The organism is uncultured Actinomyces sp., from assembly GCF_963542285.1.
Classification (GTDB): domain Bacteria; phylum Actinomycetota; class Actinomycetes; order Actinomycetales; family Actinomycetaceae; genus Pauljensenia.
The window spans coordinates 1-57,671 of record NZ_CAUTWQ010000009.1 but is presented as its reverse complement, the minus strand read 5'-3'; the positions used below and the strand labels follow the sequence as shown (position 1 = coordinate 57,671).

General features: G+C 56.6%; 49 protein-coding genes, 1 tRNA gene and 1 pseudogene (1 of these 51 running past the window's edge). 35 read left to right on the top strand and 16 right to left on the bottom strand.

The window, feature by feature from the left end; all coding sequences use genetic code 11:
- Together RW023_RS05395 and RW023_RS05390 are read left to right on the top strand one after the other, a co-directional pair.
- Positions 1–373, top strand: partial view of a DJ-1 family glyoxalase III gene (locus RW023_RS05395; protein WP_315580237.1) — the 3' portion only. Its footprint begins 212 nt before the window's first position; the window shows 373 of its 585 coding nt (coding positions 213–585); its start codon lies off the left edge, out of view; it ends in the stop codon at positions 371–373.
- A 9-nt stretch (positions 374–382) separates the two neighbouring features.
- On the top strand, positions 383–1,294 hold the full coding sequence (locus RW023_RS05390; protein WP_315580236.1) for a TatD family hydrolase: 912 nt from the start codon (positions 383–385) through the stop codon (positions 1,292–1,294).
- A gap of 137 nt (positions 1,295–1,431) precedes the next feature.
- On the opposite strand, the gene RW023_RS05385 is transcribed toward RW023_RS05390, so the two are convergent.
- Positions 1,432–3,570 (bottom strand): transglutaminase-like domain-containing protein, encoded by a 2,139-nt coding sequence (locus RW023_RS05385; RefSeq protein ID WP_315580235.1) that lies wholly within the window; start codon positions 3,568–3,570, stop codon positions 1,432–1,434.
- Entirely contained in the window at positions 3,567–4,301 is a 735-nt protein-coding gene (locus RW023_RS05380; RefSeq protein ID WP_315580234.1) for a hypothetical protein, read from the bottom strand. The genes RW023_RS05385 and RW023_RS05380 overlap by 4 nt, the downstream gene beginning before the upstream one ends.
- Before the next feature lie 347 nt (positions 4,302–4,648).
- On the opposite strand from RW023_RS05380, the gene RW023_RS05375 reads away from it, so the two are divergent.
- The 6 genes from RW023_RS05375 (at position 4,649) to RW023_RS05350 (ending at position 11,616) form a co-directional block, all read left to right on the top strand.
- On the top strand, positions 4,649–5,773 hold the full coding sequence (locus tag RW023_RS05375; protein ID WP_315580233.1) for a transglycosylase family protein: 1,125 nt from the start codon (positions 4,649–4,651) through the stop codon (positions 5,771–5,773).
- A 128-nt stretch (positions 5,774–5,901) separates the two neighbouring features.
- Positions 5,902–7,131 carry a ubiquitin-like domain-containing protein gene (locus RW023_RS05370; protein ID WP_399499405.1) on the top strand — a complete coding sequence of 410 codons (1,230 nt, stop codon included), beginning with the start codon at positions 5,902–5,904 and terminating at the stop codon, positions 7,129–7,131.
- A 17-nt stretch (positions 7,132–7,148) separates the two neighbouring features.
- Positions 7,149–8,195: a 16S rRNA (adenine(1518)-N(6)/adenine(1519)-N(6))-dimethyltransferase RsmA gene (rsmA, locus tag RW023_RS05365; RefSeq protein WP_315580231.1), complete on the top strand. Its 1,047-nt coding sequence runs from the start codon at positions 7,149–7,151 to the stop codon at positions 8,193–8,195.
- Complete coding sequence (locus RW023_RS05360) at positions 8,188–9,159, top strand: 4-(cytidine 5'-diphospho)-2-C-methyl-D-erythritol kinase (protein ID WP_315580230.1); 972 nt, start codon at positions 8,188–8,190, stop codon at positions 9,157–9,159. Before rsmA ends, RW023_RS05360 begins: the two co-directional genes overlap by 8 nt.
- Positions 9,160–9,161: 2 nt before the next feature.
- A complete protein-coding gene (locus RW023_RS05355) occupies positions 9,162–11,081 on the top strand; it encodes an ABC-F family ATP-binding cassette domain-containing protein (RefSeq protein WP_315580229.1) in 1,920 nt (639 codons plus the stop codon).
- 256 nt (positions 11,082–11,337) lie between these two features.
- On the top strand, positions 11,338–11,616 hold the full coding sequence (locus RW023_RS05350; protein ID WP_315580228.1) for a DUF1540 domain-containing protein: 279 nt from the start codon (positions 11,338–11,340) through the stop codon (positions 11,614–11,616).
- A 70-nt stretch (positions 11,617–11,686) separates the two neighbouring features.
- On the opposite strand, the gene RW023_RS05345 is transcribed toward RW023_RS05350, so the two are convergent.
- Together RW023_RS05345 and RW023_RS05340 are read right to left on the bottom strand one after the other, a co-directional pair.
- Positions 11,687–13,390: a hypothetical protein gene (locus RW023_RS05345; RefSeq protein ID WP_315580227.1), complete on the bottom strand. Its 1,704-nt coding sequence runs from the start codon at positions 13,388–13,390 to the stop codon at positions 11,687–11,689.
- Positions 13,375–14,187 carry an ABC transporter ATP-binding protein gene (locus RW023_RS05340; protein ID WP_315580226.1) on the bottom strand — a complete coding sequence of 271 codons (813 nt, stop codon included), beginning with the start codon at positions 14,185–14,187 and terminating at the stop codon, positions 13,375–13,377. The genes RW023_RS05345 and RW023_RS05340 overlap by 16 nt, the downstream gene beginning before the upstream one ends.
- A 259-nt stretch (positions 14,188–14,446) precedes the next feature.
- On the opposite strand from RW023_RS05340, the gene RW023_RS05335 reads away from it, so the two are divergent.
- From RW023_RS05335 to RW023_RS05280, 12 genes are all read left to right on the top strand, one after another.
- On the top strand, positions 14,447–16,762 hold the full coding sequence (locus RW023_RS05335) for an ExeM/NucH family extracellular endonuclease (RefSeq protein WP_315580225.1): 2,316 nt from the start codon (positions 14,447–14,449) through the stop codon (positions 16,760–16,762).
- 33 nt (positions 16,763–16,795) lie between these two features.
- Positions 16,796–19,096 carry a bifunctional UDP-sugar hydrolase/5'-nucleotidase gene (locus tag RW023_RS05330; RefSeq protein WP_315580224.1) on the top strand — a complete coding sequence of 767 codons (2,301 nt, stop codon included), beginning with the start codon at positions 16,796–16,798 and terminating at the stop codon, positions 19,094–19,096.
- A gap of 423 nt (positions 19,097–19,519) precedes the next feature.
- On the top strand, positions 19,520–20,623 hold the full coding sequence (locus RW023_RS05325; protein WP_315580223.1) for a BMP family ABC transporter substrate-binding protein: 1,104 nt from the start codon (positions 19,520–19,522) through the stop codon (positions 20,621–20,623).
- A gap of 102 nt (positions 20,624–20,725) precedes the next feature.
- A complete protein-coding gene (locus tag RW023_RS05320) occupies positions 20,726–22,288 on the top strand; it encodes an ABC transporter ATP-binding protein (RefSeq protein ID WP_315580222.1) in 1,563 nt (520 codons plus the stop codon).
- On the top strand, positions 22,288–23,550 hold the full coding sequence (locus RW023_RS05315) for an ABC transporter permease (RefSeq protein ID WP_315580221.1): 1,263 nt from the start codon (positions 22,288–22,290) through the stop codon (positions 23,548–23,550). Before RW023_RS05320 ends, RW023_RS05315 begins: the two co-directional genes overlap by 1 nt.
- A complete protein-coding gene (locus RW023_RS05310) occupies positions 23,547–24,821 on the top strand; it encodes an ABC transporter permease (protein WP_315580220.1) in 1,275 nt (424 codons plus the stop codon). Before RW023_RS05315 ends, RW023_RS05310 begins: the two co-directional genes overlap by 4 nt.
- A gap of 27 nt (positions 24,822–24,848) precedes the next feature.
- Complete coding sequence (locus RW023_RS05305) at positions 24,849–25,265, top strand: cytidine deaminase (protein ID WP_315580219.1); 417 nt, start codon at positions 24,849–24,851, stop codon at positions 25,263–25,265.
- Positions 25,266–25,343: 78 nt separating this feature from the next.
- Complete coding sequence (locus tag RW023_RS05300) at positions 25,344–26,627, top strand: thymidine phosphorylase (protein WP_315580218.1); 1,284 nt, start codon at positions 25,344–25,346, stop codon at positions 26,625–26,627.
- A 77-nt stretch (positions 26,628–26,704) separates the two neighbouring features.
- Positions 26,705–27,412 carry a purine-nucleoside phosphorylase gene (gene deoD, locus RW023_RS05295; protein ID WP_315580217.1) on the top strand — a complete coding sequence of 236 codons (708 nt, stop codon included), beginning with the start codon at positions 26,705–26,707 and terminating at the stop codon, positions 27,410–27,412.
- 19 nt (positions 27,413–27,431) lie between these two features.
- Positions 27,432–28,085 (top strand): deoxyribose-phosphate aldolase, encoded by a 654-nt coding sequence (gene deoC / locus RW023_RS05290; protein ID WP_315580216.1) that lies wholly within the window; start codon positions 27,432–27,434, stop codon positions 28,083–28,085.
- A 13-nt stretch (positions 28,086–28,098) separates the two neighbouring features.
- Positions 28,099–29,775, top strand: a complete 1,677-nt coding sequence (locus RW023_RS05285) for a phospho-sugar mutase (RefSeq protein WP_315580215.1) — start codon at positions 28,099–28,101, stop codon at positions 29,773–29,775.
- A 211-nt stretch (positions 29,776–29,986) separates the two neighbouring features.
- Positions 29,987–31,471, top strand: a complete 1,485-nt coding sequence (locus RW023_RS05280) for an alpha-amylase (RefSeq protein ID WP_315580214.1) — start codon at positions 29,987–29,989, stop codon at positions 31,469–31,471.
- Positions 31,472–31,482: 11 nt separating this feature from the next.
- Here RW023_RS05280 and RW023_RS05275 read toward each other — a convergent pair whose 3' ends face one another.
- On the bottom strand, positions 31,483–32,094 hold the full coding sequence (locus RW023_RS05275; protein WP_315580213.1) for a TetR/AcrR family transcriptional regulator: 612 nt from the start codon (positions 32,092–32,094) through the stop codon (positions 31,483–31,485).
- Positions 32,095–32,195: 101 nt separating this feature from the next.
- On the opposite strand from RW023_RS05275, the gene RW023_RS05270 reads away from it, so the two are divergent.
- From RW023_RS05270 to RW023_RS05235, 8 genes are all read left to right on the top strand, one after another.
- Positions 32,196–32,266, top strand: a tRNA-Gln gene (locus RW023_RS05270).
- A gap of 29 nt (positions 32,267–32,295) precedes the next feature.
- Positions 32,296–33,327: a sugar phosphate nucleotidyltransferase gene (locus RW023_RS05265; RefSeq protein ID WP_315580212.1), complete on the top strand. Its 1,032-nt coding sequence runs from the start codon at positions 32,296–32,298 to the stop codon at positions 33,325–33,327.
- A 53-nt stretch (positions 33,328–33,380) separates the two neighbouring features.
- Complete coding sequence (locus RW023_RS05260; RefSeq protein ID WP_315580211.1) at positions 33,381–34,361, top strand: ribose-phosphate diphosphokinase; 981 nt, start codon at positions 33,381–33,383, stop codon at positions 34,359–34,361.
- A 137-nt stretch (positions 34,362–34,498) separates the two neighbouring features.
- Positions 34,499–35,092 carry a 50S ribosomal protein L25/general stress protein Ctc gene (locus RW023_RS05255; protein WP_315580210.1) on the top strand — a complete coding sequence of 198 codons (594 nt, stop codon included), beginning with the start codon at positions 34,499–34,501 and terminating at the stop codon, positions 35,090–35,092.
- Positions 35,093–35,155: 63 nt separating this feature from the next.
- The gene (locus RW023_RS05250; protein ID WP_315580209.1) at positions 35,156–36,220 is read left to right on the top strand and encodes a mannose-1-phosphate guanylyltransferase; all 1,065 of its coding nucleotides are present in this window, start codon (positions 35,156–35,158) and stop codon (positions 36,218–36,220) included.
- 10 nt (positions 36,221–36,230) lie between these two features.
- Positions 36,231–37,292: a BMP family ABC transporter substrate-binding protein gene (locus tag RW023_RS05245; RefSeq protein WP_315580208.1), complete on the top strand. Its 1,062-nt coding sequence runs from the start codon at positions 36,231–36,233 to the stop codon at positions 37,290–37,292.
- Between the two features lie 8 nt (positions 37,293–37,300).
- Positions 37,301–38,035 (top strand): TIGR00730 family Rossman fold protein, encoded by a 735-nt coding sequence (locus RW023_RS05240; RefSeq protein ID WP_315580207.1) that lies wholly within the window; start codon positions 37,301–37,303, stop codon positions 38,033–38,035.
- 89 nt (positions 38,036–38,124) lie between these two features.
- A complete protein-coding gene (locus RW023_RS05235) occupies positions 38,125–38,289 on the top strand; it encodes a DUF3117 domain-containing protein (RefSeq protein ID WP_178704554.1) in 165 nt (54 codons plus the stop codon).
- On the opposite strand, the gene RW023_RS05230 is transcribed toward RW023_RS05235, so the two are convergent.
- The 10 genes from RW023_RS05230 to RW023_RS05185 all read right to left on the bottom strand — a co-directional run bounded on the left by RW023_RS05230 (position 38,272) and on the right by RW023_RS05185 (position 49,573).
- The gene (locus tag RW023_RS05230) at positions 38,272–39,027 is read right to left on the bottom strand and encodes a HisA/HisF-related TIM barrel protein (protein WP_315580206.1); all 756 of its coding nucleotides are present in this window, start codon (positions 39,025–39,027) and stop codon (positions 38,272–38,274) included. The two genes, RW023_RS05235 and RW023_RS05230, sit on opposite strands and share 18 nt — an antisense overlap.
- 3 nt (positions 39,028–39,030) lie before the next feature.
- Positions 39,031–39,888: a tryptophan synthase subunit alpha gene (trpA, locus tag RW023_RS05225; protein ID WP_315580205.1), complete on the bottom strand. Its 858-nt coding sequence runs from the start codon at positions 39,886–39,888 to the stop codon at positions 39,031–39,033.
- The gene (gene trpB, locus RW023_RS05220; RefSeq protein WP_315580204.1) at positions 39,885–42,185 is read right to left on the bottom strand and encodes a tryptophan synthase subunit beta; all 2,301 of its coding nucleotides are present in this window, start codon (positions 42,183–42,185) and stop codon (positions 39,885–39,887) included. The genes trpA and trpB overlap by 4 nt, the downstream gene beginning before the upstream one ends.
- A complete protein-coding gene (gene trpD / locus RW023_RS05215; RefSeq protein WP_315580203.1) occupies positions 42,182–43,213 on the bottom strand; it encodes an anthranilate phosphoribosyltransferase in 1,032 nt (343 codons plus the stop codon). Before trpD ends, trpB begins: the two co-directional genes overlap by 4 nt.
- 1 nt (position 43,214) lies before the next feature.
- On the bottom strand, positions 43,215–43,880 hold the full coding sequence (locus tag RW023_RS05210; protein WP_315580202.1) for a glutamine amidotransferase-related protein: 666 nt from the start codon (positions 43,878–43,880) through the stop codon (positions 43,215–43,217).
- A gap of 1 nt (position 43,881) precedes the next feature.
- Positions 43,882–45,507 (bottom strand): anthranilate synthase component 1, encoded by a 1,626-nt coding sequence (locus tag RW023_RS05205; protein ID WP_315580201.1) that lies wholly within the window; start codon positions 45,505–45,507, stop codon positions 43,882–43,884.
- Positions 45,508–45,811: 304 nt separating this feature from the next.
- A complete protein-coding gene (locus tag RW023_RS05200; protein ID WP_315580200.1) occupies positions 45,812–46,447 on the bottom strand; it encodes an O-methyltransferase in 636 nt (211 codons plus the stop codon).
- A 95-nt stretch (positions 46,448–46,542) separates the two neighbouring features.
- Positions 46,543–47,673: an Mrp/NBP35 family ATP-binding protein gene (locus RW023_RS05195; RefSeq protein ID WP_315580199.1), complete on the bottom strand. Its 1,131-nt coding sequence runs from the start codon at positions 47,671–47,673 to the stop codon at positions 46,543–46,545.
- A 42-nt stretch (positions 47,674–47,715) separates the two neighbouring features.
- A complete protein-coding gene (locus RW023_RS05190) occupies positions 47,716–48,291 on the bottom strand; it encodes a DUF1003 domain-containing protein (RefSeq protein WP_315580198.1) in 576 nt (191 codons plus the stop codon).
- Positions 48,284–49,573 carry a magnesium transporter MgtE N-terminal domain-containing protein gene (locus tag RW023_RS05185; RefSeq protein WP_315580197.1) on the bottom strand — a complete coding sequence of 430 codons (1,290 nt, stop codon included), beginning with the start codon at positions 49,571–49,573 and terminating at the stop codon, positions 48,284–48,286. Before RW023_RS05185 ends, RW023_RS05190 begins: the two co-directional genes overlap by 8 nt.
- Before the next feature lie 102 nt (positions 49,574–49,675).
- Here RW023_RS05185 and RW023_RS05180 point away from each other — a divergent pair, with 102 nt between their 5' ends.
- Positions 49,676–50,353 (top strand): general stress protein, encoded by a 678-nt coding sequence (locus tag RW023_RS05180; RefSeq protein WP_315580196.1) that lies wholly within the window; start codon positions 49,676–49,678, stop codon positions 50,351–50,353.
- Between the two features lie 58 nt (positions 50,354–50,411).
- Here the strand turns inward: RW023_RS05180 and RW023_RS05175 are convergent, their stop codons facing one another.
- Positions 50,412–51,944: an aminopeptidase P family protein gene (locus tag RW023_RS05175; protein WP_315580195.1), complete on the bottom strand. Its 1,533-nt coding sequence runs from the start codon at positions 51,942–51,944 to the stop codon at positions 50,412–50,414.
- A 57-nt stretch (positions 51,945–52,001) separates the two neighbouring features.
- On the opposite strand from RW023_RS05175, the gene RW023_RS05170 reads away from it, so the two are divergent.
- The 6 genes and pseudogenes from RW023_RS05170 to RW023_RS05145 all read left to right on the top strand — a co-directional run.
- Entirely contained in the window at positions 52,002–52,847 is an 846-nt protein-coding gene (locus RW023_RS05170) for a PHP domain-containing protein (protein WP_315580194.1), read from the top strand.
- Positions 52,844–53,482: a MarC family protein gene (locus RW023_RS05165; RefSeq protein WP_315580193.1), complete on the top strand. Its 639-nt coding sequence runs from the start codon at positions 52,844–52,846 to the stop codon at positions 53,480–53,482. The genes RW023_RS05170 and RW023_RS05165 overlap by 4 nt, the downstream gene beginning before the upstream one ends.
- A gap of 107 nt (positions 53,483–53,589) precedes the next feature.
- Positions 53,590–55,956: a glycogen/starch/alpha-glucan phosphorylase gene (locus RW023_RS05160; protein WP_315580192.1), complete on the top strand. Its 2,367-nt coding sequence runs from the start codon at positions 53,590–53,592 to the stop codon at positions 55,954–55,956.
- A gap of 187 nt (positions 55,957–56,143) precedes the next feature.
- Entirely contained in the window at positions 56,144–56,509 is a 366-nt protein-coding gene (locus tag RW023_RS05155; RefSeq protein ID WP_315580191.1) for a GntR family transcriptional regulator, read from the top strand.
- A 16-nt stretch (positions 56,510–56,525) separates the two neighbouring features.
- Positions 56,526–57,254, top strand: a complete 729-nt coding sequence (locus tag RW023_RS05150; protein ID WP_315580190.1) for an ABC transporter ATP-binding protein — start codon at positions 56,526–56,528, stop codon at positions 57,252–57,254.
- Positions 57,254–57,671: pseudogene (locus RW023_RS05145) on the top strand (hypothetical protein); the annotation flags it as partial. The gene RW023_RS05150 and the pseudogene RW023_RS05145, both read left to right, overlap by 1 nt.

The following is a 57,671-nucleotide window of genomic DNA, read 5'->3' as shown; positions in this document are numbered from 1 at the left end:
GTCCTACACCGTTGTCTTCCTACCGGGAGGTATGCCCGGAACGCTTGGGCTGAAGGCAAATGAGCGTGTGCGCGCGGAATTGACGCGTCGTGCCTCGACTGGAGAAATAACTGCTGCGATCTGTGCTGCCCCTTCGATCCTGGCCGAACTGGGAGTTCTTCAGGGCAAGCGCGCCACTGCAAATCCTGGCTTCATGGATGCCTTGAGCGCGGGAGGTGCGCAGGCTCAGTCTGAGTGCGTTGTCGTTGACGGGAACATTGTGACCAGCAGGGGAGCGGGTACTGCTTTAGAACTCGGTTTTGAGCTGGTCCGCCAGCTTCTGGGCGACGAGGCAGCGCAGCAGGTCCGCGAGTCCGTCGTGTGGCAGCACTGAGGAGGCGGAATGGGTAAGCGTAAGCCTCGCCCTTGGCCGGATCCTCCCAATCCCTTGGCGCTGCCGATCATTGATAACCACACGCATCTTCCCGTCCATGAAGGAGAAATCCCACGCGCGGATGGGATCAAGATGCCCCTTGAGGAACAGCTGGAGCGTGCACGCCACGTAGGCGTGACGAGGATGATTTCCAGCGCCTGTGAGCTGCCAGCTTTTGATCCGATGCTCGAGCTTGCCCGGGCGCATGAGGGAGTCCGCGTTGCCCTCGCGATCCACCCGAACGAGGCCGCGCTGCACGCTGGGTGCGCCGATCCTTCCCCCGATGGTTTGGTTCCCCAAGTGCGTGAGTACCATGTTCCCCTTGACGAGGCCTTGTCCGCCGTGGAGGAACGCTTGAGTGACCCGATGGTGGTTGCTGTGGGGGAGAGCGGTTTGGATTATTTCCGTACCGCTGATCCCGGTCGCGAGGCCCAGAAGGAGTCCTTCCGCGCGCACATCGAAATGGCTGCTCGCCACGATTTGCCGCTGCAGATTCATGACCGTGATGCTCATGAGGACTCCATCGCCCTGCTGCGTGAGTGCGCGCGTTCGGATCAGCGCATTGTTTTCCATTGTTTTTCTGGGGACGCGCAGATGGCCGAAATCTTGGCTGAGAATGGATGGTATGCGTCTTTTGCAGGGCCAATAAGCTATCCGGCTAATGACGACCTCCGTCGAGCTTTTGCGCTCCTTCCCCCTGAACTGGTGTTGGTTGAAACGGATGCTCCCTACTTGACCCCACTTCCGTGGAGGGGCTGCCCCAATGCTTCCTATGTCATGGCATATACCGTGCGCTTTATGGCTGAGCTCTGGGGTATTTCAGAGCAGCTCGTGTGTGAGCGCCTGACGGAGAATACTGAGCGAGTCTACGGAAACTGGTAGGTCCATTGGCTCAGTGGGATAGCGCGGCGCTCGTGAACGCTCGCGTGTCGGTCGTGAGCACTTGACTTGAGGCTGAAACACAGTGGTGGGGCCTCCCTGCCGGGAGGCCCCACCACTCATGTATGGGCCGAATCTCCTTAGAGGATCTTCTTCAGTGCAGGATCCTTCCACACGCGGTTCCTGGTCAGAAGCGGATCGTTATTCGGGATCATCAGGTACTTTGTCTCAACCGCGGGGTCGCCGGAATCGCCACCGTCATTCCACGTGACGTCAACGGTCTTCCAGGTCCCGTTAACTTTCACCTGGTTCCATGCGTGTCCAGATTTAGAACCATTTCTTAGAGTGACAACACCGGTCACAACAACCGAATTGAGACCCGACTTCGTCGCCAGGAGCTGGAAGACGTTTGCGTAGCCTTCGCAGACGGTTGTTCCCTTGAAGAAAATACCGCCCGAATCGTGGTCAGGAGTGTATTCAGGCGTCAGAGTACCCGTCTGTTCCCAGACCTTGTGGCCTCCTTCCATGCCCTCATAGTTGTAGGTCGCATGGTTAATGATCCAGGAGTTAATGGTTCGGACCTTGGTTTCCTCATCCATTCCGGGCTTGATGATCTCTGCGACCACTTGGTCGGCCTTGCTATTGATCTGGCCCGAATAATCCTTGGGTGCAAGATGCTGATCGGTTGCTCCCTCAGTTCCCAAAGTGACATGAAGAATCTTGTCTGTTGGCGAGTATTTGGCGCCAATAATGAAGGGAACCAGACCGTTTTGATCTTTTGCCTCTACCAATGCATCGCTAATTCGTGAGTTAGATTCTGCTTCTGGGAACTGTGAAAGGTCGATATTTGTGTATCCCATCATCAAGTTCGCAGCGATGTATTTTGACAGCGGCGTTGTCCCCAGCACCTGCACGGGAGTATCTGGGAAGGTTCGCGCCACATTGTCGTTTGATTCCTTCTTCTGGGCTTCCTTGGTGTAGCTCAGGTTGGGCGAAAAGTAACCGGTATGTGCCTCTTCCTGATCCTTCTTCAGCTTCTGGAGATCCTCGGTGTAGGTTGATGGATCGAAGTTATTGACACTGTAGGAGCTGGTAAAGCGAGTATTTCCGATGTGGTAGACGACGTGGAGTTTTGCTTGAGGATCGTTGACCGTCTTCGGGTTTGAGCTCGTAACCCAGCTCTTTTCGGGATCGACAATCAAAGTCTGCATACGAGTGTGCCCATCGGCCATCGTCACGGGGATTTGAGCGGGAAGCTCACTTAAATTATCGAATTCCCAGCGATCCAGACCGAGCTGGCGCTGTGCGTTGGAAGCAATTTTAATAGGTGTATTTCCAAGGGTATTTCCGATATCGATAAAATCGGACATTTTCGAGATCTTCGCGTTCTTCTTCGCGATGACCGAAACTTGGGTTGCCTTGCCGTTGAGGATACGGTCGAGTTCCTCGTCTGTGATCCAGCCCTCGTGTGAGCTGCCTTTGGAATCTTCCTGGACGGTCAGGAATGCTTCCAGTGCGGTGTTCAGAGTCCGATCTCGTGGGGGTTCATCATCAGCTCGTTGATCAGAATTCCATGAGGTCTGATTTGTCGATGCAACAAGCCTTGGGCGGAGCTTAGTTGTTCCATCCGTATCGGTGGAATTGAGAAAGACGACGTAGTAGGAGTCAGCGCCTTCGACCGGATCCCATGACACGCTGAAAGTACCGTTGTCCTCCTCGTCCACTGAGATGTTTTGCGGGCGGGGAAGGAACCCCTTGTCGCTGACGCGAATGCGGCGAACAATCGGGTGTTCAAGAAGCTTGCCGGTTTGCAAGTCGTTGTATTGAACAAGGTAGTACATGGGGAGCAAGCCCCAGCCTGAAGAGCCAGTGATGTCTGCAAGAGGGCTTGCGTGTGACTGCGACTGCAGAGTGATCCACGAAGGTGAGATTGAAATACCTTCATAAGCTCCGTACGTGCTGAGCTCAAACTCTAGATCCACATCCAGTGCCGCGTCGGAATAGACCGCGAATGGGGTCGCGAACCTCGAACTTTTACTATCGGCTTCATCCGTCTTTCGCTTTTCGAAATCGGCGAGCTTGACCTTGGTGGGGATGACGAGTTGGTCGCCCTGATTGACTTCCTGCACGCCTTCGAGCCATTCGAATGCGGTGGGGTCATTCTTCTTGAGTTGATTGACGGAATCGTCAGCGCGAGCTGCGGATGGGAGTGCAAAGGAGGCAAGAGTAACAATGCTCAAGGCCGCAATGGCGCGTGCGAAAAAGCGTGAGAAGGTCATTTGATCGTTGCCTCCAGAGGTTGGACGGTCTGGCAGTAGATGTCCGGGGTGAGTCCCTTACCGTTTGTACACATCGCTAAGGAGAACTTGGTCGAATTCGGATCGCCCTGTGCGACGAAAAGGGATGAGTAGGTCTTCTGCTTATCCTCAGCCTGGTAACCGCTGTATCCCTGGGGTTCCTGAGCGTCCTTCACCTGCTGGTCATCGGAGGTGAATTGGCTGGTATCGGGGGCCTTCAACAGCTGCGCATCCACATCGGAAAGCTTAAAAATCGGGACATCATTGCGATCGCCTGAACCAGCTAGGAGTGCCTTCGCCTCATCAGTTCCAGGAAGCGGTGATGTGCTTGCGTAGAAAACCCAGCGCAGCGCGTTATCGGGCGATTCCTTTGCGCCAGTTACCAAGTTCTCAAACTTGTAGTCGATCTTGATGATTGACTTTCCATCAGTGGTCGTTTGAGGAAGTTTTGATGCGCCTAAAAGAGTGAAGTGGAAAAAACCGCGGTCAGTGCGGGCACTGACTAATTCTGATGTGCCATCAAAATTCAGTGAGTAGCTGCCAAGAAAAAGCTTTGAGTCGTCTGCGCTGAAAGTTTCCTTGCCTTCGGGCTGAGGGGAGACGGAGCTGAGGTCACGCAGTTTGTCATTCGGTGCGGTACTAAAGAAGACGGTCTTCTCGAAGCTCGGCTCTGAGCCGTCGCCCGTTGTGGATCCGGACCCACAAGCTGCCATGGATACTCCCAAGAGCACACATGTAGCAAACGCCCAAATCCCGCGGTGACGTGACATCATCATTCACGGTCCCTTCATCGAAGCGGTTGAAATCTGCCCTTATCCTAATGTTCGTCACTGAGTAAACGCCAATTTGAGCAATCAATCTCTCATGTCGTGAAGCTGGTTTTTTGTTACTCGTGTGACGAATGTGGTTAATGATGTAAATGTTTATGGTCCCCATCACTATCGCTCGCTTGGTCTATTCGGGACCCTGTAGCGTGTGAACTGTTAGTTCGCCGCAGGCTCGCATGCGAGTTGCGCTTCTATGAAGCTGCCAGGGCGAATCCTACGAAGTCTGGAGTTACGTGAATTTCCACCCCTCGCGCAAGGCAGTCATTGCTAGCGCTGCAGTTGCAGCATTTGCCGTCACCGGTATCGCCGGGACATCGGTAGCCACGTCATTTAGAGATGTCACCCTGGAAGTCGATGGTGTCTCCATCCCCGTATCGGGATTTATGGGCAAGGTCTCTGACGTTCTGTCAACTGCGGGTGTGGAAGTTTCTCCCCATGATCTGGTTGCGCCCTCCCTTCAAGAAGGTGTGACGAATGGTCAGACCGTCGTCGTGCGTCGCGCGCAACGCTACTTGGTCGATGTCAACGGTGTTTCAACTCCCACGTGGTCCACCGCTACGGATATCAACAACCTCATGAGCCAGGTCGGCACCACCGGCGCGGTGATCGCTGCTGACCGCTCGACCTCTCGCGCAACCCTTCCTGCACTTACAGCAACGGGGAATATCCGCGTCATTGCTGATGGGCAAACCCACACCGTTGACGCGCGCGAAGGCACCCATGCCTCGGATCTGCTCCAGCAGGCAGGGGTTGAGGTTTCACCCCTTGACCGCGTGACCTTCTCAAGTGATGACCAAGGTGTATTCCTCAAGGTCACCCGAGTTCAACGTGGCACGGAAGAACGCGAAGAAACTCTGCCCAAGGAAGTAGAGGAGCAAGAAGACTCCAGCCTGGCCAAGGGAACCAAGCGCGTTGTTCAGGAAGGCTCCGACGGCTCCATCAAGCGCAGCTTCTACGTGGAGCGTCGAGATGGCCAAGAGGTCGTGAGCCAGTTGCTGGGAGAAAACCGTACCGAACCGGTCAAGCAAATTGTCAAGGTCGGCACCAAGGAAACCACTTCAGCAAGCTCTTCCTCGAACTCAGGGTCCTCGGCCTCGTCATCATCGGCAACGGTGAGCGGAGATGGAGTCTGGGCAGCTCTGGCCCGCTGTGAATCGGGTGGTAACCCCACAGCGAATACCGGTAACGGCTACTATGGTCTCTACCAATTCTCTGCTTCCACTTGGCGCGCAATGGGCGGTACCGGACTGCCCTCCGAGGCCTCGGCAGAAGAACAAACCCAGCGCGCACAGGCGCTTCAGGCCCGTTCCGGATGGGGCCAGTGGCCCGCGTGCGCCCGAGCACTAGGACTTCTGTGAACGCAGCACGCCACGGCCGCACCGCTTCATGGGCACCGACGAAACGTCGCGTCCTAGCAGGTGCAGGCGCAGCCAGCCTGGCCATGTTTATGGTTGCGGGAGTGGGCATTGCCCGTGCGCATTCAACCATCAACCTTGAAGTTGATGGCATCGTCTACCCGGTTTCAACGTGGTCGCACACCGTTTCAGGGGTCCTGAGCCAAGCGGATATCGAGCTCGGTGAGCACGACCAAGTTCAGCCCGCAGCCTCGCAATACGTTGAAAACGGACAGACCATCGTCGTGCGAACGGCGAAGCCCTATACTCTGACCATTAACGGAGATCGAACAACCCTGTGGTCGACCGCGCCCTCAGCTGAAGGTGTGCTCTCAGGCCTGGGGGCGGATTCGACAAAAGCCGTTCTTGCCGTCGACCGTTCCTATTCGCGTTCCAGCCTGACTCCTCTGGTCACCCAGACGCGCACCGTCACCATTAACGTCGACGGAAGCTCGCGTCAGGTCACCGCGCGTGAAGGCATGGACACCCGGGCCATCTTGGATAAAGAAAAAATCAATCTGGGACCCCTGGACCGTGTTGAGGTGAAGAATACTGACGGCCTGACCATTGATATTCACAGGGTCTCGCGCGCGCTTGCGCCGCGAAAGGTGTCGATTCCTTTCGAGGAGCACCGTCAAGATTCCGACCAGCTTTTCGTTGGTGAAGAACAAGTCACCACGAAGGGCGTTGAGGGTGAATCTGAAGAACTGACCTGGAGTGAAAACGTCGACGGTGGGGAAGCATATGCAGCACCACTCAATTCAAAGGTGATTCGCGAACCTACCGCGCAGATTCGCTCGGTTGGAACCAAGGAAGTCACTCCCAAGGCGCTGATTGAAGCCGGTCTGGACCCGAAGGCAACGCTGGAAGAAAAGATCGAAGCTGACGGAACGAAATCAATCCGTTACCGCGCGAAGCTCGGGACGCTCTCGACGGCCTCGGAGATTACTGCAGCGGGTGGAAACTCAACTGAAGTTGCCCAGGCGATGGTCGCGGCCGATATCCCCTTGACCTATTCGGGTGAGGATCCTCGTTCTTTGGCTAAGCCCTTGGTGAGCGCTCGAGGATGGGGAGACTCCGAATTCCAATGCTTGGTTGCACTGTGGAACCGTGAGTCCAGCTGGAACCCCTACGCGAAGAATTCCTCTTCCGGTGCCTACGGCATTCCGCAGGCGCTGCCGGGAAGCAAGATGGCTTCGGCGGGTTCGGATTGGCAAACCAACCCGGTCACGCAGATCAAGTGGGGCTTGGAGTACATCGCCGGACGCTATGGGACGCCCTGCTCCGCGCTGGGGCATTCAAACTCCGTCGGATGGTACTGATCCTTTAGGATGGGAGCGTGACTTCTCCCCGTCGATATTCCACGCCGAATGTGCCCAGTGACGCCCAGCCCAGCGAGAGCGGGCTACTTGGCCCTATTGAAGTGCATGCGATTTGCCAGGCACTGGGGGTGCGCCCAACCAAGACGCTCGGACAAAACTTTGTTCACGATGCCGGTACTGTTCGGCGCATCGTGCGCGACGCGGGAATTGGTGAGGGAACACAAGTCATTGAGGTAGGTCCCGGGCTGGGTTCGCTGACCCTTGGACTTCTTGAAGCGGGGGCACAGGTACGCGCCATTGAGATCGATCCGGTGCTTGCCCGTGCGCTTCCGGTGACCGTTGCGCAGCGGATGCCCGAGGCTGGGCAGCGCCTCCACGTTATCAATCGCGATGCCGTTCAGATCAATGGCCTCGAAGACTTTGAGGATGAGTGGCCCGCACCAACGCACCTGGTGGCGAATCTTCCCTACAATGTTGCGGTTCCCTTGCTGCTCTCCATGTTGGAGTCCTTCCCCTCCTTGGAGTCGGCATTAGTAATGGTTCAGGCCGAGGTTGCCGATCGCCTGGCTGCTCAGCCGGGTTCGCGTACCTACGGAGTTCCTTCGGTCAAGGCCGCGTGGTACGGTACCGCGACTCGCGCGGGAACTATTGGGCGCTCGGTATTCTGGCCCGTTCCCAACGTAGATTCAGCGCTTGTGGAGCTGCAGCGCTCGAAGACCCCGCGCGGGGATGTCTCCTTGCGTCTTGCCACTTTCGAGGTCTGCGATACGGCATTTTCTCAGCGCCGAAAGACCCTGCGCGCCGCTTTGAAGAACTGGGCAGGCAGCGCCGAGGCCGCGCAGGAGCTGTGCGATCGCGCTGGCGTAGATTCCTCAATCCGAGGCGAAAAGCTGGGGATTGACGATTACGTGCGTCTCGGTTCAGTTTTGCTTGACATGCGTGCTGAGGGCAAGATTCCTCTTCCCGAGCAGGATCGTTACGCGAAAGAGCGTCGCGCTGCTGAAGACTTGAGACAAGCAACGCAGGACAGCGAGCAGGGCGGGGTGGAGCAACCCTGTGCGTGAGGTACGTGCATCGGCACCCGGGAAGGTCAATATCATCCTTCGCGCGGGTGCCCCGGATGCTGATGGATATCACGAACTGGTGACTGTCTTTGAATGCCTGAATGTTCGTGAAAGCGTGACCGTACGTACTTCAAAGTCCCCCGGTATCCACATTGAAACGGTGGCGTACGGTGTCGATGGCTCGGTAGATGAGGCTGCAACAGCTTCGATGGCAGATCTTGATCCCACCACCCATTTGGCGTATCGCGCAGCACGTGCGCTTCAGAAACTGGCTGCAGCCGGTCCTTGGGCTCAAACCGCTGCCGGGGTGAGTATTCACGTTGATAAACGCATCCCGATAGCCGGAGGAATGGCCGGGGGCTCCGCTGATGCCGCCGCTGCTCTGGTTGCTTGCAATGAGCTGTGGGGATTGGGATTGACGCTTGAACAGCTCTGCCAGATCGGCCGAACTTTGGGCGCAGATGTACCGGCCTGCATCATGGGCGGAATGACTCTGGGGCAGGGGAGAGGGGACCGCTTGACCTCCTTGCTTGATCCGGATCAATCGTTGTGGCCGTGTCATTACTGGGTGATGGCGCGTGCGCACCACGGCCTGTCGACCCCCGAGGTTTTTCGAACCCTTGACCAGCTGAGAGAAGGCGGCGTTCCAGCACAGTTGAGCGAGGCCGAGAAGCGAGCGCTTTGCGCAGATGCCGACACACTTGCTTCAGTGCTGTGCAATGACCTGACTGCCCCGGCTCTTCACTTATACCCCGAACTTGAAACAACGATTCGCGATGCGAAGGACGCGGGTGCCTGCGCAGCAATCCTTTCGGGGTCGGGACCGACCATTGCTGTCCTCGCTCGTGATAGGGAACATGCCGGTGAACTCGCTGAAGCTCTTGAGACAAGCAGTGAAGTCAGCGCAGTCCTACCGACCTCCGGCCCCGCAGTGGGAGCAATCGTAGAAGAAGAGGAGAGCTAAGAGTGGCCCACTTACTGGGGACGCAGTCACTGGGAGCCCTTGCTGGTTCGCGCCAATTACTCGCGGACGTGGATATCAGCGTCGAAGACTCTTCTCGGATCGGTATTCTTGGTCCCAATGGAGCGGGAAAATCAACGCTTCTGCGTTTGGTTGCCGGCCTACAGCAGCCTGATGACGGTCGAATCATTACCCGCGATGGTCTGCGCATTGTCATGCTTGAGCAGGGTGATCATCTTGACGATGACGCGCGCGTGATGGACGCGGTGCACCCCGGACTTGAAGAATACGAATGGGCATCGCAGCCCGCAATTCGCGATATCCATGCCGGTTTGCTTTCTGATATCGACCTGCACGCTCGGGTCGGAACCCTTTCTGGTGGGCAACGTCGCCGTGTTGATCTGGCGCGAGTTCTTGCGCTGCCTTCCGATGTTGTCTGCTTGGATGAGCCGACGAACCATCTGGATGTGGAAGGCGTCGCCTGGCTTGCTCAGCATCTGAATGCGCGTTTTGCTCGTCCGGGTGCAAGCGGCGCACTCATTGCGGTCACCCACGACCGCTGGTTCTTGGACGCCGTGTGCGAAACGATTTGGGAAGTCGTTCCCGGGATCGATCCGGGCGGCTCTCGGCCCCAGATTCCTGGGCACGTTGAAATTTACGATGGATCCTACGCTGCCTACACTCTGGCCAGGGCGGAACGTCTTCGCCAAGCTGATGTCGCTGCGAAGAAACGCGCAAACCTATTGACAAAGGAATTGGCCTGGCTGCGCCGAGGTGCCCCCGCGCGAACTTCCAAGCCAAAGTTCCATATCGCCGCCGCTGAAGCGTTGATCGCTGACGTTCCCCCACCTAGGGACAGCGTCGAGCTGGTGAAAATGGCGACCGCACGCCTCGGGAAAGACGTAGTGGACCTAGAGGACGTTACCGTCACCTTCCCAACTCCAGAAGGCGGCCAACGCACCATTCTTGACCACGTGACGTGGCGCCTCGCTCCTGGCGAACGAGTCGGCGTGGTTGGCGTGAATGGCGCGGGGAAAACGACGATTCTCAATCTGCTTCGAGGCGATCTGGAACCGACCAGCGGGCGCGTCAAGCGTGGGAAGACCGTTCAGGTGGCCACGCTTTCGCAGGACACCCACGAGCTTGATGATCTTTCAGATATGCGCGTTGTCGAGGCCGTCGATCAGGTTGCGCATAGCGTGATCGTTGACGGCAAGGAAGTCTCCTCTTCGCAAATGACTGAGAGGATGGGCTTTACTCGAGAGCGTGCATGGACCAGGATTTCAGAGATTTCCGGTGGTGAACGACGACGCCTTCAGCTGATGCGCCTGCTCATGGCTGAACCGAATGTCCTTCTTCTTGACGAGCCGACGAACGACCTGGATACGGATACTTTGGCGGCAATGGAAGACCTACTGGATGCCTTCCCGGGGACTTTGGTTGTCGTCAGCCACGACCGCTACCTGCTTGAACGAGTGACTGACCACCAAGTTGCGCTTCTGGGGGATGGAAGCTTGCGTGCCCTTCCCGGTGGGGTAGAGGAGTACCTTCGCATTCGCGAGGCCGGCGCCGCTTTCGCCACGGATGCTTCCACTAGCGGTGAAAGCTCGGTGCGCCCTAGCCAATCTGGACATGCATCTGGTGCAGAATCCTCAGGCAGTGCGAAGAACACGGGGATGACGGATTCGGCGGCCAGGCGAGCGGCGAAGAAAGAAGCCGCGCGATTGGAACGAAAGATTGAAAGTCTGCGCACGCGTCTGGAAAAGGTCGAGGCCGAGCTTGCCCTTCTGGCTGAAAAGGTCGCAACGGATCCTTCTGCTTTGAATGAGATGACATCGTTTTCTGTGCAGTCCGCGGATTTGCGTGCCGAAATTGAGGAGCTGGAAGAAGCCTGGCTGGAAAACGCCGAGCTGCTTGATGACTGATCAATAAGGCTGATCCAAAGGATACGCAGAGGGGGAAAATAGCGGGTCCTTTGGTGATATTCGCTTTGATCAGCGCAGGCTTGCCTTAGGTCAATAGCAGGGTGGAATGTTTCGTAAATACTCCTGCATTTCGCGTGTTGATGTGCCGTAAAGTGGCGGTATTTCGCGGAAAAATAGGATGTAGTGGATTTTGAATTTAATTACGTCATTCTTGGAGTGTCTTCATTTTTTATTTCGACTCTTCAAGGAGAACATCATGACGACCGTCGACCTCCCCTTGGTTCAGGACTGCTCCGTTTCCGAGTGCTCCTACAACAACAATGGTTGCGCTGCCGGCGCCGTCACCATCGGCTACGGACGCACCTGCTCCACCTTTGTCCCGCTGTCTGTTCGTGGCGGTCTTGGGCGCAAGAACCCCGTTGTGGGCGCCTGCCAGAAGGCGGATTGCTCCTTCAACACCGATCTTGAGTGCACCGCCTCTGCGATTCGCGTGGGCTCGACCAGTGCTGATTGCCTGACCTACCAGGCTCGCTGAACATAGCGTCATTAGGGGTGTGGCCCGCAGGAATTCCTGCGGACCACACCCCTATGTTTAAAAATAACGCTTATCGTCCAGGCCAGGACTGCATCTTGTTGAGCATCTCAACCTTGTAACGGTCCCAGAGTTTTCCGCCCCACTTGACCGCAATCGCAATAAGGCCTGCGCTCCATGCAACTGAGAATACAAAGGCTCCAATAAATGCGACCGTGTTGCCGGCGGTGAAATACAGAGCCAACCACCCTGGAAGTGCACCAAGAAGTCCCCCGAGCGTTGAAGCCGAGATCGCCCACATCGCGACCATGCCCGATCCAGTCCCACGAGTACTCAGGGGAGAAGCTCCCGGCTGTTGGACTTGATAGACCCAGCGGCTTCCAATGATCATTGCCGTTGAAGAAGAAGCAGCCAAAAGAAGCACGCACAGGCCCAAAACCCAGGCAGTGTCGGCAAGAGTATTACCCAAAATAGTGCTTGCAATGCTATCTGCGATGAGGATCACCGGAGTGATCACCACCAAGGAGCCAAGCAGGCGTCCCAAGCGGTCTTGAGCGCCACGAACTCCAGAAGCGATGGGAACCCACGCTGCAGTGGAGTCATATTGCATATTTGCCCCAATTGTCGCCCCGATGAGCAAAGGAGCCATGTACAGGAAGAAATTGAAGGAGAAGGGCACCTCGCTGCGGCTTTCACTGTCCATCAGGAAACTCATGAGAACTGCCATGAAGGGGAAGATAATGCTGGACGCAAGAGAGGTCGATAGGCGCGAATCATGAAGCCAGTAGTAAACGGTCTTCGTTGCCATGGAAGCGCTTTGAGGTGAGAGGCCAAGTGCTTCCCAGCGCTGTACGTACTTGAGTCCCAGTGCACGTGAATCCTGGCGCTGCTGCTCACGTTCTTTGGATGCGCGCTCCTCATCAATGTGAAAGCGTCCCTCTTTGATTGCCTGCTGAGCTTGCGCAGACACTGGGTGGGAAACCCCATGCATCGCTGGTTCCAGAACCCTCAGCCACAGGAACCAAGCCGCGCCGGCAGTAAAGGCAGCAATCGCGAAACGGATCCCGGCCGTCAGGTAGTCACTCTCGCTCACAGATGCGACTACTCCAAAGAAGGAACCAAAAGGCGTTGTGTAAACGACTGGAAGCGCAGCCAGCACCGCATCATATGAGAAATGCTCGGCAAGGAGTTGGAACCAGATCCCCATCGGCGCAAAGACAGAAATGAACACCATGGTCCCGATGAAGCCCGCTAAGTTCTTTCGCCTTGAATCTTTTTGAATCTGGTTTCCCGCCCAAGTGGTGATTGCCTTTGCCCAGACGATTGCGGTCACAAGTGTGAGCACCCCGGCAATGAGTGAGCCTGCAGCCATGGCCCAAAGCCCCCGGAAGAGATAAAACCAGGCGGGAAGAATGATGAAGAGTCCAGAGAAAATTGCGCCAATACCCACGCATGAAGCGGCTATAAGTGCGCGCGCGAGCTGATGCGTAGGTGCGACAAAGGGAGAAAGTCGGCGCGGCTCAAGAGAATTATCCATCGATGCCATGATCACTGGGCAGATGATCCAGCCCACGAAAATCACAGGTCCGGGAAGCATGACAAAGACCCATGGAGCTTCAGTCACCATGGTTGCAATCTTGGCAATACCAAAGTAGGCAAAGCCCGTGAAACCCAAACCGTACACAATGCCGATGATCGAGAAAATCAAAACGGCTGTCTGGCTGCGCACCGTATTCCACATGATGCGCAGTTTCATGCGAATCAGTTGGCCAGCCATGACAGTCCTTCGCTGGTGTGAACGCCGCCAACCAGCTGGGCAAAACGCTCGTCAAGGGACATTCCCGCTGCAACCTCTTCGGTCGTGCCGGAGGCCAGTACTTGTCCGTGATTAATCACCGCAACGTGCGTGCACAGCTGTTGGACTGTTGCCATGACGTGACTGGAAAGAATGACCGTTCCCCCGCGGGAAGTGAAGTCTTGCAAGATCTGGCGGATATTTGCCGCCGAAACCGGGTCAACGGCCTCGAAGGGTTCGTCAAGAACCAGGAGAGAAGGAGCGTGAATGAGTGCTGCCGCCAAGGAAATCTTCTTCGTCATACCAGCTGAGTAGTCCGAAATGAGTTTCTTTCCAGCATCGGTCAGGTCCAGGGTGTCCAGAAGCTGGTGAGCTCGCTGGCGGGCAGTTTCTCGATCCAATCCGCGAAGCATTCCAACATGCACCAGGAAATCTGGGCCTGAGAGGCGGTCAAGTAACCGCATGCCGTCAGGCATGACGCCGAGCTGTGCGCGAGCCGCATGATCGTCTTTCCATACATCAATTCCATTGACGTAGGCGGTTCCCTGATCGGGGGTGAGCAGGCCGGTTGCCATGTTGAGAGTGGTGGTCTTGCCCGCGCCGTTGGGGCCGACGAAGCCGTAGAAGGAGCCCTTGGGGATATCGAGGGTGAGGTTTGCGACGGCAACCAAGTTTCCGAAAATCTTAACGAGGCCACGAATTGCGAGTGCGGGAGGCTGAGCTTCCACAGGAGCTTGCGTCGTTGAAGGGTGGGCCGGGGGAGGAGTAGGTATAGACATGTTCCCACAGTAGTGAATATCTCCTCAGCTGTGGAGAAAGCTGCAGAATATGGACGCTTATTCCCCTTTATCTGGGGGACAGCTGAGGATTCTCAAAAGTGATACTGAGATTTTGTGAAAATGTTCTTTATGCCTTCCGAGGGGGACTAACCTTTTGGGTGATCGGGGTAACAGGTCAGGAGTGTGCCTGCTCTGTCCTCACAGACGATACCCGCTGTTTTCTGTATTCGGATTCGTTCGCCTTGAGAGGAAGATGCACATGCTGCATGCGAAGAATCGGACACTGGTGACCACTCTTGCGACACTCTCGCTCGTGGGGATCCCCATTGTGGCTTACGCTGAGCCGGCAGGAGGTGAAACAGCTAGAAGTGATGCACAAACGGAATCTCCCTCGCCCGCGGCTGTAACTACAGCCCCAGAGGAGGCAGCTTCCGTTCCCACTGCCGAGGCCTCGCAAGCCCCGGGCGAGGATCGCGCGGCACCAACGCTGGTGAGCATCGGCGATATCCAAACCCCAGGTGATGGAGATGACTCTCACCTGATTAATCAAACCGTTGAAACCAAAGGCATTGTGACCGCGGCCTATCCCAAGGGAGAGAACGCAAACCTTAAAGGCCTTGAAGGGTTCACCATCCAAACCCCCGGAACAGGCGGAACTTGGGATCCCGCGCGAAGCACCTCCGATGGCCTCTTCGTCTTTATGGGGAAATCCTCTGCCTCAATGCCTTCCATTGGAGACTGCGTTGTCGTCAAGGGCAACGTGGCTGAGTATTCAGGCGTGAAAAATGCAACCGCCTCAACCCAGAGTTTGACTCAACTAGTTCCGCAAAATATCACAGCAGTGAGCGGATGCGATCCCGTTAAACCCACGGAACTGAGCGGTGTGCCGACGCAAGATCAGATGGAAGCGCTTGAATCCATGCTGGTTCTGCCCAAGGACACCTGGACAATTACGGATAACTACAAGACGAACCGCTACGGGACGCTCTCGCTGACCCCTGGAACCGAGGTTTTGCGTACAGCGACCGACGTTGTTGCCCCCGGTGCCGCTGCTCAAGCCTACGAGGCAGAAAACGCCGCTAAAACAATTGATCTGGACGATGCCTCGACCACAGACCTGACGAATTTCAAGCAGAACGGGCACAAAGAACGCTACGCCTACCTGGCCAACGGAGCGCCTGCGCGCGTGGGCTACCACGTGACCTTCACTAAACCCGTTGTCTTGGAATCACGCTTTGGAAGCTTCGTTTTCCAACCCACGCAGATGACCGCTGGTTACCCTGATCGCTCTCCGATCACCATCACGGGGGAGCGTCCAGCTGCTCCGACAGTGAGCGGGGATACGAAGGTTGCAACCTTCAACGTTCTCAACTACTTCTCTAACTTGGGCGAGAACGAGGCCGGATGCAAGGGATACGAGGACCGCGACCACAAGTACGTGACCGCTAAGGACTGTAAGGTCCGCGGTGCCTGGTCCGCGCAAGCTTTCGCGAACCAACAGACCAAGATCGTTCAGGCAATTAACACAATCGATGCTGACGTCGTGGCATTGGAAGAAATCGAAAACCCTGTAGCCTCCGGTGTGAGCACTGACCGTGACGGTGCGCTCAAGAGTCTGGTCAATGCGCTCAATGCCGCTGCGGGATCTGAGGTCTGGGCCTATGTCCCCAGCCCCTCGACCATTCCCGCAAACGAGGACGTCATCCGTATCGCTTTCATCTACAAGAAGGCAACAATTACCCCGGTCGGAGACTCCGTCATTTACGATGATCCGGCCTTCACGGGCCTCGCGCGTCAGCCCCTGGCCCAAGAATTCAAGCGGATTACTGATGCAGACCACGAAGGCAAGAACTTCGTTGTCATTGCCAACCACTTCAAGTCCAAGGGATCTGCACCCAAGAACTTGTCCGGTGCAGAAGCAGCAGCAAACACTGACAATGGCGATGGACAGGGTAACTCCAATGGAGTTCGTGTGAAGCAGGCCCGGGCGCTTGCCACCTTCGCACAGAGGTTTAATGGAATCCCGACACTGCTTGTGGGAGACTTCAACGCCTACACGAAGGAAGATCCGCTGAAGGTTCTCACCGATGCAGGATGGACCCACGTGTCGGGTCACGGCGACTCCTCCTACGTCTATGGCGGTCGCTCGGGATCGATGGACCACGTCTTTGCCAACTCTGCAGCACACCCGCTGATCACCGAAGTGAAGTCCTGGGCGGTGAACGCGCAAGAAAGCATCGCCTTCGAATACTCGCGTGCCAACTACAACGCCTACCTGGCTTTCGAGGCCGATAACCCCTACCGCGCCTCGGACCACAATCCTGAAATCATCGGTTTGAATCTCATCACCCCGATCGCCCAGCCGCCGGTCGGCCCCTCCGCCCAGCTTTCGACTCAGGCCTCGGCTAACCCCGGCGCCCCCGCAGGTACCTCCGAGCAGTCTGCCTCGGCAACAAAAGCCAAGCAGAAGCGCTCCAAGCTGGCCTCGACCGGCGTGAATGAAACCATTCCACTGGCCCTGGGAGCCCTGGTGTTGGGCGTGGTCGCCTGCACCATGCGCCGCCGGACCCTCTGACCCTCACCAACCATCACGAGAGGAACACACAATATGTTCACCACTTCACGACGAGTGGCGATTGCAACCGGTGCGGCACTCGCACTCTTTGCAACACCGCTGACTGCGCTCGCGGAGCCTGCCAGCGACGCCACCCCCACCGCGGAAGCGAGCGCCGAGGCTCCTGCCGCTACCCCCACTGCCGAGGCCTCGGCAAGCGAAGCGACTCCTGCCCCGGCCACCGCTACCGGAACGGAGCGCGGAACATCCGATATCGTCACCTTGGACCTGTACAACCTGACCGATGTACACGGACACATTGAGTCGCAAACGGACCGCAAGACCAAGAAGATCAGCGAAGCAGGTCTTCCGGCGATGAATTGCTATCTCAAGCGAGCAACCGCAACGAACCCGAACTCAAGCTTCACCTTGCTGGGCGACAATATTGGCGCCTCTCCCTACACCTCGGGCGCGTTGAAGGATAATCCGACCATTGAGGCGCTCAACACGATGCATCCCCTGGCCTCGACCATGGGTAACCACGAGTTGGATATGGGCCAGGCTGTTTTCAAGCAGCGCGTCGATGGCTCAAACCCCTCTGAGTTTGTTCAGACGAACTTCCCCTACCTGGCTGCAAACGTTGATGGAATGGGGACCTGGGGTTCGGGGACTCCGTACTTGGGAGAGTACAAGCTGTGGACCTCTCCTTCAGGAGTGACGGTCGCGTTCATTGGTGCAATTGCAGGGGATGTGCCCTATAAGCTCAGCCCCGGAACCACTGCGGGTCTGACCTTCAACGATCCGATCGCCAAGATCAACACGCTGGCAAAGCAGCTCAAGCAGGATGGAACCGCGCAGATCGTCATCGCCATGCTCGATGATGACGTGAAGAATAACTACCCGAAGATGAGCGCCGATGTTGACGGCCTCATGGGTGGGGACACGCACGTGCCTTACGAATTTGACCATGTCGATTCGCCGGTTACGCTCACTTCTGCAAATCCGCTTCTCGCGGGTGTTGCCTCGGGTTCCTACACGGATAACCTAGGCCTGATCCAAATCTCCTACGACACTGCGACCGGAAAGGTCGTTAAGGCCGATACCAAGCTGATCCCTGCTGCAACCGTCTACGAGTGCGGTGAAGACCCTGAGACGAAGGCCGTCGTGACCCGTGCGCAGCAGGCCTCGGCAGTCGCGGGTGCTGAGGTTGTGGCACGTGGCTACACCGAGAGCTTCCACCGCGGTATCTTCGAGGCACCCGATGGAAGCATCGAAAAGGGCGGTAACCGCGGCATCGAATCGACCTTGGGTAACCTAGCGGCCGACGCGATGCGCGAAACGATCCGCACAGCCGATGGCAACCCCGTCGATATCGGCATGATCAACGCCGGTGGTTTACGTGCGGATCTTGAACCCGGTAGCGATGGCACCATCACTTACAAGCAGAGCTACGATGTCATGCCCTTCTCGAACGAGCTGGGATACGTAACCATCAAGGGCTCCGATGTGAAGGATGCTCTGGAAGAACAGTGGAAGACGAACCTGAACTCGCAGAACTCGCGCCCACTGCTCAAGCTTGGTCTGTCGAAGAATGTTCAGTACACCTACGATGCCTCTAAGCCTTACGGTGAACGTATTACCTCGCTGCTCGTCAATGGTGCGCCCATTGATATGAACAAGGATTACACGGTTGGATCGGTGACCTTCCTCCTTGCGGGAGGAGACACCTTCCCGGCGCTGACCCGTGGGACAAAGACGGTTTTGGGCAACCTCGACCGTGATAAGTTCAACGAGTATCTGGGTGCACACAATGGCATTAAGGCCGCGACCCTTAAGCAGGCAATCGGCGTGACACTCCCGAGTGATCCGGTGACTCCCGATCAGGAATTCACGGTACCTTTGCGCGGGCTGTCCTTCTCCGAGGGCCCTGGAAAGACCCAGAATGTCAAGGTTTCCTTCGGATCGGTTGTCGCCAGCGCAAGTGTCGATAACTCGCTGCGTGAATTGCATGCCTCTGACGAAGCCTCGATCATCACGACTGATGGTGCAGGTCAGGCAACTCTGAAGGCCTCGCTGCCGATGTCGGTGTGCGCTGCCAAGCCCGAAGGGGGAGTGCTCTCCCTTCCCGTCACCGTTGAGACCGACTTTGGAACCGTTGTTCCCGAGGCCTCTGGTTTGACTGTGTCGGTTGCTTGCCCAGTCGTTCAGCAGCCTGCATCGACGAACACCGCGGTGAACCAGAAGGCTCCGAAGGGCAAAAAGCTGGCGAAGACCGGTTCTGTAGCTGGAATTGCAGCCTTGGCCGCTCTTGCTCTGGGCGGTGCAGGGGTTGCTCTGCGTCGCAAGAAGAACTGAAACGGATGCTGTACTCATGAGGATCTCAATCTGATTGAGCACTGAATTCGCACGTGGGTGGCACGGCCGTATAGCTGTGCCGCCCACTGCGTTTGTCAGCTGTGTCAATTTGATAACGCTTGTCTTCAAGGCTTTGGGGCTTTTGTGCAAGTGTGCCCATATGTTGAGAGGGCAACCGTAATTCGGAAATGAATAATTAGTGCATTTATGCGGAAAAGATGAGTTTTATAGATTCGTTATCGAGCTGTATCCAATCCGCCTTGACACGCCTAATTGTGACGGGTGAAACTCATTAGTGGGCGTCAACGCAGCACACTTATGCGTTCTCGCAAGCGGTGGTGCGCGTGTCTTCCAAGCGGTTGATTCGCGCTGTCGCAACCAACCTACTGTGTATCAACACACTCTACTTGGAGGAATAACGGCATGAAGACCCTCACAAGAATCGTTGCAGTCGCTGGCGTTGCTACGCTCGCACTGACCGCGTGCTCGTCCGGTTCGAAGACATCTTCGGATTCCGGCTCGACCTCGGGCGCATCTTCCAATGGCGCAAGCTTCAAGGCTTGCGCCGTTTCTGATGCTGGCGGTTGGGACGACAAGTCCTTCAACGAATCCGCATACAACGGCCTGAAGGCCGCACAGTCGAAGCTGGGCATCCAGATCAATACGGCAGAGTCCTCCTCTTCGTCGGACTTCGTGCCCAACACCGAATCCATGGTTTCCGACGGCTGCAACCTGATCATCGGCGTTGGCTTCAACCTGGAGAACGCGCTCCACGCCTCTGCAAATGAGAACAAGGATGTCCACTACGCACTGGTTGACTCCTCCTTCACGGATGCGTCCAACAACACCGTCACCGTTGAGAATGCACGTCCTCTGCTCTTCAACACCGCTGAAGCTGCTTACCTGGCTGGTTACGCCGCAGCGGGCATGACTAAGACCGGCAAGGTTGCCACCTTTGGTGGTATCCAGATCCCTTCGGTTACCGTCTTCATGGATGGTTTTGCCGATGGCGTTGCCGCCTACAACAAGGCCAAGGGCACCAATGTCCAGCTTCTCGGCTGGGACAAGGCAGCTCAGAACGGCTCCTTCACCCAGTCCTTCGATGACCAGGCACTGGGCAAGCAGCAGGCTCAGCAGTTCATCGATCAGGGCGCTGACATCATCATGCCCGTCGCCGGCCCCGTGGGCCTGGGTGCAGCTGCTGCTGCAAAGGCCGATGGCAAGACCTACATTGTGGGTGTTGACTCCGACTGGTACGAATCTGCCCCCGACTACAAGTCCATCATTCTGACCTCGGTCATGAAGGAAATCGGCGCTTCGGTTGAGCAGGCCATCACGGATTCCGTGAATGGTAAGTTCAGCGCAACTCCTTACGTGGGCACTCTGGAAAACGGTGGTGTCTCAATCGCTCCCTTCCACGAATTCGATTCCAAGGTTCCTCAGGATCTGAAGGATGAGCTCACCAAGCTCACCGAACAGATCAAGACGGGCGAACTGAAGGTTGAGTCCGCGAACTCCCCGAAGTGATTCGTGAAAACTAAGTGAAGGCGCGGTGGTCTCTCCACCGCGCCTTCGCTGTATCAGCTATCCTGAAACCGAAACTCAACCGCGCAGAAGGGCGGAGTTACAGTGAAGTTGGAACTCAAGGGGATCACCAAACGTTTCGGTCCTCTGGTCGCAAATAATGACATCAACCTCACCATCGAAGAAGGGCATATTCACGCGCTTCTTGGTGAAAACGGAGCCGGTAAATCAACGCTGATGAATGTCCTCTACGGGATGCATCAGCCCGATGAAGGAGAAATCCTCATCGATGGGAAGCCGGTCCACTTTAACGGCCCCGGTGATGCGGTCGCCGCGGGGATTGGAATGGTGCACCAGCACTTCATGCTAATCCCGGTCTTTACCGTCGCAGAATCGATCGCTCTGGGTTTTGAACCGACAAAAGCAAGTGGGTTGATTGATCTTGCACAGGCACGACGCACTGTTGAAGAAGTCTCTGCGCGCTTTGGTTTCGATCTTGATCCCGATGCCCTTATCGAAGACCTTTCTGTTGGTGCCCAGCAGCGAGTCGAAATCGTTAAGGCCCTCTCGCGTCAAGCGAAGGTACTTATTCTTGATGAGCCAACGGCAGTTTTGACTCCCCAGGAAACCGACGAACTCATGACGATCATGCGTCAACTTGCCGATGCAGGAACATCCATCGTCTTCATTACCCACAAACTGCGCGAGGTTCGCGCCGTCGCAGATGAAATCACCGTCATTCGACGCGGAGCCGTCGTCGGTGAAGCATCTCCGCAGGACTCCGAATCCGAGCTTGCCAATAAAATGGTTGGCCGCTCGGTCATGATGCGCGTTGACAAATCTGATGCACATCCAAGCGGTGGGGGATTGGAGTTCAAAGAGATCTCCATGCTTTCTCCTACGGGTCTGCCCCTCCTCGACCACGTATCTTTCACAGTCGAACGCGGTGAAATTGTTGCGGTTGCTGGTGTTCAAGGTAACGGTCAGACCGAACTTGCACAGACCATTTTGGGCCTAGCCACCCCGAATTCCGGTGAAATCTTCCTCGAAGGAATTGACATTACACACGCCAACCCCCGCAAGTCTTTGGACGCGGGAATCGGCTTCATTCCCGAGGACCGTTCAACCGATGGCATTATTTCCTCTTTCTCGATCGCTGAAAACCTGGTCCTGGACCAGTACAAGGACTCGCGTTTTGCGGCTGGTCCAATGCTCAAGCTCGGAATCATCGCTCAAAATGCGCGGGCTAAAGAGAAAGAATTTGACATTCGCCTGACGTCGATCAGCGATCCGATTTCTTCGCTTTCGGGTGGAAACCAGCAAAAGGTCGTTGTCGCGCGCGAAATGTCGAAGGACCTCAACCTGCTTGTTGCGAGCCAGCCAACTCGTGGCGTGGACGTGGGTTCGATTGAGTTCATTCACAAGCGCATCGTCGAGGTTCGCGACCAGAACATTCCCGTTCTGTTGATTTCGTCCGAATTGGATGAAGTGATTTCGCTTGCCGATCGCATCGTCGTGATGTATCGAGGTCGCGTGATGGGTATCGTTCCTGCAGATACCCCGCGTGATGTGCTCGGTTTGATGATGGCCGGTGTTCCCCGTGACGAGGCTGTGGCGGGCGAGCAGGAAAACGCCGAGGTTTCGGATTCATATGAGGAGGAGAACTGATGACCGCGGTAAAGCGTCCTTCGAAGGCACTGGTTGTGTGTCGTCACATCTTGGGATCGCGGTGGTTCGTTTCCATCCTCGCGGTTCTCATTGCCTTTGCCCTAGGTGCGATTTTGATCGCGATGACCGGAGCATCGGTACTCGATGCCTATTACGCGATGTTCCGCGGGGCAATCTTTGACCCCAGCGCACGCAGCTTCCAACGTCAGATCAAGCCGCTGACAGATTCCCTGTTCTTCTCAATCCCCCTGGTGCTGGGCGGTTTGGGTCTGGCTCTGGGTTTCCGCGCAGGGTTGTTCAACATCGGCGGAAAAGGTCAGATTATTTTCGGTGCTCTTGCCGCTGTGTGGGTTGGCTTCGCAATGGACTTGCCTCCCGTTATTCACACCCTTGTCGCTCTTCTTGCAGCGATGGTCGCCGGTGCTCTTTACGCCGGAATCGCCGGCGTACTCAAAGCAAAGACCGGCGCTAACGAAGTCATCGTTACCATCATGTTGAACTCGATCGCCGCCCTGGCGCTGGGCTATATCCTTTCGGAGCCATCGTGGCAGGTCCCGGGTTCTAATCAACCTCAAACTCCGAAGGTTGCGGACTCAGCCGCTTTCGCTCGCATTCTCGATGCGCCCTTCAAGATTCACATGGGTGTTTTCGTCGCGCTCCTTGCGGTCATCATTTTCTGGTGGATCATTGAGCGTTCGACCTTGGGCTTTGAAATCCGAGCTGTTGGTGCCAATCCCGAGGCCGCCCGTACCGCCGGAATTTCGGTTGGGAAGATTACCGCAATCACCATGGCCCTCTCAGGTGCCTTCCTTGGTCTTGCTGGCGCAAACGAGGCCTTGGGTACGGTTGGTTATGTCTCGCGCGATATCACTGGCACCATCGGCTTTGACGCTATCACGGTTGCTCTTTTGGGTCGGAACAAGCCCCTGGGCACTCTGGGCGCAGGCATTCTTTTCGGCGCGTTTAAAGCAGGTGGCTACACCATGCAGGCCAAGGGCGTCCCGATCGATATGATCCTGATTCTCCAGTCAGTGATCGTCCTGCTCATTGCAGCCCCCATGCTTGTTCGCTGGCTCTTCCACCTGCCCAAGGAAACCAAGAAGAGCTTGCGCGCTGAGCTCGCTGAACTGAGCGATGATCACACTGAAGAGGACGGGAAGAGCCCGGCCGCGGCCTCGGCAGTGAAAGAAAACGCAGCGTCTGAAGGCGGCGATGCCGTCGTCGATGGCGCCTCCACCGATTCGGAAGGAGAGGCACGATGAGCCAGACGCAAACAATGAATGACGTTCAACTCAAGCGTTCATGGAAGATGCCAGTTGTCTACGTTCTGGCAGCCCTTCTGCAGATTCTTTTCGTTGTCAAGGTCAGCGGCGACGTCACCATCCGCCTCAATGACAAGTCCCAGAGGCTCAATATTGACGATATTGTCACCCCCGGACGTCCTATCCTTCTGGTGCTGACAGCGTTGACTCTTGTGGTGGCCATGTGGTCGATCTACTCGGTATGGGCACGCCGTCAGAATCCGCGTTGGCTTGATGTCACCATGATGATTATCGCCGGGATTGCAACGGTCTTCGGATTCCTGATCTATGCAGGTTCGGGTTCGAGCGGTGTCGTGACACTGACCTCGACACTGTATTCGACCGTTGCAATTTCAACGCCTCTGATCTTCGGTTCACTTTCGGGCGTTGTTTCGGAACGTGTTGGCGTTGTCAATATCGCCATTGAAGGTGACCTGCTCTTGGGAGCTTTCGCAGGCGTCATGGCTGCCTCGTACTTCCAGACTTCATGGGCGGGCCTGATCGCAGCGCCGATCGCGGGTGCCTTCCTTGGCTGCCTCTTGGCACTCTTCTCGGTCAAGTATGGCGTGGATCAGATCATCGTCGGTGTGGTCTTGAACGTCTTGGCAGCGGGTCTGACGACTTTCTTCTACGGAACGTGGATGACGAAGAAGGCCGAGCTGTTCAACACCAACAGGTTCTCGCTCCCAGACATCAAAATCCCGCTCCTAGGTGAGATCCCAATTCTTGGCCCCGTGCTCTTCAACCACAATATCTTGGTGTACCTGATGTACGCCACGGTGATTTTCTTGGCGGTTTACCTTTACCGCTCGCGCTGGGGCCTGCGCCTTCGCGCCTGTGGTGAGCACCCGCGAGCAGCCGATACCGTCGGCATTAACGTCAATCGCACGCGAACCCTCAATGCCATCCTTGCTTCCGGTTTTGCGGGATTGGGCGGTGCATTCTTCACCATCGGTTCGAACCTGTCCTTTACCGACAATATCTCCGCAGGTAACGGCTACATCGCCCTTGCCGCAATGATTTTGGGTAAATGGCACCCGATCGGTGCTATGGGTGCAGCACTCATGTTCGGTTTCGCTCAGGCCCTCGCGCGCCTGCTGCCCAACCTTGAGCAGTCCATTCCTTCGGATTTAATTTCGATGATTCCTTACATCGTGACCATCATTGCGGTCGCTGGATTCGTTGGAAAGTCGCGTCCGCCGGCAGCCGAAAACGTTCCTTACACGAAGTGATCGACGGCTAGGTAGAAGGAACGTCTCATGGACATCAACTGGGAAGAACTCAAGGATCTTGCAATTTCGGCGATGGAACAGGCCTACTGCCCGTACAGCGGATTTCCCGTTGGCGCAGCTGGACTGACGACAGACGGGCAGACCTATTCGGGCTGCAACGTAGAGAACGCCGGTTACGGTGTCACACTGTGCGCTGAATGCGGAATGGTTTCGCAGATGGTGCGCTCCGGCGGCGGTCGTCTCGCGGCGGTCGTTGCGGTGAACGGGAATTGTGAGCCGGTTGCTCCCTGTGGTCGTTGCCGTCAGCTCATTTTTGAGCACGGTGGTAATGACTGCTTGGTTTTGATGCCAGAGGGTGTCATGACCATGAAGCAGGTGTTACCGGGAGCTTTTGGCCCCCACGACCTGACCGAAGTGCCTTCAGCACGATTTAACGAAGACTAATGACTATGGCGGGCGCGCGTTAACTGATGGTGTGCGCCCGCCAGACATTCTCTGAAAACAACACCCAGGAAGGACATCATGAAACAGTTTGATGCCGTCGACGTCATTCGCGTGAAGCGTGATGGCGGGAAACTGTCCACTGAAGAGATTCAATGGACCATTGATGCCTACACGCGCGGGGTGATGAAAGACGAGCAAATGGCTGCCCTAGCCATGGCTGTGTTCCTGCGCGGAATGGACCGTGAAGAAATCGTGACGTGGACTCAGGCCATGATTGATTCCGGCGAGCGTATGGATTTTGCACGTATTTCCCGCGTAACCGCTGATAAGCACTCAACCGGTGGCGTGGGCGATAAGATCACCCTTCCACTTGCCCCGCTTGTTGCGGTCTTCGGAGTCGCAGTCCCGCAGCTTTCCGGCCGAGGCCTCGGTCACACGGGCGGAACCTTGGACAAGCTCGAGGCCATCCCCGGCTGGCGTGCATCTTTGTCCAACGAAGAGATCTACCATCAGTTGGGCGAAGGCTGCGGCGCTGTTATTTGCGCGGCTGGAGCGGGCCTGGCTCCGGCAGATAAGAAGCTCTACGCGCTGCGTGACATCACTTCGACTGTGGATTGCATTCCCCTCATTGCTTCTTCGATCATGTCGAAGAAAATCGCCGAGGGAACTGATTCCTTGGTTCTGGACGTCAAGGTTGGCAGCGGCGCTTTCATGAAGGACATTGATAACGCTCGCGAACTGGCGCGCACCATGGTGGACCTAGGCCGCGATGCCGGTGTGAAAACCCAGGCGCTACTCACCGATATGTCGACCCCACTGGGACTCAAGGTCGGTAATGCGCTCGAGGTCGAAGAATCCGTTGAGGTTTTGGCCGGTGGCGGTCCCGCGGACGTCGTCGAATTGACCGTTGAACTTGCCCGCACCATGCTTTCTATGGCCGGTAAGAGCGACGTCGACGTTGAGGCCGCGCTTAAGGACGGCCGTGCGATGGATACCTGGCGCGCAATGATCCGCGAGCAGGGCGGAGACCCCGATGCCACGCTGCCGACCTCAACGCTGACCCACACTGTCACTGCCGAGGCCGATGGCTTCATTTCCGAAATGGATGCGCTCAGTGTGGGCGTGGCCTCGTGGAGGCTAGGTGCCGGACGAGCAGTCAAGGACGATCCGGTACAGGCTGGTGCGGGTATCGAAATCCACGCCAAGCCCGGTGATCAGGTCAGGGCAGGCCAGCCGCTTTTCACCTTGCACACCGACGATGAATGGCGCATTCCCCGCGCTCTTGAAGCGCTGGACGGGGGAGTGGCTATCAGCGATACTGCTCCGTCTGCTCGCAACATTATTTTGGACCGCGTGGGCTAAGAAGACAGACAACTAGAACTGCCTCTGTGAGGCAACGAGCAACTGACAGAACACCAACCGCATTGGAGTGGACAACCATGAAATCGACACCGCATATCAACCCGACGGCCCCAATTGCGCCGACCATCTTGCTGCCCGGAGATCCGCTTCGCGCCAAGTTCATTGCCGAAACCTACCTTGAAGATGCGCAGCAATTTAACGCGGTGCGTAACATGCTGGGCTTCACAGGTACCTACCAGGGCACCCCGGTATCCGTGATGGGCTCGGGTATGGGTATTCCTTCGATCTCGCTGTATGCGTGGGAACTGATTCACGTCTTTGGTTGTACAAAGCTCATCCGTGTGGGTACGTGTGGCGCACTGCAGCCGGGAATCAACCTTTACGATGTCGTCATCGCTCAGGGAGCGTGCACGAACTCGAACTTCATCGATCAGTACAACATCCCGGGAACCTATGCCCCCATCGGTTCCTACCGCCTGATCGAGGCAGTGCGCGAGAATGCAAAGGAAAAGGGAGTGACCACCCACGTGGGTAACGTCCTCTCCTCGGACACTTTCTACAATGCTGATCCGACCTTTAACGATCGTTGGCAGAAGATGGGCATCATGGCCATTGAAATGGAAACTGCTGGCCTGTACGCGACCGCTGCCGATGCCGGGGTTGAGGCTCTGGGTATCTTTACCGTCTCTGATTCGCTGGTGACCGGTGAGGAAACCACCGCGGAAGAACGTCAGACCGCTTTCACTCAGATGATGGAGATCGCGCTTCCTCTGGCCCAGATCTGAGGAAAGACAAGGAATAAATATGAAGAAAACTGACGTTGCGCGGATCATTGATCACACGATCCTCAAGCCCGAGGCAACACACCAAGACGTCGCGCGGATCGTTGAGGAAGGTGCACGTTTTGGCACATATTCGGTGTGCGTGTCTCCTTCCATGCTTCCCCTTGATGTTCTTCAGGGACTGAAAGTGGCGTGCGTCGTGGGCTTCCCTTCGGGGGCAGTCAAGCCGAATGTCAAGGCATACGAAGCCAAGCAGGCTATTGCCGATGGTGCCGACGAGATCGATATGGTCATCAATATTGCCCTGGCAAAAGAAGGCAAGTTCGATCAGGTCGAAGATGAGATCCGCGCAGTTCGCGCTGAGATTCCTGCCGGCAAGATCTTGAAGGTCATCATCGAATCCGCAGCGCTCACCGATGAAGAAATCGTTGCCGTGTGCCGCGCGGCGGTCGCAGCCGGTGCTGATTTCGTCAAGACCTCGACCGGTTTTCACCCCGCGGGTGGTGCCTCGGTTCACGCCGTTGAGCTGATGCGTCAAACCGTGGGTGAGAATGTGGGAGTGAAGGCCTCGGGCGGTATCCGCAATGCAGAGACCGCTGTCGCCATGATCAATGCCGGAGCAAACCGTTTGGGTGTTTCTGCAACCGCAGCAATTCTTGCTGGTCTTGAAGACTAACTCAGGGGGAAAAATGAACCTTATTGAACGTGCCCAACAGTGGGTTGATCACGATCCGGATCCGGCAACCGCGGCTGAACTTGCCTCTGCCGTTGAGGCAGCGCGCGCAGGCGATGAGAGCGCACTTGCCGAATTGGGGCGTGCCATGAATGGTCCCCTGCAGTTCGGCACTGCCGGCCTGCGCGGTGAAATTGGCCCGGGCGAATCGCGAATGAATCTTGCGGTTGTCATCCGTGCAACCGCTGGCTTGTGCGCGGTTCTCCTCAAGCATGCAACTCGCGCTCCGCGCGTTGTGATCGGCTGCGATGCCCGCTACGGATCAGTTGATTTCGCCAATGCAGCCGCGCGCGTGGCCTCAGCAGCAGGATGCGAAGTGCTCTTGCTTCCACTGAAAAACCCCACCCCGCTCACTGCATTCTCAGTGCGCGAGCTGGATGCCGACGCGGGCATCATGGTCACCGCATCGCACAACCCGCCTCGTGACAACGGCTACAAGGTCTACCTGGGCGGAACCGTCGTGACCGGTGCCGGTCAGGGCGTCCAGATCGTTTCTCCCTTCGATGCCGAGATTGCGTCCGCGATTGCTTCGGCTCCTTTCGCTGATCAGATCGCCCAGAACGATGAGCTGATCGTCAATGTGGATCCTCGCGAGGACTACATTGCTCGTGCCTCTTCTCTGGCTCAGGGAAGCCCGGAAATCAAGGAAGATCTGGCCATCACCTTGACCGCTATGCACGGTGTGGGTGCAGCCCTGACCCAGCAGGTGCTCAACGAGGCCGGCTTTACCAACGTCAGCCTCGTTGCAGAGCAAGTGGAACCGGACCCCGACTTCCCGACCGTCTCCTTCCCGAACCCCGAGGAGCCCGGCGCTCTGGATCTGGCCATTGCACATGCGCGCGTAAGTGGTTCTGACCTCATCATCGCGGTTGACCCAGATGCTGACCGCTGTGCGCTCGCGGTTCCCGATGAAGCCTCGTCGACCGGTTGGCGTCAGCTTTCCGGTGATGAAACGGGTTCGCTGCTGGGCGAGTTCCTCGCAGGAAGCGCCCCCGAGGATGCGGTCTTCGCAAACTCGATCGTTTCCTCGCGTTTGCTGGGCAAGATTGCTCAGGGACACGGCCTGAAATACCAGCACACGCTCACCGGTTTCAAGTGGATCGCACGCGTTCCGGGGCTCTACTTCGGCTATGAAGAAGCCATCGGTTTTTGCCCCGATCCCTCGCGCGTGCGCGATAAGGACGGCATTGCCACCTCGGTTGTTGCCGCTTCCTTGTTCGCTATGCTCAAGAGCCAAGGACGCACGGCGAAGGATGAACTCGAGCGCATGGCAAGGCTCTATGGCCTGCATGTGACCGCGCCGCTGACCTTCCGTGTTGATCGCCTCGAGCTGATCGCAGAGGGCATGCAGCGCCTGCGTTCTCAGCCCCCGACAACCCTTGCCGGTTCTGAGGTTGAAGGCGTCGTGGACCTGTCGAAGGGGTGGGATGGCCTTCCGGGGACGGATGCGCTCATGGTCACCACTACTGCCGGCGACCGCGTGATTGCCCGTCCTTCGGGCACAGAACCCAAGCTCAAGTGCTATCTCGAAGTGGTAATCCCCGTCGAAGAGGGAGCAGAAGTTCCCTGGGCGCAGGCTCGCGAGCGCTTGGAGACGATTAAGTCCGAATTCGGTGCGGCGATTGGGATCTGAGTGATTCCCGAAGCCTCGCTTGCTGTGGAATGCATACAGTAGTCGCGGCCTGGAACTTCTGGTGGGTGTCGCCTACGGGTGGCACCCACCAGTCTTATTCGCTTCCTTGCGATGCTGTTGTCGTGGATTTGCTGTTCCGTTATCGATCGTTCTAGTTCCACTTGTGCGTGGTTGACTCGCGGCACACAAGAGAGGCTGGCAGGATAAAGGTGTGAGCGAAGAACACACCGCATCAGATACACAGCCTCAAGATTTTCACGATCATTTGCTTTTGCAAGCCTTCGCGTGGGATCTCCCTGCTGATCAAAGCCTGTGGAGAAGCATTGCCGCCACAGCACAGGACCTTGCGGATCTGGGAATTGAAGGTGTCTGGCTTCCGCCCGCCTATAAGGGCTATAAGGGACGCGAAGATGTCGGCTACGGCGTCTACGACATGTATGACCTGGGCGAGTTCGACCAAAAGGGAAGCATCGCCACAAAGTACGGGACAAAGGAAGAGTATCTGAGCGCCATCGATGCCCTTCACGCAGCGGGTATCCACGTGGGTGCCGATATTGTCTTTAACCATCGCCTGGGCGGTGATGAGACTGAGGAAGTTCGAGCGCGCAGGGTTGATCCGGGAAACCGAATGCAGGTGATCTCCGATGAAGAGACGATCCGCGCATGGACTCGTTTTACTTTTCCAGGCCGGGCTGGAGCCTACTCCGATTTCCAATGGGATTGGCGGTGTTTCAACGGTATCGATTGGGACGAAAACACGAAGAGTAACGCTGTCTGGCTTTTTGATGGTAAAGAATGGGACCCGACTGCCGGTGAGGAGCTGGGCAACTACGACTACCTCATGGGCTGCGATGTTGATGTCTCTTCACCGCAGGTTAATGAGGAATTAGATCGTTGGGGCCGCTGGTACATCGAAACTACGGGTGTCGACGCCCTGCGCTTGGATGCTGTTAAACACATCGGTTCAGATTTCTTTGCGCGCTGGCTGCCAAATTTACGTGAAGCGACCGGCAAACTTCTTCCCGCTGTAGGGGAGTATTGGAGCTACGACGTGGGGCAGCTGTGCTCGTACCTTGACCGAGTCCCCAACGTTGCGCTCTTTGACGTCCCATTGCATTTTCGCTTCCACGAGGCTTCTGTCTCGGATGGGAATTTTGATCTTTCACAGCTTTTTGCCAATACCCTGGTTGGGACTCGTCCAGAAGCGGCCGTCACTTTCGTGGAAAACCACGACACACAACCGGGACAGTCGCTAGAGTCTACCGTTGCGCCCTGGTTCAAGCTCTCTGCCTACGCCTTGATCCTGCTGCGTGATAGTGGAGTGCCCTGCGTTTTTTGGGGAGATCTTCTGGGCAACGGCGACTCTCTACCCGCTGTGAGTGAATTACCCTTCCTCATGCGTGTACGGAAGGCTGCTGCCCAAGGCCCGCAGTTCGATGCATTTGATGATCCCGATGTTGTGGGTTTTTCTCGTCAGGGAATCGAAGGAGACCCGTCGACTGGCTGCGCCGTCATCCTTTCAGACCGCCTTGCTGCTGAGAAGCGCTTATTCCTCGGGAACTGGCGCGCGGGTGAGACCTGGGTGTGCGCTATTGGCGAGCACCCGGCCGTCGTTATCGAAGAAGATGGGTGGGCAACTTTCCCGGTTTCCGACGGTGGCCTTTCCGTTTATTTTCCCGAGGCCGCGCGTCTGTAGCGGGAGAACTGCTACTTGGCCTCGTCCGCGGAAGTCATGAGGATGGGGGAGGGGCGCAGATTGCGCATACCGTTCCACACAAGGTTCACGACGTGTGAAGCGACTTCTTCCTTGCTCATTCGACGCTCGTCAAGCCACCACTGGCCCACCTGTGCAATCAGGCCGACAAGCATTTGCGCATAGAGGGGCGCCCATTTGGGATCCATATGCGCATGAGAAAACTGCTCGGCTAAGAGGTGCTCAACCTTAATGGCGACATCTCCAAGCAGTGAAGAGTAAGAGCCGGATGTCGAATTCTGCGGGGCATCACGCACCAGGATTCGGAAACCATCCGTATGAGATTCGATGTAGCTCAGCAGGGCGAGTGCTGAATCCTCAAGGATCATTCGCGGGCGCTTATGGGAATCTAGAGCGGCTTCCAACGCGCTCATGAGGGCTTGGACTTCTCGGTCCACAATGACGGCGTAGAGGCCTTCTTTTCCCCCGAAATGTTCATAGATAACGGGTTTTGAGATCTTTGCGTGAGCGGCAATTTCCTCGACACTGGTGCCGTCAAATCCTTTTGAGGCGAAAGTCGCACGTCCCACAGCAACCAATTGCTCGCGACGCGCAAAAGCGCTCATTCTCATTCGCTTCTCGGCCATGTCTTAACCGTACACTCACACTGTGTCGTAGGTTCTAGATGGCATAACACGGTGTGTTTATGGCACAATCTATGTGTCCTTCCGCCTTGGTGTAACGGCAGCACAGAGGTTTTTGGTGCCTTTAGTCTAGGTTCGAATCCTAGGGGCGGAGCTCACAGTGAGCGCGCGTGAAAGGGCGACATGACTACTCCCACAGCAGTGATTGTTCTGGCCGCCGGCGCCGGAACCCGAATGAAGTCTTCCCTCCCCAAGGTTGTTCATCCAGTTGTCGGGCGTTCAATGATCGGTCACGCGCTGCACGCAGCTGCGGGGACTCACCCCGATCATCTTGTCGCGGTTGTCCGTCACCAGCGTGAACTTGTCGCTGCTGAAATCCTGCGCAATAACCCCGATGTGATCATTGCAGACCAGGATGATATTCCCGGAACCGGTCGTGCGGTGCAATGTGCACTCGACGAACTTCTGCGCCGCGGTCATAGTCTTTCGGGCACGATCTTGGTGACCTACGGCGATGTCCCCATGCTTGATGCAGATACCCTGAATGCTCTTGTTCGCTCTCATGATGAGCGTGGTGCAACAGTGTCAGTGCTGACGACAATTGTCGATGATCCCACCGGCTACGGGCGGATTATTCGTGATGATGCCAGCGGTGATGTCTGCCGGATTGTCGAACAAAAAGATGCATCTGAAGCAGAGCGTCAGATCCGCGAAATCAATGCCGGGATCTATGCATTTGATGGTGAGTTCCTTCGTGATGCATTGATGCACGTTGGGACCAATAACAATCAGGGTGAGGTTTACCTCACGGATGTTCTTGCCCAGGCATATCAGGCAGACCGCGTGACAAACGGTGTTGTTCTTGATGATCAATGGATGGCGCAGGGCTGCAATGACCGGGTGCAGCTTGCTGAATTGGCCGCAGAGATGAACCGTAGGATCTGCATGGAACATATGCGTGCAGGCGTTTCCATTGTGGATCCCTCAAGCACGTGGATCGAATGCGATGTCCGCATTGATGCAGATACGACGATCTATCCCAATACTGTTCTGCGCGGTCGTACCCAGATCGCTACGGGCTGTGAAATTGGCCCGGGAACAACACTGACGAATGCGCAGGTCGGGCCGGGGTGCCGAGTGCCTGCCGCCTGGGTCAGTAACACACGCCTAGAAGGCGATACGATAGTAGCGCCTTTTACTTCGATCGAACGGTGAATAAGGTTACTGCTCGACGAAAAAAGTCCGCATAAACGGGAGGGACATACCGCATGACGGGGCTGGTAACCAGCGGTGAAAAGCGTCTGGTTCTTGTATCGGGTCGAGCACACATTGAACTCGCCCAGCAGGTTGGCGAAGAGTTGGGTTGCGGAGTTTCTCCGACGACCGCCTACGACTTTGCCAGTGGGGAAACCTACGTTCGTTTTAACGAATCAGTACGTGGTGCGGATGTCTTCGTCCTGCAATCGCATACCGGTGAAGTGAATAAGTGGCTGATGGAACAGCTCTTAATGATCGATGCAGCGAAGCGAGCGTCGGCCAAGCGCATCACCGCAGTCGCACCCTATTACCCCTACGCGCGCCAGGATAAGAAACACCTGGGGCGCGAACCTATTTCTGCCCGACTTATTGCTGATCTGTATAAGACGGCAGGTGCGGATCGCATCATGAGCGTTGACCTGCATGCTTCGCAGGAACAGGGCTTCTTCGACGGTCCGGTTGACCACCTCTGGGCAATGCCCGTTTTGGTTGACTACGTGCGCTCGCGCGTTGATCTGTCCAATGTCTGCATGGTCTCGCCCGATGCCGGTCGTATTCGTGTCGCAGAGAAATGGTCAGCAAAGTTGGGTGGATGCCCTCTGGCCTTTGTCCACAAGACTCGTGATACCACCCGTCCCAATGTCGCTGTTGCTAACCGTGTCGTTGGTGATGTTGCGGGTAAGCAGTGTGTGCTGGTTGATGACATGATCGATACCGCCGGCACCATTTCCGAGGCCGTTAAGGTTGTGATGAACGCGGGTGCCGCGTCTGTTGTCGTTGCTGCAACCCACGGCATTTTGTCTGATCCCGCAGCTCAGCGTCTTTCCGAATGCGGTGCGCAGGAAGTGATCGTTACTGACACCCTGCCGATTTCGCTTGAGAAGCGCTTCGATAATCTGACAATCCTGCCGATTGCTCCGCTGCTTGCACGTGCAATCCGTGAGGTTTTCGACGATGGATCGGTCACATCTCTCTTTGATGGGGTCGCCTGAGGCCTCAAAACGCGCTATTCTGGCTAGGTTGCTCCGGCGAGGGCGCGAAAGCGCCGTTATCGACAGGGCTTTCTGTAGGGTTATCCTTCAGATTCCTAGCGCCGGTGCGTGGAATGAACTATTTGAAGGAGGCTCTCATGAGCAACCCCACGCTGGTCGCACAGACCCGTTCTGAATTTGGTAAGGGTGCAGCACGTCGCGCACGTCGCGCAGGCCTGGTCCCCGGTGTCCTTTACGGTCACGGCGGCGAGCCCGTTCACGTTGATCTCCCCGCTCACGAGCTCTTCCTGGCTGTCCGTGGCCAGAAGAACGCTCTGCTTGAGCTGGTCATCGAGGGCAAGAAGCAGCTTGCTCTGGTGAAGGAAGTTCAGCGTCACCCCGTCTCTCGCGTTCTGCTCCACGCCGACTTCCTGGCCGTCAAGGCCGGCGAACTGGTCGACGTTGAGGTTCCCGTCTCGATCATCGGTGAGCCCGCAGCCGGCACCCAGCACACTCAGGAAGAGTTCGCACTGCTGGTTAAGGCTCCCGCCACCGCTATCCCCGAGTCCATCGAGGTTGACATCACCGGTGTCGAGGCCGGCACTGCCGTTCGCGTCGCCGATGTGACCTTCCCCGAGGGCGTCGTCTCCGAGCTCGATCCCGAGACCGTCGTTGTCACGGTTTCCGAAGAGGTCGTCGAGGTTGAGGAAGAGGAAGCACCCGCCGAGGCTGCTGAAGAATCTGCTGAGTGATCTCACTTCGCTTAAGGGAGGCTTGCCGTTTGGTAAGCCTCCCTTTTTATTACACTGAGAAGTATGAATCGACTTCACGTCATTATTCCCGCCGGGGGAGTGGGCTCTAGGCTGTGGCCTCTGTCGCGTAAGGATCGGCCGAAATTTCTGCTTGACCTTCGCATGAGTGGAAAGAGCTTGCTCCAAGAGACCATTGACCGTCTGGCTCCAATTGCCGCTTCTTTCACGATTGTCACGGGGCGTGCACATGAACAAGCCGTTCGTGCTCAGATCCCCCAGGGACTTGATGTCACTGTTCTTGTCGAGCCTCAAGGACGCGATTCGATGCCCGCTATCGGGTTGGCGGCTTATGTCATTCGCCAGCGCTTTGGTGACGAGGCTCCGATTGCTTCCTTCGCTGCCGACCACGCGATTACCCATCCTCAGGTTCTTCTTGACTGCGTGGAAGGTGCGCTGGAAGTTGCTCAGAAGGGCTACGTTGTCACGATTGGCCTCAAGCCGCTGACTCCTTCGACAGCCTATGGCTACATCGCACCGGGAGAACCCTTTGAAATGGAGTCTCCCGAAAAGGGATCTATCGTGCGCTCTTTCGTTGAGAAACCGGATGAAGAGACTGCGAAGCATTACTGCGAACAGGGCTACCTGTGGAACGCCGGAATGTTCATCATGACCGCAGGGACTCTCGCTCGTGCACTGACGCGTTTTCATCCCGATATGGATACGCATCTGAGTGCGATTGGAAGCCGATGGGGAAGAGATAGTTTTGCCACAACGCTCAGCGAAGAATGGCCGGCGCTCACGAAGATTGCCATCGATCACGCCATCGCCGAACCGCTTGCCTCTGAGGGGGGAGTGGCTGTTGTTCCAGCGACGGATATGGGATGGACCGATGTAGGTGATTTTGATGCGCTTGCGCAGATTAGCTCTGAAGGTCAGGCCCTTCGGATTGAATCGCCTGGTTCATTTGTCCGATCTTTGACCGGCCAAAAGATTGTTGTGGTTGGAGCGCCGAATATGGCTGTCATCGCTACAGAGGACGCAATCTTGGTGGTTGACCGTCATCGCGCGCAGGATGTGAAACACGTGGTTGACCAGTTGACGCAGAGCGGAGAGGAAGAACTCCTTTAGGATGAAGAGCATGACTCGACACGCGCGTGCACACCTATGCGCAGCAACAAGCGCTTTGCTGCTTCTCCTTGCCGGCTGTTCCTCAGCCCCTGCCTCACATGCTCAAACTCAACTGTGCGGAATTTCTGACGCAGCTGGGTGGGATAGCGCGACCTCGCAGACGCCGGCGAAACGGGCGATTTCGCAGGCGGCCTCGGAAATCGGAGGGGAGGCAAAATTTGCCACCGGCGAAGGTGAATTGGATGGCCTTCTCAAGGGCGGATGCACCATTGTTGTCTCCGAAGGTCAGGGAATGACCCAGGCCATCACTCAGGCGGCAAAGAAAAACTCGTCAGTTCGCTTTATTACCGTTAATTCTGGTTTCGAATCAGCAAATAAGACTGTTGAGCTCAGTAATGGCAAGGCTGTTGTCTCGCGCGCAACCCAGGGTGCCTATATGGCCGGCTATGCTTCCGCCGGTTTGACGACGACTGGAACCATTGCCGGATTTGGTGGGGTTGAAACCAGCGGCCGCCAAGCACTGATGGATGCCTTTGCGCAGGGAGTCGATGCCTACAACCTCTCATATGGGACATCGATCCGCTTCGAGGGATGGGATACCACCCGCATGCGCGGAACCTTCACCGGAAACGATGATCCGGCAAGCATTAAGGACGCAGCGTCCAAGGCACTTGCTGCGGGTGCAGATATTTTGGTTCCCTTCGCAGATGGTGGGAACCAGGGTGCGCTCCAATCACTTGAGGCGGCTGGAAATAGCTCGGCCCAGCGCTTGGTGTGGATGGGTGATGATCTTCCCAGTGATCTTCCCCAGGTCATTACGGCGGTCACTACGACCACGAAGGACCATGCTACCGAGGCTATTACTTCGGCACGAGGAAACGATTTCTCAACGAATGCGGTCATCGATTCTCTTGATAATAACGGCGTGACGTTGGCTCCTTTCGCTGCTCATGAGGCGCTCATGACCCCCGAGCTCAAAGACTCCTTGGCGTCGATGCGCCAGCAGCTGCTCACTGGCAGCCTTGTGATCACGACTCAATTTGACCCCCTCTTGATTTCTCCCCGTAAGTGAAGGACCCCATGGAACACACACACCAGAATTCCTCCTATCGTCGAGGCCCAGTGATCCTTCGCGGAGGAAAGATCCCCCGCGAAACATCCGATACCGGACTGCTGCGCCCCCAGTCTTCTGCCGATTGGCTGCACGAGGACCCCTGGAGGGTGCTTCGTATCCAGTCGGAGTTCGTTGAAGGTTTTGGAGCGCTTGCGGAGTTGGGTCCAGCAGTGTCGGTTTTTGGATCGGCTCGTACCCCTGCTGGAAGCGAAGATTGGGAGCGTGCGCGCTCCATTGGGTCCCTATTGGTTCAGGCGGGCTTTGCCGTGATTACCGGTGGCGGACCGGGAATTATGGAAGCGGCAAATAAAGGCGCGTGGGAAGCGGGCGGAACCTCCGTCGGCTTGGGAATCGAGCTTCCCCACGAGCAGGGAATGAATGAATGGGTCAATGTTGGAATTAATTTCCGTTATTTCTTTGCCCGCAAGACCATGTTCATGAAGTATTCCTCGGGCTTTATCGCTATGCCGGGTGGTTTTGGCACCATGGATGAGCTGTTTGAGGCTGCAACCTTGGTGCAAACCGGTAAGGTGCATTCCTTCCCGATCGTTTTGGTTGGGCGCGACTATTGGGGCGGATTAGTTCAATGGATTAACTCGACCATGAAGGAATCGGGAATGCTTTCAAGTAATGACCCTCAACTTTTGCACGTGGTCGATAGCCCCGAAGAAGCTGTGGAAATAGTAATTGGACACAAATAATTCAATCCCTTACTAAATCACGGCATTCTCGGTAGAATAAATGTGTTTTTAGCGGTATTTAATACCCGGCGTTCAGAAGGGAAACGAACATGGCAGCTATGAAGCCGCGAACCGGAGATGGCCCCCTCGAGGCAGAAAAAGAGGGTCGTGGGATTGTCATGCGTATCCCCAGCGAAGGCGGTGGCCGTCTGGTCATCGAACTCAGCGCTGACGAAGCACAGGAACTGGCTCAGGCCTTAGCTAACGCTCTGTGAAGCACTCAGGGCTTCCTTAAGAGTCAGACTTCCGACATAGAGAGCCTTGCCAACAATCACTCCATCCAGATAACCTTCACGCCTCAAGGTGTGGATATCCTCGACATGACGGATTCCTCCTGAGGCAACCAAAAGCGTAGGTGTTTTCGCCCGTAGATCTCTGAGTAGGTCTACGGGCGGTCCCATAAGTGCCCCGTCTCGTTGGCGCTCGGTGACGACGTAGCGCTGCACACCCGCAAGATCTAGAGCGCGGCAGACTTCCCAAAGGTTTCCCGCGTCCCCATCAACGCCTCGTGGACGAATTCGATCGCCCTCTACGTCAATGCAGATATTGAGGCGCCCGGAGAACTCGGCGATCAAAGTGCGAACCCGATCGATATCAACCAAGGCTTGAGAAGCCAGATTGACGCGATCAGCACCTGCCTGAAGTGCAGCTTCGATATCCTCCCCGCTGCGTACACCACCAGACCACTCGATGCGGCATTCAGGGGTGTGCATGCCTGAGCCGGATGCTCCAGATCCGGCAAGCTCAGAAATCACCTCAGAAAGCACATCTGAGTTGCTTCCTCGCTCAAAGGCCGCATCAATATCGACCAGATGAATCCAGCGAGCGCCCTGAGCGGCGAAGGAACGCGCAACCTCGCAGGGATCAGCACTGGTCGAGTCCTCACCTCCGTCAGCCCTACGGTGCGTGAGGGCCCGGCCATTGGCAATATCAAGGGCGGGAAGAATATCCACGACTCAGTTGTTTCCGTGATTGAGGGTCGCTTGGTACATCGGTGCGAAGAACTCACCCAGCCGCGCAAGAGTTTTGTTCAGCGCATCGCGAGTGCCGTTCTTTTCCTCTTCCGCGATTTCTGCTGCGTGCTCGGCGATGATGCGTACGATCGCTGAACCCGAGATTGCACCATCTGCTCCCGCTTGGAGTGCGGCACGCACGTGTTCGGGTCGTGAAATTCCAAAACCCAAGAGAACGGGAGCAGCCGCTTCCTCACGAAGCTTTGCGACGGCCTCGTGCAAGCCCACGGTCGAGGCCTCGTGATCAGCGCCCGTCACGCCCACGCGAGACACCGCGTAGACATAGCCGCGTGCAGAGTGCGCGACGTCGCTCAGGGTGCGAGGCGAGGCCGATGGGGGAGCAATGTACACGCTATCGATCCCCGACTTGAGTGCTGCTTCTCCAAATGGATGCCCCTCGCGGATCGGGAGATCTGGAATGAGTACCGAATCGACTCCCGCCTGCGCACAGAGCTCATAGAAACGATCAACCCCAATGGAGAAGGGCACATTCGCGTAGACCAGCAGGCCGATGGGAAGATCGGGGTGTGAGTCGCGAATGCGAGAAAGGATTCGGAAGCACTCATCGATAGCAGTACCGGCCTGTAGGGCCCGCAGGTGTGCTTCCTGAATAACAACGCCGTCTGCGACCGGATCTGAGAAGGGAATCCCAAGCTCCAGAGCATCTGCGCCATCGGCGATGAGGGCCTCGATGATGGCCTCGCACGATGAAGGAGTGGGGTCACCCAGCATCACGAAGGGGACGATTGCCCCGCGTTCCTGTGCGGCGCAGCGCTCAAACATTGATGCGTAGCGAGTCATCGTTCCTCCTTAGATGAACCCAGATCGTAGGAATGAGTCCTATGGGTTCCAGAACCGGCACGTTCTTGTGCAACGAGCTCGGCGGCGCGGGCAACGGCTCCGCCCCTAGAGAAGGAGCCTCCCAAGCGCTCGCGGACTTGGTCGAGGTCCTTGTCACCTCGGCCGGATAGACACACAAGCAGTGTGGGGACGTGTCCCTCGCGTGTCTTCAGTCCCTCGGTGTGGCCCGTATCCTTGAGCTCACGCGCCATCTTGAGGGCGTAAGCCAAGGCGTGAGAGGACTCCATTGCCGGAATAATCCCCTCATGACGCGAGAGCTCGATGAAGGCGTTGACGGCCTCGTCATCGGTAATTCCCACGTAGTGAGCGCGGCCGCTCGCAGCTAAGTAGGCGTGCTGTGGACCGACGCCGGGGTAGTCCAAGCCGGCGGAAATTGAATAGGACTCTTCGACTTGTCCCTCGTCAGTGCGCATGAGGTAGGAGCGCGCGCCGTGAAGAACACCGACCTTGCCCTCATGGATCGCCGCGCCGTGGTGTCCGGAATTCAGCCCCTCGCCCGCAGGTTCAACACCGTAGAGTGCAACAGATGGGTCGTCAATAAAGTCAGCGAACATACCGATTGCATTCGAGCCTCCACCCACGCAGGCAATAACTGCGTCGGGGAGTGCCCCGGTTTGCGCGAGGATCTGAGCACGCGCTTCGGTTGAAATAATGCGGTGAAATTCGCGAACCATTGTGGGGAAGGGGTGCGGGCCGGCCGCGGTTCCCAACAGGTAGTGCGAGGTCTTAAAGGTTGCTGTCCAGTCGCGCAGTGCCTCGTTAACGGCGTCCTTGAGGGTTCCACTGCCCGCGGTCACGGGGACAACAGTTGCGCCCATGAGTTCCATGCGCTCCACGTTTGGGGCCTGTCGAACAACATCGACCGCGCCCATGTAGATCGTGCATTCCAATCCCAAAAGCGCGCATACCATTGCGGTTGCGGTCCCGTGTTGGCCAGCTCCGGTTTCAGCGATGATGCGCGTCTTACCCATGCGCTTGGCCAACAGAGCCTGTCCCAGAACCTGATTACCCTTGTGGGCGCCCCCGTGGACCAGATCCTCACGCTTGAGGAAGATCCGAGCACCGCCATCGGGAAGGTTACGAAGCTCTGTGACGGGGGTGGGGCGGCCCAGGAACTGATGGAGCAGAGTATTGATCTCCTCGATGAAAGTTGGGTCGTCAATAGCCTGGACGAAGGCTTCTTCAAGCTGGTCCAGTGCGGGGATCAGAAGTTCAGGAACGTATTGTCCGCCGAATTGTCCGAAGTAGGGAGAAAGTTTCGTTGGGCGCTCGGGAGTTTCTTCGTCGTTTGTGCCCGCCGTCTTTGCGCCGAGGCGCTCACTGGAGTAGGGCCTCCACGAGGTGTGCAGCGCAACTTCTTCGAGGAAGTCATGGCCAGCACTGGGCTGGCCGCCTGTGATCTGCCAAGCTGCCTGCGTAGGATCATCCGATCCCGAGAGCGAGGAGCCAACCAACAGCGCGTCGACGTAAGGGGCAAGAGTCATCACATCATCGCGTGAATGAACGCCAGACTCGCCAACGATCACTGCTCCCTTTGGAACGAGGGGAGCCAGCTTCTGCGTGCGGGTGATGTCGATCTGAAGCGTGCGCAGGTCGCGATTGTTGATGCCAATAATGCGTGCGCCCAAGCGCTGAGCGCGGCGCATATCTTCTTCACTATCAACTTCGGTGAGGACGTCCAATCCTAGGCGATGTGCTGCCAAGGAAAGTTCTGTGTAGTCCTGATCGTCCAAAACAGACAGCATCAGTAGGATCGCATCTGCCCCGTGAGAGCGAGCAGCCGTGATCTGAATGGGGTCGATGATGAAGTCCTTGCACAAGACAGGCTGGTTAACCTCATCTCTGACCTCATCAAGATCAGTGAAATTGCCGTTAAAACGGTCGGGCTCTGTTAAGACACTGATCGCTGCGGCGTAGCGCGAGTAGGCACGAGCCAAGAGTCGTGGAGAATATGCGCCCTCGATAATTGTGCCCAAAGTTGGTGAAGCGGACTTGCACTCCATGATGATTGCCGGGCCGCTGGGACGAGGCTGGAAGCCTTCCTTCTCGTCGTAACGACGTGTGCGTAGTGCATCCTCAAAAGAGCGCGTTGAGCGAGGAAGCGTCAGGGGATCGATGTGTCCGTAGGCCTCGTGCAGTTCAGGAAGACGCGTCCGACGCTGAGCGACGATCGAATCAAGGACGGTCCCGGTTTCGCGCAAGCGCGTGGAAATGGGAGAGAAAGACGGCTGGTTCACTGATTCTCCTGCTCTTTCAGTTCGCGTGCGGTTGAAACGATGGTGTCCAGGTGGGAGGCAACTGCGCCGCTGGAGAGCTGAGACAGTGCCAATTCGGTTCCCTGGTTCAAAGATTCCGCTTTGCCCGCCAGATAGAGCATTGCACCGCTTGTCGCAGCGATGGCCTCTCGTTGTGCCGGCGCACCCTTCCCGGCGAAGATCTCAGAGATCAGACGCAGGTTTTCTTCTGCATCCCCACCGACCAACTCTGAGAGTGGAGCAGGAGTAATTCCCAGTTCTTCAGGGGTCAGAGTAAATGAAGCAATACCCTCTTGGGTGATCTCGCGGATCTCTGTGGGGCCATGGACAGCGAATTCGTCGGTACCGCTACCGTGAACCACCAACGCATGCTTCAGGCCCAAGGACGCCAAGGCCTTCGCAACGACATCGAGGAGTTCAGGTTTACCGACCCCCAGAACCTGATAGGACAGTGGTGCGGGGTTGACCAGGGGGCCGATGAGATTGAAGATTGTCGGGTTCTTCAAAGCGCCCCGCACGGGTGCAACATAGCGCATTGCCGGGTGATACTTCTGTGCGAATAAGAAGCAGAAACCGGTGCGTTCTAGGAGCTTCGCTGAAGAGGCAGGGGAGAGGTCTAGGGGGATACCTGCGGCCTCAACAAGGTCTGCGGCTCCAGCCTTCGAGGAGACCGCTCGGTTACCATGCTTGGCAACCTTGAGTCCCATGGACGCTGCAACGAAAGCCGAGGCCGTCGAGATATTGATTGTTCCGACACCGTCACCGCCCGTTCCGACGACGTCAATGACGTCGGGGGCCGTTGTTGTGAAGTGTTGTGCTGCTGAGCGGAAAGCTTCCGCCGCACCTGCAATTTCACTGGGCTGTTCACCGCGCGCGTGAAGCGCTCCAAGGAAAGCTGCGATTTCAATTTCGCTGAGTTCGCCGCGTGACATCTCCTCGAAAACGGAACGTGCCTGTTCCTGGTCTAGTACGTGACCGTTCAATGCGCGGTGCAGAAAGGACTCACTCATGTTAATTCCTTGAATTAGTAGCGGTGGATAGGGTTAGGTCAGTCAGCAGAGCACGCAATAGAAGTGGCCCAGCCGGAGTTAGGATCGATTCTGGGTGGAATTGCAGACCGATACACGGCGCACTGCGGTGACGCGCAGCCATGACAATCCCATCACGGGTGTGTGCTAAGGAAACTAAAGCATCGGGAAGGCTACGCGTACCCAGGGAATGGTAACGAGCGACGGAAATATATCCGTGCTCAGCATCGTCACCGGGACGAGGCGCCTCTGCAATTGAGGAGAAAGCAGGATCTTCAACACCGGCCTCGGTAAGCTCAATGCGGTCGGTGCGCCCATGGGTTGCCCCTACTGGGCCGACGATTCCCCCACAGGCCTCGACCATTGCTTGGAAGCCCAGGCAAATCCCCAAGGTTGGGATATTCTCGCGGAGGGCGACCTCAAGGATGTCCATCATGTTTCCTGCGCCTCGGGGGTGTCCCGGACCGGGGGAAAGAATCAATAGTGGGCGTTCTCCCGCGGCACGCTCGGCTTCGGTCGGAACAAGTGCCTTGAGAAGCGCCGATGTTGGGGTTGTATTGCGGAAAACCTGCACTGCGGCCTCGCGGGCGGTTAAATCCACCAAGTTATAGACGAAAGAATCGCGGTTATCTAGGAAAATCACGCGCATCTTAGAACTCGCTTTCTTCCGCATTTGAGGAAATAGCTAACGGACGACCGGTTGAAGCGGCCAAAGCGCGCAAAACAGCGCTTGCCTTGTGGACGGTTTCTTCGGCCTCACGAGCGGGGACAGAATCTGCAACGACTCCGGCTCCGGCCTGCACGATTGCCTGTCCATCCTTGACGAATGCCGAACGGATGACGATGCAGGTATCAAGTTCTCCGTCGCCTCGAAGGTAACCAACAGCACCGCCGTATGAACCGCGGCGTTCACCTTCGTAGTTGCGAATGAGCTCTGCCGCACGAAGCTTTGGAGCGCCCGTCAGTGTTCCCATGGTCATCGAGGCACGGAAAGCATCCAAGGGGTGCAGATCTTCTGCCAGAGTGCCGCTGACCTCAGACACCAGGTGCATGACTCGAGAATATCGGTCGACGCGCAAGAGCTGTTCAACGCGACGAGTTCCTCGTTGTGAAACGCGCGCGACATCGTTGCGTGCCAAGTCGACGAGCATGACGTGTTCGGCAACTTCCTTCGCATCCGAACGCAATTCAAGCTCCAAGCGGATATCTAGTTCGTGATCGATACTGCCGTCGGGGGCAAATCCTCGAGGGCGTGTCCCGGCGATCGGACGAATTGCAACCGTTCCGTCCTTTGCTGAATGAAGCAGCGAGGATTCGGGAGATGCACCGAAAAGCTCGAAGTCGTCTGCGCCGATATAGAACATGTATGGACTGGGATTCTCATCTCGCAAAAAGCGGTAGCTTCTCAGTGCATTCGGGCAATCTGCAATAAAACCGCGCGAGGGAACGACTTGGTAGATGTCGCCAGCAGCGATGTGCTCCTGCATGGTCGTAACCAGAGCCTCAAAGTCATCATCAGAGATGGTTGGGCGTGCAATAAGAGGCTGCGATGAAGGATCGATCTTCATTTCCGAGGCCGTGGGAGTCTCGGTCGACAGCGGAGCGTGGTCGATCGCCTGGGCAAGCGCATCGATCTGCTGTTCAAGAGAATCACGGTCAAGTGAAGCACCGACAAGGTTGGCACTTTGCGAAGGGTGGTTGACGACCAAGATGATTCGCGCAAGGAAGAACAGGTAATCAGGGCAGGAATTAAATCCCTCGTCGACATCGGGTAGGGATTCGTATGTTGCGAGGTAATCGAAAGAAACGGTTCCTGCGACCAAAGGTAGGTGCGGGTGATCGATGGGAGTATCGGTGAGAACTCGCAGCGGCTCCATGGTTGCGCGCTCTTTCAAACGTGTTTCCTCATCGGCCTCGTCTTCGCGGAGGGAAGGAAGCTCAAAGAGAGCACGCGTGTCCTTCCGTTCGCGTAGAGCATTCGGGAGAGCCTCGCAGACCTGATTGAGCGCGCTTTGGCCATCAACCGGGTTGGTCGAAGTGACGCGTACGTAGTCTCCATCGCATTGAATTGACGCTGAAGTATCAAGAACTGCAATGGTGGTGAGGTGCTGCTTAGAAGCGATATCGGCGCTATCCAACAGAACGACTCGTGTTGGGTGGCCCGAGGCCGATTGGGGGACCAAGCCCTTCTCGCACAGGTACGCCAAAAGCTTGCCGCCGTCTGGGTGGTAGCGCACCTCGCGCGAGATCACGTGGGGTGTGTCTGCGTGTGTCATTGTGTTCCTATCCCTTGCCCTCGGCGGGCCAACGCAACGAAAAAGGCCCGCCACATGAGCGAGCCTTGATCATCTCCAGGTACGTCAAAGGAGGCTCGCCCTTAGGGGAGCCACCACCACATCTGCGATGCTGAAGTACCAAACATGTTTTTCATACTAATGCGGGGTGCTCGGGGGCGCCAACGGTACCAGTAAGTGAGACATGCGAAGACAGTTGTATAAGGGAATCAGAAAGAGTGGCGCCCGTAGATCGTGAGAACGAGATCTACGGGCGCCAGAAGAAGGAGAGAAGAGGCGGCCTGGTTCAGCGTCGTTTGACTGCAGCAAGAAGGCCATCGCCAACGGGGAGCATCGCGGGAATGAACTCCTCAGAAGATCCCAGAACCTTTGCAATCTCGCGCATCATGACGGTTTGCTCATCGCGCTGCGCAGGATCAGCAACCTGGTCATGCCAGAGGGCATGGACGATCACGATCAGTCCGCCCGGGCGGAGCACGCGGAGCGCATGATCCAAATAATCGGGGATTTCAGCGTTGGGGGCATCAATCACCATCATGTCGTAACCGCGGGCAGCCATACGGGGCAGAACATCCAATGCTCGACCCGCGATGAGGCGGGTGCGTTGGGAAGGAATCCCGGCTGCCGTAAAAGCACGGCGCGCGTGCTTATGGAATTCAACCTCTTGATCGATAGTGGTCAAAACCCCATCCGAGGACATGCCTTGGAGTAGCCAGAGACCAGAAACACCGGCACCGGTACCAATCTCCAGAACTGCTTTTGCGCCGCAGGTTGCAGCCAGAAGACGAAGGGCGGCACCAACTCCGGTTGAGACAGGATCAGCACCCAAATCGGTAGCAGCCTCGCGAGCTTGCGCAATAAGCTCGTTTTCTTCGACGAATTCTTCTGCGAAAACCCAGCTCAAGGCTTTATCTGACGCCATCTTTTCCTCCGCACTCGTGCACCTATGTCTCATAGGTTACGCACAACCCTTGTCAACTTGATGACTACGCGCCATTGTGGCGGCGATTCCTTGAATTAAATGGTTTTGTTCAGGGGAGCGACACCCAGTGGGCGTCCCGCGAGTCCGCGCGAGGCGTGAGAGAGCTTTCCAGCGAGCTCTTGGAGGACCTGCGCAGCGGGACCTTCGTGTGTTGAAACGGGATCGCCAGCGTCGCCGCCTTCGCGCAGTGAAATGTCCAGTGGAACCTGTCCCAGGAGCGGAACCGGATAGCCGAGCTGAGCGCTCAAGCGATCGGATACAGACTGACCGCCGCCGTGGCCAAAGATCTCCAACTTGGAGCCGTCAGGCTGGGGGAGGTAGGACATGTTCTCGATGACACCGATGACCTTTTGATCAGTCTGTGTTGCAATGGAACCAGCGCGCTCAGCGACCTCGGCTGCAGCAATCTGCGGAGTTGTCACAACAAGAATTTCGGCATTGGGCAGGAGCTGCGCGATCGAAATTGCAACATCGCCGGTGCCGGGAGGCATATCGATGAGTAGAACATCAAGGTCGCCCCAGAAAACATCTGCAAGGAATTGCTGAAGCGCGCGGTGGAGCATAGGGCCACGCCAAATGACAGGCTGGCCATCGGGGACGAACATGCCAATCGAAACGACCTTGACCCCTTCGGCTCCCAAAGGCGGAATGATCATTCCGTCAATGACCTGAGGATCGTGGCTCACTCCCAACATTCGAGGAATTGAGAAGCCATAGATGTCGGCATCCATCACGCCGACCTTGAGGCCTTGACGAGCCAATGCAGCGGCAAGGTTTGCGGTCATTGAGGACTTACCGACGCCGCCCTTTCCTGAGGTGACGGCAATGACGCGCGTCAGAGAATCGGGACGTGCAAACAGAATTTCACGTTCAGGGCGACCGCCGTTGAGCTTCTCGCGAAGAGCCTTCTTCTGCTCATCGTTCATGACGTCCATGGTGACCTTGACATCCGTCACGCCATCCAGAGCGCTGAGGGCCTTATTGACGTCGTCTGAGATCGTTGTGCGCAGAGGGCACCCCGCTGTCGTCAGCAAGATCGTCACTGAAACAGTTGAACCATCGATATTGATGGAATCGACCATATTGAGGTCAGTAATTGGACGGCGGATCTCGGGGTCGATAACAGTCGACAGGGCATCAAGAACGTTCTGCGAGGTCAAAGTCATGGTGACAATCCTATGACCCAGCAACGGTTTGCGCAGACTGGTTTAGCTGTCGGCGTGAAGCGGAGTAGACAGATCCGCAGAATCCTCTGCTTGGCTCGTATTTGCCTGCGCGCTCATCTGAGCAAATCGCTCGTCGCGCTCTTCAAGTTCCTCGCGCAGATCGTTGAGCATATCGCGAAGTTCGGAACGGACGAAGTCACGTGTCGCGACGTCTTGCAGCGCAATGCGAAGACCAGCAATTTCGCGTGTCAGATACTCGGTATCGGCAAGATTGCGCTCCGCGCGCTGGCGGTCTTGTTCTGCTTGAACGCGGTCACGATCATCTTGGCGGTTCTGTGCGAGAAGGATCAGAGGAGCCGAATAAGAAGCTTGGGTTGAGAAGGCTAGGTTCAGCAGAATAAAGGGATAGGGATCCCAGGCGTACTTCTCAGAAACCTTGTACAGCACAACGTTCGCAGCAATCCATGAAACGACGAAGATCGTCATGTAGAGGATAAACTTCGGCGAGCCCATGAAGCGGGCCGTGGCCTCGGCAAACCGGCCAAAACCATCGCCAGAGGAACGGCGGCGGAAAAGCTTAAACTTCCGCTCGGTGGGGGTATCAAGACGATCAGCCATCAATACTCCTTGCCATTACTCGGTCGGTCACATCATCATCCCAGTCGCGCCAGTCCCGTGGCAGCAGCTCGTCCAAAACGTCATCAACAGAAACGGCGCCAAGAAGGTGCCCGTCTTCGTCGACAACAGGAAGAACCGTCAGGTTGTATGTTGCCAGTAGACGGGTCACCGTTGCGACGTGAGCATCGGGGGAGAGCCTGTCGAGGTCGGTGTCCATGATGGTCCCCAGAAGTGTATGTGGGGGCTCGCGAAGCGCGCGCTGGAAATGGACAGCGCCCAAGTATTGGCCCGTCGGGGTTTCCAAGGGGGGCCGTGCGATAAATGCAGCTGCGGCCAAGGAAACCGGAAGATCGGAACGGCGAATAGAAGCGAGCATCTGAGCCACAGTTGCATCGGGGGCCAAGATGACCGGTTCGGTGGTCATCAAGGAACCGGCTGTTGATTCCTTATAGGCCATGAGTCGGCGAACGTCTGCAGCTTCGTCAGGTTCCATCAAGGACAGCAGAGACTGTGCTGTTTCAACGGGAAGTTCAGACATGAGGTCAGCCGCGTCATCGGGCTGCATCGCGTCCAAAACATCCGCAGCACGTTTAGATTCCAACTGCGAAACGATCGACACACGGTCGTCTTCGCCCAGCTCTTCCAGCACGTCTGCAAGACGTGAGTCCGGGAGCTCCGTTGCGACGGCCAACTGTCGTTCCGCAGGAAGGTCGTGGAGGAAGTCTGCGAGGTCCGCGGCCTTCATGTCTTCCGTGTGTTGAATCAAAGCGGTTGCAGCTTGGTTCGAATCGGTCTTGAGCAGTGAAGAGACCTCATCGACGCGAACCGTCATGGTTGTCCCACCGCGTTTGAAGCCCAACGTTGTTGTGCGAACGCGCTGGACGTGCAAAGTGGAAATGATCCAGTCACGAGGTCGGCGCTGCTGCATAGCAACGTCAAGGATCTTTACAACGCCGCTTCCGTCATTCATTGTGACTTCTCGATCGAAAAGCTCTGTGATGACAAGCGTTTCAACGGGGCGCTGGTTGAAGGAACGAATATTGAGCAGGCCAGTGGTGATGACTGAACCGGATTCAATTGCCGTCACACGAGTAAAGGGTAGAAACACGCGTTTTCGAGGGCCTACCTCGACGACGAAGCCAATGACATTGGCGGTCGAATTTAGACGAAATGTCACGACGACGTCGTGAATCACACCGACTTTTTCGCCCAGCGGGTCAAAGACGGAGGTACCGGCAAGCTTGCCGATGTAGATTCGGCGTCCGGTTGTTCCGACGTTCATTGGTGCACTGCTCACCCGGCCAGTTTATCCCCAGAGCGAACTTCTTACCCGCCCACGCCAAGCAACTTCTCGCTACGATGGCAGAATAAGAAAGGGAAAAGTATGAGCGTACCTGTGAGCGGAACCCGGCGGACCCGTGGGGGTGGAAGCCTACCTGACGGCACCGAAGTTGCCTCCTATGCTTCTTACGATCAGGCTTTGGCAGCGCTTGAGGTCTTGTCAAACAATGACTTTGAGGTTGAGAACGTGAGCGTGGTTGGTACCGACCTCTATTCGGTTGAGCGAATTATCGGGCGTGTGACCTGGGCCCGGGCAGTTTCCCAGGCAGTGATGAACGGCGCACTGTGGGGCGCGATGATTGGCATTATGCTCTCTGTCAATCAGGGAAACACAATGGTTTGGGTAGGTGCCTGCATGTTGGCGGGTGCACTGATCACGTCTTGTTTAAGCAGTGCGATGTTCTTGATCCGCAGGCGACGAGGTGACTTTTATTCTCATTCGCAGGTCATCGCCGGTCGCTATGCAGTGATCATTTCGAAGGCTGCTGGTAGTGATCGCATTCGCGAGGCTTTCGATCTTTTGCAGAAGACCGAAGGTAATCAGATGCGTCCGCGTCGAGTTCGCACTGTTCGCGAAAGCAGTGGTCCGACTGAGTACGGCTCGCGTCCCGATGAGAAGCCTCGTTTTGGAGTACGGCTATCGCAGCTTCCTGAAAGTGGCGACAGTGATACCGAAGCGGAGCAAAGCGACAACAACTCGCAAACAGACCCCCAGAACTGACGTATGTACGCGAGGTGGCCTCGTCCCGTCTGGGACGAGGCCACCTGTGCATTTAAACTTATGCGCGCCCCTGAGCGCTGGCAATCCACGCCTCAACATCGGCAATGGTGCGTGGGATGTCTTCCGAGATTCGGGTGACGCTGCCATCAGCGTTCACTAAAACATCATCTTCAATGCGCACACCAATTCCGCGGAATTCCTCGGGGATTGCCATGTCATCGGCGCGGAAGTACAAACCAGGTTCGATGGTGAAGCACATTCCAGGCTCCAACAGCGCATCCTGGTACATTTCGCGACGCGCCTGAGCGCAGTCGTGAACATCCAGGCCCAGGTGGTGGCTTGTTCCGTGAGGCATCCAGCGGCGGTGTTGCTGGCCATCGGGAGAAAGGGATTCCTCTGCACTGACGGGCAGCAGCCCCCATTCTTCAAGACGTGCGGCAATAACCTTCATTGCGGCATCGTGCACATCGCGGAAGCGGGTTCCGGGTTGGTTCGCACGCTCAAGTGCGGCCTCGCAGGCATCCAGAACTGCCTGGTATACCTTCGCCTGAGTGGGGGAGAAGGTTCCATTGACGGGCAGAGTACGGGTGATATCTGCGGTGTAAAGCGAATCAACCTCAACGCCGGCATCAACCAAAACCAGGTCGCCATCGTTGACTGGACCGTCATTATCGATCCAGTGCAGAGTATTCGCGTGGTTGCCCGAGGCGGCGATGGTGTCGTAGCCCAAGCCGTTTCCTTCTTCGCGGGCTACCGCACCAAAGGCACCTTCAATGACGCGTTCGCCGCGGCGGTGACCAACGGCTCGAGGAAGTGAACGAAGGATATCTTCAAATCCAGCCTTTGTGATCTCAACTGCGCGACGCAATTCAGAGATCTCAAATTCGTCCTTGCACAGGCGGATTTCTGAGAGACGCTCTTCCAAAGCGTCATCAGTTTCGGCAGCGTCGCCACCAAAAGGCAGGCCCGCCTGCATGCGCACTTCGTTGACCATGGCTTCCACGGCCTCGTCGACGTTGCGAACCACGCGCAAACGTACGATTCCCGCATCCTTGGACAGAGCATCGCGAAGGGTATCGATGTGCTCGCAACGCAGACCGGTTTCGGTTGCAACTTCCTCGAGAGAGGGGCGGGCACCTACCCAGAACTCGCCGTAGCGTGAGTCGGAGTAGAACTCTTGGGAAGAACGGGAGGTGCGGGGCTTGAAGTACAGCACCGCCTCGTGACCGCCTTCGGGAAGGGGTTCAAGGACAATCACCGAATCGGGTTCGCGTTCTTGCCCAAGACCGGACAGGTGAGCGAAAGCCGAGTATGCGCGGAAACGGTAGGTGCAGTCGTTTGAGCGAACCTTGTAGGTGCCTGCGGGGATGACCAGTCGTTCCCCGGCGAAAAGCTCTCCGGCTGCAGTTGCGCGCGCGGGAAGGTAGTCGGCAACGGCCGATCGAGTAATACCCGGATCAGGACGCGGCCCCCATTGGGAGCCCATGAATTCTCGGAATGCATCTGAGGATGGGCGGCGCGAGCGATTATTCACGCGCTCGGCCAAAGAATCGGGTGCTTCCTCCGCGGAGGTTGTTTCAGTCGTAGTCATAGAGTCATGGTCTCACTTTCCCCGTGCAGCGTGCTACGCGGACCGTATTCTAAATACATGACGAGGATTGATCTTCATACACACAGTGCGTATTCGGATGGAACCGATACTCCCGCCGAACTCATGGAGAAAGCGCGTCAGGCGCATGTGGATGTCGTGGGGCTGACCGATCACGACACCTACGCTGGCTGGGACGCGGCCGCAGCCTGCGTTGATCGAACCGGAGTGAGCTTAGTGCGCGGGGTCGAGTTGTCCTGCGCGCGTGAGGGGATCACTGTTCACCTTTTGGGATACCTTCCAGATCCCACGAACGAGGCCCTTCTTGCAGTGCAGCGTCGTGCAACTGAGTCGCGTCTCACGCGTGCGCAAAAAATTGTTGAACGCCTTGCAGAGGATTATCCAATCACGTGGGAGCAGGTGCGCGCTCTTGCTCCTGAAGATGGACCGGTTGGGCGTCCGCATATCGCGGATGCCTTGGTTGAAATAGGAGCTTTTCCTGATCGAAGTGCCGTTTTTGCGCAGACTCTGCATCCTTCTAGTAAGTATTACGTCATGCACTGGGCACCTGACCCCGTCGATGCTGTGGAGCTAGTTCGAGCCGCCGGGGGAGTCCCTGTGTTGGCGCATCCGCGCGCGCGGGCTCGCCAAAGGCTTCTGCCCGAGGAAGTCATTGATATGATGAAGGACGCGGGCCTGTTCGGGATTGAGCGCGATCATCGTGATCATACCGAAGAGGATCGAGCCGATGTGGAGCGGATCGCACGCCGTTTGAAGCTGGAAGTATTTGGTTCCTCCGACTACCACGGCCTTGGAAAGCCGAATCAACTTGGTGAAAACCTAACGGATCAGTCGGTGCTGAACAAACTTGAAGAGGAAGCGTTTTTAGAGGTCCTGCACCCATGAGTATCGGTTCTGTTGTGGACATTACGGTCTTGTTGACGACTTTCGCGACTTTGATCGTCATTTTGGACCCTATGGGCTTGATGCCTGTCTTCTTGGGGCTGACCTCCAAGCTGTCACGCACTGCTCAGCGTAAAGCGGCTTTCCAAGCCTCGTTGGTGTCTTTTGGAGTCATCCTTGCTTTCGCCTTCCTTGGGCAGCAGATTTTGCGCGCACTCCATATCTCAATGGAATCTTTGAAACTTTCCGGTGGTGTGCTGTTGTTCTTGGTTGCGATGGAATTGCTGACCTCCAGCGACATGGAGCAGCCTGATACCGGTGATGACGCAGTGAACGTTGCATTGGTTCCGCTGGGGATTCCGCTGCTCGCGGGCCCGGGTGCGATTGTTGCTGTGATGGTGTCGATGGCACAGGCCCACACAGTTGGTTCCATTGTTGGTGTTGTTGGTGCAGTTGTTGCAACCCACGTAGTGATTTGGCTGTCAATGCGTTTCGCTTTGGAGCTCTCGCGGTTCCTGGGAACGGGCGGCATTATGTTACTCACGAAGATTTCCGGTGTGCTTTTGGCCGCTATTGCAACCGAACTGGTCATGGGGGGCGTTTTCGACTTTATTAAGAACGCTGGAATCGTTCACTAGTCAGGTTGACAGTCCGTCATCTTTTTATCTCGCCCCGCTTTGTGGGGTTAAAGTAGGCTTATTCCAGTGCTACCGGTAGTGCTGAGTCAATCGCAAGGAGAGATTTTATGAGCCGGTCCCTAGAGGAACAGCTGAAGTCCCAGGTACGCGCAGTGTCTGGACGCCCAGAACGCGTCTCGACTGAGATGGAAGCGTGGCAAGGCCTTTCGGCGGCAATCATTGATCGTATTGCTGATCGCTGGCATGCAACTGAGCGCACCTACGCAGTGGGTCGTATGGAACACTACTTCTCCGCAGAGTTCCTTATGGGGCGTGCGTTGCTCAATAACCTTTCCAACCTTGGAATGGTTGACGAGGCCCGCGAGGCCTTGGCTGCATTGGGCAAGGATCTGTCCGTGGTTCTGGAAGAAGAACCCGATGCCGCTTTGGGTAATGGTGGTCTTGGCCGTCTGGCAGCGTGCTTCCTTGATTCTTGCGCGACTTTGGACCTTCCCGTTGCTGGTTATGGCATCTTGTACCGCTACGGGCTCTTCAAGCAGCTTTTCGATAATGGTTTCCAGACCGAGCACCCTGATCCCTGGATGGAAGAGGGATACCCCTTCGTCATTCGTCGCGAACAAGAACAGCGCATTGTTCGTTACGCGGATCTGACTGTCCGCGCCGTTCCTTATGACATGCCGATTACCGGTTACGGCACCCAGAACGTCAACACTTTGCGTCTGTGGAAGGCCGAGCCCATGGAAGAGTTCGACTACGACGCATTCAATTCGCAGCGCTTTACCGATGCGATTGTCGACCGCGAGCGCACCATGGATATCTCGCGTGTTCTTTACCCGAATGACACGACCTTTGAGGGTAAGGTCCTGCGCGTGCGCCAGCAGTACTTCTTCTGCTCGGCCTCTCTGCAGGCAATCGTTGATAACTACGTTGCTGAACACGGCGATGACCTGCGCGGCTTTGCGCAGTTCAATGCCGTTCAGCTCAACGATACGCACCCGGTTCTGGCCATCCCCGAGCTCATGCGCATCCTGATGGATGAGCATGACCTTGGTTGGGAAGATGCGTGGGATGTTGTCTCGCGTACCTTTGCCTACACGAACCACACGGTTTTGGCTGAGGCGCTTGAGACTTGGGATATCCACATCTTCGATCGTCTCTTCCCGCGTATTTCTGAAATCGTCCGAGAGATCGACCGTCGCTTCCGCATTGACATGTCCGAGCGCGGTGTTGATGGTGCAACCATTGACTACATGGCTCCCGTCTCCGGCAACACGGTCCGCATGGCCTGGATCGCCTGCTACGCCTCGTACTCGATCAACGGTGTGGCCGCGCTGCACACTGAAATTATCAAGCGTGAGACGCTCAAAGAGTGGTACGCAATTTGGCCTGAGCGCTTCAACAATAAGACCAATGGCGTGACTCCGCGTCGTTGGCTCAAGCAGTGCAACCCGCGCTTGGCAACGCTTCTGGATGAAGTGACCGGCTCGGATCGCTGGGTGACCGACCTTGATGTGCTTTCTGAGTACACGGGTGCGGGTAACTCGGAGCTTTACGCTCGTCTGGCTCAGATTAAGCATGCGAATAAGGTTGACTTTGCTGCATGGATCAAGGACCGCGAGGGCGTCGAGATCGACCCAGATGCGATCTTCGATGTTCAGATCAAGCGTCTGCATGAGTACAAGCGTCAGCTGCTCAATGCGTTCTACGTCTTGGATCTGTACTTCCGTATGAAGGACAATCCGGCTTTGGATGTTCCTAAGCGTGTGTTCATCTTTGGTGCGAAGGCTGCTCCCGGCTACATTCGCGCGAAGGCGATTATTAAGCTGATTAACACCATTGCCGATCTGGTCAATAACGATCCGGATATCAATGGCCGCCTCAAGGTTGTTTTCGTTCACAACTACAATGTTTCGCCCGCCGAGCACATCATTCCCGCCGCGGATATTTCTGAGCAGATTTCGATGGCTGGTAAGGAAGCTTCCGGTACCTCGAACATGAAGTTCATGATGAACGGTGCGCTGACCTTGGGAACCTTGGATGGTGCGAACGTTGAGATTCTCGAGGCCGTGGGGGAGGAGAACGCCTATATCTTCGGTGCGACCGATGATGAGCTTCCCGAGCTTCGTCGCCACTACGATCCTCGTTGGCACTACGAGAATGTGCCTGGTTTGAAGCGCGTGATTGATGCTTTGACCGATGGCACCTTGGATGATTCCAACTCCGGTTGGTTCCATGATCTGCGTTGGTCGCTTCTGGAATCGGGATACGAACCTGCTGACGTGTACTACGTTTTGGGTGACTTCGCTTCTTACCGTGAGACGAAGGACCGTATGGCACAGGATTACCGCGATCAGGAAGCCTGGTCGCGCAAGGCCTGGATCAATATCACGCGTTCCGGTCGTTTCTCCTCTGACCGAACCATCAGCGACTACGCTCGCGAGGTCTGGCACATCAACGCCGAACCGATTGCGTGAATGCGTAATAGGCGGCCTGTTTAAGGCTGGCTGCATGGCTTAATGCCGTAACGCCCCGTTGGGATTTCCCAACGGGGCGTTTGCTGTTGTTCGTTTTCTGAGCAAACTGTATTACTGTGTTGACACAGTTTCGATAGTGTGGCACTGTATTAGTGTATTAATACAGATAGACAGGAGGGATACATCGATGCGCATCGATGACACCCGTCCAATCTGGATCCAATTAGCTGATTCGTTCCGCGGTCGTATTACCGACGGTACGTGGAAACCTGGCGAAAAGATCCCCTCCGTGCGTGATCTCGCGATCGAGGCAGGCACCAATCCCAATACCGTTCAGCGAGCTCTGAGCGCACTTGACGAAGAAGGGCTGACGGTCCCGAAGCGGACCGCAGGACGCTTTGTCACAACTGATGAGCGCGCTCTACATGCTCTGCGGAAGAACGATGCGCATCTCGCGGTAGATGCCTACATTCGCGCATGTCGTTCACTGGGAATCGATTTGGAAGGTGCTCAGGCTCTGATTCATCAACGTTGGGATGCCACGGAGAAGTAGCCAAGGAGGCAAACTCATGACCACACAAACTGAGCGCGGAACGTGTACGGGGCAAGGCCTCGTCCACGTTGAGCACCTCACGAAGCATTACCGGAAAACGCCAGCTTTACGGGACTACTCGCTGTCACTGGACGCCGGGCACATCGTCGGCCTCATGGGCCCCAACGGCTGCGGCAAGACCACGCTGCTCAAGATCCTCGCCGGAGTTCTGGCCGACTATGAGGGTAGCGTGACCATCGATGGGCACACGCCCGGCGTGGCCACCAAGGAGATCGTCTCCTACCTGCCCGACGCTGACTTCCTGAACAGCGAGTGGACCGCTGCGGACGCAATCCGCATCTACTCCACGTTCTTCGCCGACTTCGACGCCGACAAGGCGGCCTCCATGGTCGACTTCTTCGGACTGCCCACCGACCGCCGCCTCGGCGAGATGAGCAAAGGCATGGGGGAGAAGCTCCAGATCAGCCTGATCATGTCCCGGCGCGCCCGCGTATTCCTGCTCGACGAACCTATTAGCGGCGTCGACCCTGCCACACGCGACGTGATCCTCGAGGGCATCCTGCGCGAGTTCGACCCTGCCTCGCTGCTCATCATGTCCACCCACCTCATCTCCGACATTGAGCACTTCGTTGACTATGCGCTCTTTATGAAAGAGGGACAGGTTCTTCTTCAAGGCGACGCCGACGACCTGCGGGCCACCCACGGTGATTCCCTCGATGCCATCTTCCGGAAGGAGTACCGCTGATGTTCACCAAGCTGCTTGCATACGAGATCCGCTCGCGTTTCCGCACGGACGCGCGTTCCTTCGGGGCGTTCATCGTCACTATTGCCGTCGCGTCGGGAATCGTCGCCGCGGGGCTGCCAGGAATCAGCGGCTCCACCGCTGTCCTCGCCTACGCCCTGTGTGCGCTCACGCCGGTCGCCTGCGCGATCGCAGGAATGTCTGACTACTGGAAGACCATGTACGGGCAGCGCGGATACTTCACGATGAGCCTGCCGGTCTCTGGAAAGGCCGTCTTCTGGGCGAAGAACACGCGCATCATGATCGAGTGCCTCCTGGCTCTCGCCCTGGCCGTTGGTGGAATTATCGCCGTCGCTTCTGCTGCCGCGTGGAGCGACGGTATCAGCCTCGCCGAGTACACGGCCGGGCCTCGTTCCCTCG

Coding starts and splice junctions, on each gene's coding strand:
- RW023_RS05380 (WP_315580234.1), bottom strand. CDS start 4,301: ATGGCAGCTTGTGGGTCCGGATCCACAACGGGCGACGGCTCAGAGCCG.
- RW023_RS05190 (WP_315580198.1), bottom strand. CDS start 48,291: ATGGCTGATCGTCTTGATACCCCCACCGAGCGGAAGTTTAAGCTTTTC.
- RW023_RS05180 (WP_315580196.1), top strand. CDS start 49,676: ATGAGCGTACCTGTGAGCGGAACCCGGCGGACCCGTGGGGGTGGAAGC.
- trpA (WP_315580205.1), bottom strand. CDS start 39,888: ATGACTCGCTACGCATCAATGTTTGAGCGCTGCGCCGCACAGGAACGC.
- RW023_RS05240 (WP_315580207.1), top strand. CDS start 37,301: ATGGAACACACACACCAGAATTCCTCCTATCGTCGAGGCCCAGTGATC.
- RW023_RS05325 (WP_315580223.1), top strand. CDS start 19,520: ATGAAGACCCTCACAAGAATCGTTGCAGTCGCTGGCGTTGCTACGCTC.
- RW023_RS05255 (WP_315580210.1), top strand. CDS start 34,499: ATGAGCAACCCCACGCTGGTCGCACAGACCCGTTCTGAATTTGGTAAG.
- RW023_RS05160 (WP_315580192.1), top strand. CDS start 53,590: ATGAGCCGGTCCCTAGAGGAACAGCTGAAGTCCCAGGTACGCGCAGTG.
- RW023_RS05385 (WP_315580235.1), bottom strand. CDS start 3,570: ATGACCTTCTCACGCTTTTTCGCACGCGCCATTGCGGCCTTGAGCATT.
- RW023_RS05205 (WP_315580201.1), bottom strand. CDS start 45,507: ATGACACACGCAGACACACCCCACGTGATCTCGCGCGAGGTGCGCTAC.
- RW023_RS05185 (WP_315580197.1), bottom strand. CDS start 49,573: ATGAACGTCGGAACAACCGGACGCCGAATCTACATCGGCAAGCTTGCC.
- RW023_RS05200 (WP_315580200.1), bottom strand. CDS start 46,447: ATGGCGTCAGATAAAGCCTTGAGCTGGGTTTTCGCAGAAGAATTCGTC.
- RW023_RS05275 (WP_315580213.1), bottom strand. CDS start 32,094: ATGAGCGCTTTTGCGCGTCGCGAGCAATTGGTTGCTGTGGGACGTGCG.
- RW023_RS05235 (WP_178704554.1), top strand. CDS start 38,125: ATGGCAGCTATGAAGCCGCGAACCGGAGATGGCCCCCTCGAGGCAGAA.
- RW023_RS05390 (WP_315580236.1), top strand. CDS start 383: ATGGGTAAGCGTAAGCCTCGCCCTTGGCCGGATCCTCCCAATCCCTTG.
- RW023_RS05210 (WP_315580202.1), bottom strand. CDS start 43,880: ATGCGCGTGATTTTCCTAGATAACCGCGATTCTTTCGTCTATAACTTG.
- RW023_RS05350 (WP_315580228.1), top strand. CDS start 11,338: ATGACGACCGTCGACCTCCCCTTGGTTCAGGACTGCTCCGTTTCCGAG.
- RW023_RS05310 (WP_315580220.1), top strand. CDS start 23,547: ATGAGCCAGACGCAAACAATGAATGACGTTCAACTCAAGCGTTCATGG.
- RW023_RS05265 (WP_315580212.1), top strand. CDS start 32,296: ATGACTACTCCCACAGCAGTGATTGTTCTGGCCGCCGGCGCCGGAACC.
- RW023_RS05170 (WP_315580194.1), top strand. CDS start 52,002: ATGACGAGGATTGATCTTCATACACACAGTGCGTATTCGGATGGAACC.
- RW023_RS05150 (WP_315580190.1), top strand. CDS start 56,526: ATGACCACACAAACTGAGCGCGGAACGTGTACGGGGCAAGGCCTCGTC.
- RW023_RS05260 (WP_315580211.1), top strand. CDS start 33,381: ATGACGGGGCTGGTAACCAGCGGTGAAAAGCGTCTGGTTCTTGTATCG.
- RW023_RS05285 (WP_315580215.1), top strand. CDS start 28,099: ATGAACCTTATTGAACGTGCCCAACAGTGGGTTGATCACGATCCGGAT.
- deoD (WP_315580217.1), top strand. CDS start 26,705: ATGAAATCGACACCGCATATCAACCCGACGGCCCCAATTGCGCCGACC.
- trpD (WP_315580203.1), bottom strand. CDS start 43,213: ATGAGTGAGTCCTTTCTGCACCGCGCATTGAACGGTCACGTACTAGAC.
- RW023_RS05245 (WP_315580208.1), top strand. CDS start 36,231: ATGACTCGACACGCGCGTGCACACCTATGCGCAGCAACAAGCGCTTTG.
- deoC (WP_315580216.1), top strand. CDS start 27,432: ATGAAGAAAACTGACGTTGCGCGGATCATTGATCACACGATCCTCAAG.
- RW023_RS05335 (WP_315580225.1), top strand. CDS start 14,447: ATGCTGCATGCGAAGAATCGGACACTGGTGACCACTCTTGCGACACTC.
- RW023_RS05330 (WP_315580224.1), top strand. CDS start 16,796: ATGTTCACCACTTCACGACGAGTGGCGATTGCAACCGGTGCGGCACTC.
- RW023_RS05195 (WP_315580199.1), bottom strand. CDS start 47,673: ATGACTTTGACCTCGCAGAACGTTCTTGATGCCCTGTCGACTGTTATC.
- RW023_RS05250 (WP_315580209.1), top strand. CDS start 35,156: ATGAATCGACTTCACGTCATTATTCCCGCCGGGGGAGTGGGCTCTAGG.
- RW023_RS05300 (WP_315580218.1), top strand. CDS start 25,344: ATGAAACAGTTTGATGCCGTCGACGTCATTCGCGTGAAGCGTGATGGC.
- RW023_RS05175 (WP_315580195.1), bottom strand. CDS start 51,944: ATGACTACGACTGAAACAACCTCCGCGGAGGAAGCACCCGATTCTTTG.
- RW023_RS05345 (WP_315580227.1), bottom strand. CDS start 13,390: ATGGCTGGCCAACTGATTCGCATGAAACTGCGCATCATGTGGAATACG.
- RW023_RS05165 (WP_315580193.1), top strand. CDS start 52,844: ATGAGTATCGGTTCTGTTGTGGACATTACGGTCTTGTTGACGACTTTC.
- RW023_RS05315 (WP_315580221.1), top strand. CDS start 22,288: ATGACCGCGGTAAAGCGTCCTTCGAAGGCACTGGTTGTGTGTCGTCAC.
- RW023_RS05340 (WP_315580226.1), bottom strand. CDS start 14,187: ATGTCTATACCTACTCCTCCCCCGGCCCACCCTTCAACGACGCAAGCT.
- RW023_RS05305 (WP_315580219.1), top strand. CDS start 24,849: ATGGACATCAACTGGGAAGAACTCAAGGATCTTGCAATTTCGGCGATG.
- RW023_RS05155 (WP_315580191.1), top strand. CDS start 56,144: ATGCGCATCGATGACACCCGTCCAATCTGGATCCAATTAGCTGATTCG.